Origin of the sequence: Streptomyces sp. DT190 (assembly GCF_049846985.1) — a bacterium.
Taxonomy (GTDB): Bacteria; Actinomycetota; Actinomycetes; order Streptomycetales; family Streptomycetaceae; genus Streptomyces.
Genome location: NZ_JBNCNM010000001.1, coordinates 286849 through 341854 on the forward strand (window position 1 = coordinate 286849; position 55006 = coordinate 341854).

The following is a 55006-nucleotide window of genomic DNA, read 5'->3' on the forward strand; positions in this document are numbered from 1 at the left end:
CGGGGCGCTGCTGTCGCGGGGCATCGGCGACACGATCCGGGTGTCGCTGTCCGCGCCGCCGGCCGAGGAGGTCAAGGTCGGCATCCAGATCCTCCAGTCCCTGGGGCTCAAGGAGCGGCGGCTGGAGATCGTGTCGTGCCCGTCCTGCGGGCGCGCCCAGGTCGACGTCTACAAGCTGGCCGAGGAGGTCACGGCCGGGCTCGACGGCATGCAGGTGCCGCTGCGGGTCGCCGTCATGGGGTGTGTGGTGAACGGGCCCGGCGAGGCGCGGGAGGCCGATCTCGGAGTGGCCTCCGGCAACGGCAAGGGGCAGATCTTCGTCAAGGGCGAGGTCGTCAGGACCGTCCCCGAGTCCAAGATCGTCGAGACGCTGATCGAAGAGGCGATGAGGATCGCCGAGCAGATGGAGCAGGACGGCGCGGGGTCGGGGGAGCCGGCCGTCACCGTGAGCTGAGCAGCACGGAATCCGAAGGGGGCCCGAGCGTGACGATGCTGGAGAACATCCGGGGACCACACGACCTGAAGGCGCTGTCCGAGGCCGAACTGAGGGAACTGTCCGGGGAGATCAGGGAGTTCCTGGTGCACGCGGTCGCCAGGACCGGCGGCCATCTGGGACCCAACCTGGGCGTGGTGGAGCTGACCGTCGCCCTGCACCGGGTCTTCGAGTCGCCGGCCGACCGCATCCTGTGGGACACCGGCCACCAGAGCTACGTCCACAAACTGCTGACGGGCCGCCAGGACTTCTCCAAGCTGCGCGGCAAGGGCGGCCTGTCCGGCTACCCCTCGCGCGAGGAGTCCGAGCACGACGTCATCGAGAACAGCCACGCCTCCACCGCACTCGGCTGGGCCGACGGGCTCGCCAAGGCCCGCCGGGTCAGGGGCGAGGAGGGGCACGTCGTCGCGGTCATCGGCGACGGCGCCCTCACCGGCGGCATGGCCTGGGAGGCCCTGAACAACATCGCGGCCGCCAAGGACCGCCCGCTGATCATCGTCGTCAACGACAACGAACGCTCCTACGCCCCGACCATCGGCGGCCTCGCCAACCACCTCGCCACGCTGCGCACCACCGACGGCTACGAACGGTTCCTCGCCTGGGGCAAGGACGTGCTCCAGGCCACCCCGCTGGTCGGCACCCCCCTCTACGAGGCCCTGCACGGCGCGAAGAAGGGCTTCAAGGACGCGTTCGCGCCGCAGGGCCTCTTCGAGGACCTGGGGCTGAAGTACGTCGGGCCGATCGACGGTCACGACATCGGGGCCGTGGAGTCCGCGCTGCGGCGCGCCAAACGCTTCCACGGGCCGGTCCTCGTGCACTGCCTCACGGAGAAGGGCCGCGGCTACGAGCCCGCCCTCGCGCACGAGGAGGACCACTTCCACACCGTCGGCGTGATGGACCCGCTGACCTGCGCACCCCTTGCGCCCGCGGGCGGGCCGTCCTGGACGTCCGTGTTCGGGGAGGAGATCGTCCGGATCGGCGAGGAGCGCGAGGACGTGGTGGCGATAACCGCCGCCATGCTGCACCCGGTGGGGCTCGGCGCCTTCGCCGAGCGGTTCCCGGACCGGGTGTGGGACGTAGGGATCGCCGAGCAGCACGCGGCCGTCTCCGCGGCCGGGCTGGCGACGGGCGGCCTGCACCCCGTCGTCGCCGTCTACGCCACCTTCCTCAACCGGGCCTTCGACCAGCTCCTGATGGACGTGGCGCTGCACCGCTGCGGGGTGACCTTCGTCCTGGACCGGGCCGGCGTCACCGGCGTCGACGGGGCCTCCCACAACGGCATGTGGGACATGTCCGTGCTGCAGGTCGTCCCCGGTCTGCGCATCGCCGCGCCGCGCGACGCGGACCAGCTGCGCGCCCAGCTGCGCGAGGCGGTCGCCGTCGACGACGCGCCGACGCTGGTGCGCTTCCCGAAGGAGTCGGTGGGGCCGGAGATCCCCGCCGTCGACCGTGTGGGCGGACTGGACGTACTGCACCGCGCCCCCGAACCCCGGGTGCTGCTGGTGGCCGTGGGCGTGATGGCGCCCGTCTGCCTCCAGGCCGCCGAGCTGCTCGAAGCCCGCGGCATCGGCTGCACCGTCGTCGACCCCCGCTGGGTCAAGCCGGTCGACCCGGCACTGCCGGGCCTCGCCGCCGCACACCGCATGGTCGCCGTCGTCGAGGACAACAGCCGGGCCGCCGGGGTCGGCTCGGCCGTGGCGCTGGCCCTCGGCGACGCCGAGGTCGACGTGCCCGTACGGCGGTTCGGCATCCCCGAGCAGTTCCTCGCGCACGCCAAGCGCGGTGAGGTGCTCGCCGACATCGGCCTGACGCCGGTCGAGATCGCCGGGCGGATCAGCGCGAGCCTGACCGTCAAGGAAGAGCTGTCCAAGGAGTCACAGGAATGACAACCGCCGAGTCCGCGCCGGAGTCGTCGCAGGCCGGGGAGTTCGACCTCGGCAAGCTGCTGGCCGAACGCGGAGCCGAGCGCTACGAGCTGCACACCCGGTACCTCAACCACCAGCTCCCGCGCATGCTGCACACCATCGGCTTCGACAAGGTCTACGAGCGCGCCGAGGGCGCCTACTTCTACGACGCGGACGGCAACGACTACCTGGACATGCTCGCCGGGTTCGGGGTGATGGGGCTCGGCCGCCACCACCCCGTGGTCCGCAAGGCGCTGCACGACGTCCTGGACGCGCAGCTCGCCGACCTCACCCGGTTCGACTGCCAGCCGCTGCCCGGGCTGCTGGCGGAGAAACTGCTGGCGCACAGTCCCCACCTGGACCGGGTCTTCTTCGGCAACAGCGGCACCGAGGCCGTCGAGGGCGCCCTGAAGTTCGCCCGGTTCGCCACCGGCCGTCCCAGGGTCCTGTACTGCGCGCACTCCTTCCACGGCCTGACCACCGGCTCCCTCTCCGTCAACGGCGAGTCCGCCTTCCGTGACGGCTTCGCCCCGCTGCTGCCCGACACGGCCGTGCCGCTCGGCGACCTCGACGCGCTGGCGAGGGAACTGAAGAAGGGCGACGTCGCCGCCCTGATCGTCGAGCCCATCCAGGGCAAGGGCGTGCTGCAGGCCCCGCCCGGCTATCTGCGCGCCGCCCAGGAGCTGCTGCACCGGCACAAGGCGCTGCTCATCGCCGACGAGGTGCAGACGGGCCTCGGGCGCACCGGCGACTTCTACGGCTACCAGCACGAGGACGGCGTGGAACCCGACCTGGTGTGCGTGGCCAAGGCGCTCTCGGGCGGCTACGTGCCGGTGGGCGCGACGATCGGCAAGGACTGGATCTTCAAGAAGGTCTACTCGTCCATGGACCGGGTCCTGGTCCACTCCGCCAGCTTCGGCGCCAACGCGCAGGCCATGGCGGCGGGCCTGGCGGTGCTGTCGGTGATGGAGAACGAGCAGATCGTCGCAGGCGTCCGGGCCACCGGGGAGCGGCTCAGGTCCCGGCTCGCGGCGCTGACGGACCGGTACGAGATGCTCGCCGACGTCCGCGGCCGGGGCCTGATGATCGGCATCGAGTTCGGCCGGCCGAAGTCGCTGAAGCTGCGCAGCCGGTGGGCCATGCTGCAGGCCGCGCGCAAGGGACTGTTCGCGCAGATGGTGGTCGTGCCGCTGCTGCAGCGGCACCGGATCCTCACCCAGGTCTCCGGCGACCACCTGGAGGTGATCAAGCTGATCCCGCCGCTGATCATCGGGGAGCGAGAAGTGGACCGGTTCGTCGAGGCGTTCACCGCCGTGATGGACGACGCGCACGACGGCGGGCTGATGTGGGACTTCGGCAAGACGCTGGTCAGGCAGGCGGTCGCCAACCGCTGACGGCGGTTTTGCCTGAGAGGCAAAAAATTTGCCGCTGAGGCAAGATTTCGGCTGAATGGAGCCATGAGCTCCCCCGAGACCGAGCGGCCCTCCGGGGCCGACTCGCCGGCCGACCCCGCAGGCGCGCTGCCGGCGGTCGCGCCGCAGCTGCGGGCCCTGCGGCGCCAGGCCTCCCTGACCCTGGAGGCCGCGGCCCGCGCCGCCGGGCTGTCGCCCGCCCACCTCTCCCGTCTGGAGACCGGGCAGCGCCAGCCCTCGCTGCCGATGCTGCTCACGCTCGCCCGCGTCTACGGTACGACGGTCTCCGAGCTGCTCGGTGAGACCGTCGCCGGCCGGGACGCCGTCGTACGCGCGGCCGACATGGAACCTACCGCGGCGGGCGGCTGGACGTACTGGCAGGCCGGCGCCTCCGGCCGCGGGATGCAGGCCCTGCGGGTCCACGTCCCCTACGGCTCCCAGGGTGACATCGTGCGCGTCCACCCCGGTGAGGAGTGGCTGCACGTGCTGCGCGGCCGGCTGCGGCTGCGGCTGGGGGACACCACGCACCGGCTGGCGGCCGGCGACAGCGCCCACTTCGACTCGCTCACCCCGCACCGCATCGCCGCCGAGGACCACGACGGCGTCGACCTGCTCTTCGTCCACACCCTGCTGCAGAGCCCCACGGCCGCCCTGTGCCTGGGCCCGACCCCCGGAGACGCGTCATGAGCGACATGGAGGAGAAGTTTCCCCGCGCCCTGTGGGTGCGGCTGCTGGTCTACCTCATCCTGGGGCACGTCTTCGCCGCGTTCATCTACCTGCTGTTCGAGGTGGGCGCCAAGTAGCCGCCCGCCGGGGGCTCAGTCGAGGAGCCGCTCGCGCAGCCGCTCCCGGGTCTGCGGGGTCAGCCTGAGCCCCTTCTCCAGATAGGGGTCGACACCGCCCCAGGTCTCCTCGATGGTGTCGAAGGCGGCCGTCAGGTACTCCGCGCGCGCGTCGAACAGCGGGCTGAGCAGCTCCATGACCTCCGGGGAGTACGCCGAGGCATGCGAGCTGCTGCGGTGCACCTTGTAACGGCGGTGCTTGGCGTTTGACTTCAGGTAGTCCTCGACGATGGCGTCCCGCTCGACGCCGAGGGCGAGCAGCGTCACCGCGACGGACAGGCCCGCGCGGTCCTTGCCCGCCGCGCAGTGCATCAGCGCGGGCACGCTGTCCTGCGTGAGCGCGTGCAGCACCTGGGAGTGCTCCGCGGTGCGGTCCCTGATGATCATGCGGTACGAGGCGATCATCCGGTCCGCGCCCTTGCCGTCCGCCAGGATCGAGCGCAGCTGCTCCAGGTCGCCGTCGCGGACCATCTTCCAGAACTCGGCGCCGTCGGCCGGGTCGCTCAGCGGCAGGTTCACGTTGCGCACGCCCGGCAGCTCGACGTCCGGGCCCTCGAGCTTCTGGTCGGCGGCGTTGCGGAAGTCGAAGACCGTGTGCAGCCCGAGCGTGGCGAGGAAGGCGGCGTCCTCACCGGTCGCGTGGGCCAGGTGGCCGCTGCGGAACAGCACGCCCTGCCGCACCCGCCGCCCGTCCACGGTCGGCAGTCCGCCCACGTCGCGGAAGTTGCGCACTCCGGCCAGCTCGGGCTCGGTCGACGGGACCTGCTGTGTCACGAGGGCTCCTCCCCATCGGCGCCGCCGGCTCGGCTCGTCGACGGCTCACTCGACCATACGACATGGCTGCCAGGGGCATTGAGTTGTCCACAGGCGTTGCCGGGGACGTCCGCCACGCTCGATGATGTTGCTGCTTGGTCGCACCTGGTCGGGCTTGTTCGAATCTGTGGGGGCTCGATGCTGGACATCTCCGACGACGGCCGTACATGGGTGCTCTCCGGGCCGGCCAGCAGCTACGCCGTCCATGTCACCGACCGGGACGAACTGCTCCACCTGCACTGGGGTCCGCGGATCGCCCTGGCCGACGCCGAGGCCCTCGCCGTCCGGCCGCTGCCGGAGTACCGGCCCTTCGAGTCCCCGCTCGACGGCCGCGAGGAGTACCCGGTCGAGGGCGGCCCCCGGTTCGTCCGCCCCGCCCTGTCCGTGCGCACCGCCGAGCGGCGCGGCACCGAGTGGGCCTACGAGGGGCACGACACGGCGGGCGGCGGGCTGCGTCTGCGCTTCACGGACGGCGGCCTGGCCGTCCTCCTCCACTACCGGATGCGCCCCGGCACCGACGTCGTCGAGCGCTGGGTGACCCTGGACAACAGCGGACCGTGGGTCGAGGTGCTGCGGGCCGACTCCGCCACCTGGACCCTGCCCGACCGCGACGCCTGGCGGCTGTCCCAGCTGCACGGCCGCTGGGGCGCCGAGTCCCGGCTGACGCGTTCCCGGCTCACCCCCGGCGAGAAGGTGATCGGCAGCCGCCGCGGTCACACCGGCCACCAGCACCTGCCCTGGGTCGCCCTGGACACCGACGCCACCGAGGAGCACGGCGAGGTCTACGGCTGCGCCCTGGGCTGGTCCGGCTCCTGGCGGATCGCCGTCGCCCGGCTCCCGGACGCGCGCGTGCAGATCACCGGCGGCGCCGGCCACGACGACTCGGGCCTGCTGGCTCTGGGCACGGGGGAGTCGTACACCACCCCCGTCTTCGCCGGCCTCTGGAGCGACGGCGGGTTCGGCGGGGCGAGCCGCGCGTGGCACGCCTACCAGCGCCGGTACGTGATCCCGGAGGCCGGGCAGGACCGGCCGGTGCTGTTCAACTCCTGGGAGGCCACCGGGTTCGACATCTCCGAGGAGCAGCAGCGGGCGCTCGCCGAGCGGGCCGCCGCCCTGGGCGTGGAGCTGTTCGTGGTCGACGACGGCTGGTTCGGGACGCGCACCAGCGACCGGGCGGGGCTCGGCGACTGGACCCCCAACCCCGACCGCTTCCCCGGCGGGCTGAAGCCGCTCGCCGACCATGTGCACGGCCTCGGCATGCGGTTCGGCATCTGGGTCGAGCCCGAGATGGTGAACCCGGACAGCGACCTGTACCGCGCCCACCCGGACTGGGTGCAGTACCAACCGGGACGTAAGCGGACGGAGTTCCGCAATCAGCTCGTACTGAACCTCGCCCGCCAGGACGTCCGGCAGTACCTGTGGGAGCAGCTCGACGGGCTCCTCTCCAGCGCCCCGATCGACTACGTCAAGTGGGACTTCAACCGCTGCTTCACCGACGCCGGCTGGCCGGGCGAGCCCTGTCCGCAGCGGCTCTGGGTCGACCACGTCCGCGCCCTGTACGACCTGCTGGACCGGCTGCGGGCCGCCCACCCGGGGGTGGCCTTCGAGTCCTGCTCGGGCGGCGGCGGACGGATCGACCTCGGTGTGCTGAGCCGCACGGACCAGGTGTGGACCTCCGACAACACCGACCCGCTCGACCGGCTCGCCATCCAGCACGGCTTCAGCCAGCTCCACCCCGCGCGCGTGATGGCCGCCTGGGTCACCGACAGCCCGAACGCCATGCTCAACCACCGGGCCAGTTCCCTGCGGTTCCGGTTCGTGAGCGCCATGGCCGGGGTGCTCGGGGTGGGCGGCGACCTCACGACGTGGACGCAGGAGGAGCTCACCGAGGCGCGGGAGTGGGTGGCGCGCTACCGGCGGATCCGGCCGGTGGTGCAGCGCGGCGACCTCTACCGGCTCAGACCTCCGGACGGCGGACTGAGCGCCGTGCAGTACGTCCTCGGCGACGAGGCCGTCGTCCTCGCCTGGCTCCAGGCGCAGCGCTACGGCGAGCCGGTGCAGGCGCTCCGGCTGCGCGGCATCGATCCGGCAGCGACGTACGAATGCCTCGAAACGGGCGAACTGCACCGAGGGGGTGTCCTGCTGCACCACGGGCTGCGGGTCGGTCTGCGCGGAGACCTCGATGCCACGGTGGTCCACCTTAAGCGGAAGTAGTCATTCTTGTCCGAATAAGCCGCTTAGGCCGCTTCGCCATAACGTGCCCCGGTCGCTGGGGAGATGGGGTCGGGGTGCGTGACCATCGTCATACCGGTGACGATGCGTTGTTGCCATGTGCACGTAATCAGGGCGTTATTCAGGGGAATTGAGGAAAATCATTGATCGGAAATCCACGCTCGGTGACGGGAAATCCGTCGACGCGTCAAGGAAAACGCCCGCACGGGCAACCACAAGCTTGTCCCGTCGCGTCCCGGTCGCTTACGTTCCACACCAATCCGGACGGACGCCTAATCCTGCCGCCGCCCGGAGCCCGCACACACTGACCCGACGTACGGCAGGAGCGGGGGACCCACAGGTAAGACGCCTGTTCCGGTTCCCGGAACAGGCTTGGGGTTAAGCCGCGCCCCGGCGCGGCCGGGCATCTCCAGCCCGCACCCGACAGCTCACCTCGCAGGCGACGGAGAGGAATTCGCCATGCCCGCGAAGGGTAAGCACCGCCGTCCCAAGACCCAGCGTTTCACCCGCTCCATCGCCGTCGCCGGAACCGGTGGAGCCGCTCTCGCCCTTCCCCTCATGGGGGCCGCCGGCGCCCACGCCGCCACCCCGCAGTCCGCTCCGGAAAAGGCCGTCCAGTCCGCTCCGGCCGCCGGGAAGAAGGCCGCGGAAAAGGCCACCGGCGCGCGCACCTACACGGTGCGGGCCGGCGACTATCTCGCGAAGATCGCCGACGACCAGAACGTCAGCGGCGGCTGGAAGAAGCTCTACTCCGACAACCGGGACGCCGTCGGCGACGACCCGTCGCTGATCCACCCGGGCCTGAAGCTCTCCCTCGGCAAGAAGGCCGCGGCGAGCGCCCCCGAGGCGGCCGCGCCGTCCAAGCCGAAGGCCTCGGCCGGGAAGCCGGAGAAGGAGTCCGCGGAGAAGTCCGCGCAGAAGTCCTCGTCCGCCGGTTCGTCCGCCAAGGCGGAGACGGCCGCCAAGCCGGCCGCTGCCCAGCCGGCCGCGCAGAGCAACGCCGGCGGCTACAGCGCCCCGGTGGACGGTGCCACCGTCGGCACCCCGTACCGCATGTCCGGCAGCATGTGGTCCAGCGGTTACCACACCGGCGTCGACTTCGTCGTCCCGACCGGCACCTCCCTCAAGGCCGTCGGCGCGGGCACGGTCGTCTCCGCCGGCTGGGGCGGCGCGTACGGCAACCAGGTCGTCATCAAGCTGAACGACGGCCACTACGCCCAGTACGCCCACCTGTCCCAGCTCTCCGTCTCGGCCGGCCAGACCGTGACCGCCGGGCAGCAGGTCGGCCTGTCCGGCGCCACCGGCAACGTCACCGGACCGCACCTGCACTTCGAGATCCGCACCGCGCCGGGCTACGGCTCGGACCTGGACCCGGTCGCCTTCCTGCGCTCGCACGGCGTCTCCGTCGGCTGACCGACCGCACGACCACCTGCCTGACACGCGACCGTCGGCCGGACCCCGATCCCCGGGTCCGGCCTTCGGTGTGTGCGTCACCCGGCGGGCTCCTCAAGGCCGCTGCAACAGCCCTGAGGGGCTGCCTATTCCGGAGTTGGCGAACACTTTAGGAGTGGCTTATCTCACCGTCCGTCAACCCTTGCCTACGGTCGCGTAGGTCACATTCGAGGGTGAATCATGAGCGGCTGTGGCAGACGATTCGAAGAGTGACAGCAGAGCAGTGATCGGGTCGTACGTGGCGGTGGGGGACAGCTTCACCGAGGGCGTCGGTGATCCCGGCCCCGACGGGGCGTTCGTCGGCTGGGCCGACCGGTTCGCCGTCCTGCTCGCCGACCTCCGGCCCGAAGGCGACTTCCAGTACACCAACCTCGCCGTGCGCGGGAAGCTCCTCGACCAGATCGTGGCGGACCAGGTTCCGCGGGCCGTCGAGATGGCCCCGGACCTCGTGTCGTTCTGCGCCGGGGGCAACGACATCATCCGGCCCGGCACCGATCCGGACGAGGTGGCCGAGCGCTTCGAGCGGGCGCTCGCGCGGCTCACCGCGGTGGCCGGGACGGTGATGGTGACGACCGGGTTCGACACGCGTGGCGTGCCCGTGCTCAAGCATCTGCGCGGCAAGATCGCCACGTACAACGGCCATGTGCGGGCCATCGCCGACCGGTACGGCTGCCCGGTGCTCGACCTGTGGTCCCTGCGCAGTGTGCAGGACCGCCGGGCCTGGGACGCCGACCGGCTGCACCTGTCGCCCGAGGGGCACACCCGTGTGGCGCTCCGCGCGGGGCAGGTGCTCGGTCTCGACGTGCCGGCCGATCCCGAGCAGCCGTGGCCGCCGCTGCCGCCGCGCGGCACGCTGGAGGTCCGGCGCGACGACGTGCAGTGGGCGCGGGAGTTCCTGGTGCCGTGGATCGGGCGACGGCTGCGCGGGGAGTCCTCCGGGGACCAGGTGACGGCCAAGGGGGCGTTGTCGCCGGACGACATCCGGATGCGGATCGCCGCTGTGGCGTGAGGGTGTGCGGGGTGCGCGTCTTCGCCTGACGGTGGGGGGTGGGGCGGGGCCGCGCCGGGGGGTGTCCGTCCTCGGAACGGCGCGATCGACTTGCGTGCCGACTGACTGTTCGTCGACGCGCCAACCGCTGCGGGCGGACACCCCCGGCACGGCCCCTTGCGTCGCCGGGCGGGTGCGGGTCGTCGTCCGTTTGGCTGCGGCTCGCGTGCCGCCTGGGCGGTTCTACGCCGGGTTGCTCATCGGTGGGGTCAAGGGGGCCGATTGCAGGCCCAGTTCGCGGGTCAGGGCCTCTTCGGTCCACTGCTGGGCCCAGGCTCGGGGGATCGCGCCGGGGTAGGACGTCAGCTGGACGGCCAGGCCGTCGAGGAACGCGGTGAGGCGCAGGGCCGTCGCCCGTGGGTCCGGGCAGTGGAACTCGCCCGCCGCCACGCCCTCCGCGATCACCTCGGCGAGAGCCGCCTTCCACTGGCGGTCGAGGTCCTGCGTGACCTCCCGCAGTTCCGGTTCGCGCAGGGCCGCCGCCCAGCCCTCGATCCACAGCCGCCAGCCCTTGTCCTGGCCGGTCGGGGCGTACCAGCGGACCGCCGACCGCAGCCGGCGCAGCGCCGAGGTGCGGCGGCCCAGCAGCTTGCGCAGGTGTGCGAGGTCGGCCTCGGCCGCGTGCCGGAACGCCGCCGCGACCAACTGCTCCTTGGACGCGAAGTGGTAGAGCACCAGTGCGTTGCTCACCCCGAGCGCCGAGGCGACGTCGGCGATCCTGACCGCCGCCACGCCCCGGGCCTCGATCTGCTCGACGGCGGCCCGCAGCAGTTCCCCGCGCCGCTCCGCCACGCTCAACCGGACTCTCGTCACGCCGTCACCCTACCCACGCGCCGGGTGTCGCCGACGTGCGGATCCGGCCTGCCTCAGCGGTAGCAGCCGTACCGCTGCGCGATCACCGGCAGCCGGTCGGCGGCGATCGCGTGGGCCGCCGCGCGCGGTGTCGTCCCGTCGGTCTCCGCGCGGGTGAGCATGAGCTCGACCAGGGCCCGCATCGAGCGGCGCGTGTACGCGAACGCCTCCTCGGCGTCGGCGCCGACGTCCCCGAACAGCGTCCACCACCACCAGGCGTTGGTACCGGAGTTGACCACCACGTCCGGCAGCACGGTCACCCCGCGCGCGGCCAGCAGCGGCTCCGCCTCCGGTCGTACGGGCATGTTGGCCGCCTCGACGATCCAGCGGGCCGTGACGTGCCGCTGGTTGCCGGTGTCGACGGCGTACGACACCGCCGCCGGCACCAGCACCTCCGCGTCGGCGCTCAGCCAGGCGTCGCCCGGCAGTTCCAGGTCGCCGGGGAGCAGCGCGGAGCGGTCCACCGTGCCGTGCGCGTCCCGCGCGGCGAGCAGCGCCTCGACGTCGAGTCCCGCCGGGTTGGCGATCGTGCCCTTGAGGTCGGCGACCGCCACGATCCTGAGCCCGGCGCGGGAGAGGAAACGCGCCGTGGCACCGCCCATGGTGCCCAGCCCCTGCAGGGAGACCCGTGTCCCCGCGTGCGGTACACCGGCCCGGTCCAGCGCCGTCAGGGTCGCCTCCGCGACGCCGCAGCCGCCGGCCAGCTCGTCGAGGCCGATGCCGTCCACCTCGACCGCGAACGCGTCCGCCAGCCGCCGGCGCGCCTCGGCCTCGTCGTCCAGCAGCGGGTAGACGGCCTGGATGGACGAGACCAGACCCGCCTCGGCCGCGGCCCGGTCCACCAGGTCCTGGGAGAGCCCGAGGTCCTCGCCCGTCGTCCAGACGCTCTCCACGTACGGCCGCATCGCGCGCAGGTAGCGCACCAGCAGCGGGTACGCCTCCGGGTCGCGCGGGTCGCAGTCGATGCCGCCCTTGGCGCCGCCGAGCGGGACGTAGCGGCTCGCCGGGTCGTAGTGCAGGGCCTCTTTCAGGGTCATGCCGCGGGCCAGGCCGGTGACCTCCTCCAGGGTGCAGCCGGGGCGCATCCGCAGACCGCCGCTGGCGACACCGCGCACCAGCCGGTCGACGACCAGGAAGCCCTGCCGGCCGGTGACGTGGTCGGTCCAGGTGAGGGACAGCAGGGGGCCGGCCATGGGTGTTCTCCTTCGCAGATTTACTGAATCACCGGTCAGTATCGCGCCCGGAGGGGCCCCTGCGGCCCTGTGGTGCCCGAGGGGCCGACCATAATGGAAAGCCTGACCGACTCCACCTGGAGGTACCGTGGCCGGTTTCCGTCCCCTGAGCTCCGGGCTGCGCGCACTGCGGCCCGAGGCGTTCGGCGCGGACCCGCGCGGTGAGCGCATGGCGCGCATCCGCAGATCCCCCCATTTCAAGGACGGGGTCTTCCAGAACCCCGGCGGCCCCGCGCGGACCCGGCCCTCGGGCTCGACCCTGGACTTCGCGAAGGTCTTCTTCGACAAGGACACCCGGCCCCGCCGTACCCCCGGGGGCGCGGTGCCGGTGCACGCCACCACCCTCGCCGACATCTCCCGGCCCCCGGCCACCGGCCTGCGGCTGACGTGGATGGGGCACTCCAGCGTGCTCGCCGAGATCGACGGCCGGCGCGTGCTCTTCGACCCGGTGTGGGGTGAGCGCTGCTCCCCGTTCCCCTTCGCCGGGCCCAAGCGGCTGCATCCGGTGCCCCTGCCGCTGGCCGCGCTCGGCCCGGTCGACGCGGTGGTCATCTCGCACGACCACTACGACCACCTGGACCTGCCCACCATCAAGGCGCTGGCCGGGACGGACACGCTGTTCGCCGTGCCGCTCGGCGTCGGGGCGCACCTGGAGCACTGGGGCGTGTCCGCCGGCCGGCTGCGCGAGCTGGACTGGCACGAGTCGACGAAGGTCGGCGGCCTGACCCTCACCGCCACCCCGGCCCGGCACTTCTGCGGCCGGGGCCTGCGCAACACCCAGCACACCCTGTGGGCCTCCTGGGTCGTCGCCGGTGACGAGCACCGGGTCTACCACAGCGGGGACACCGGGTACTTCGACGGATTCAAGGATATCGGCGCCGAGCACGGGCCGTTCGACGCCACGATGATCCAAATCGGCGCCTACTCCGACTTCTGGCCCGACATCCACATGACCCCCGAGGAGGGCATGCGCGCCCACCTCGACCTCCAGGGCGGACCGGAGAGCGGTCCGATGCTGCCGATCCACTGGGCCACCTTCAACCTGGCCGCGCACCCCTGGGCGGAACCCGGCGAGGGGACCCGTTCCGCCGCCCGCGCGGTCGGCGCCCGGATCGCCCTGCCCCGGCCCGGCGAGCCCTTCGAGCCCACGGCCGGGACCGTGCCGTCCGAGCCGTGGTGGCGCGGGGTGGCGCTCGCGCCGGCGGGCGGCTCCGCCAAGGCCGGTGAGGCCGTGGCCGACGCCGCGATTAAGACCGCCTCGGACACCGCAGCCATGGCCCAGGCCGATACGGTGAGTGACCGGAAGAAGGGTGCCGTCCAGGGCACCGAAGACACCGAGGCGCTTCCGGCGGGCTGACCCGGGGCGCGAGGCGAAGCGACGGCGAGGGCCGGGGAGCGCGAGGCTCCCCGGCCCTCGCCGTCCGCGTGTGACCACTCCTGACCAGGTCAGATCGAGCTTTTGTTGTTCCTGATCGCTTCGGTGGCGGGGTTATCGGTCTGTCGTACGAGACCTCATACCAGAGCGGGACGCTCACCGTATGAGTTTGTCAACTGCCCACCGCACATGATGCGCTGGCGACTACTGTCAGTGGCCGTCGGAAGCAGGGCGGATCAGGGAGCGGGGGCCGGCACGTGCAGGCGCAAGGCGGACGAGGGAGCCGACGCGAGGGCGATCCCCGCTGCCCACGCGGCACCGACGCGGGTCCGGGCGCCGCCCTGGCTCCCGGACCCCGGCGGCCCGCCGACCCGGGCCGGGCAGGCACCGGGCGGCAGCGGGGGGAGTCCGGGCGGACGTCCGGGGACGCGCGGCAGCGGCCGCGGGAGCCCGGCCGCACCACCGCAAGCCCCCCTGGCAGCCAGGCCCGACGGACCAGTACGAGGACACCGATGTCTCACCTCCGCGCCCCGGCCGCACGAGCCGACCGCCGTGAGGGCGCGCGGCACGGGCGGCCCCCGGCCCGCACCGCAGCCGCGCTGCCCGAGACCCACATACGGCCCCAGCTGCTGCGTCTCGCCGTCCTGCCGCCCGTCGCCGTCGCCCTCAGCGGCTGCGCCGCCGTCCTCTTCACGGTCCGCTCCACCGGCGCCCGGCCGGGCCCGACCCTGTGGGCCGTGCTGGGCGGGGCCGTCTCGGTCACGCTGGTGGGCATCGCCGTCGCCGCGGTGGCCGCGGGCCGGGCCGCCCGGTCCGTGCACGACCGCATCGGCGTCCTGCGCCGCGCCACCGCACGCCGCGAGGCCGACCTGCGCACGCTGGTCGAGACGCTCCGGCGCGGTGACGGACCGCCCCAGCACAGCCCGCACGGCCGGCGCGGTGAAACCGACGCGGACGCCGACGACTTCGACCTCCTCGCGGGCGACCTGGCCCGGGCTCACGACAGTGCCGTCACCGCCGTCGTCCAGGCCTCGCAGCTGTCCAGCCAGGCGGGCAGCGAGCAGAAGCTCGAAGTGTTCGTCAACCTCGCCCGGCGCCTGCAGTCGCTGGTGCACCGCGAGATCTCCATCCTCGACGAGCTGGAGAACGAGATGGAGGACCCCGATCTGCTCAAGGGGCTCTTCCACGTCGACCACCTCGCCACCCGCATCCGCCGCCACGCCGAGAACCTCGCCGTGCTCGGCGGTGCCGTCTCCCGCCGCCAGTGGAGCAACCCGGTCTCCATGACCGAGGTGCTGCGCTCGGCCATCGCCGAGGTCGAGCAGTACTCGCGGGTCAAACTCGTCCCGCCGATCGACGGAACCCTGCGCGGTCACGCCGTCGCCGACGTCATCCACCTGCTGGCCGAACTCGTCGAGAACGCCACGGTGTTCTCCGCCCCGCACACCCAGGTGCTGCTCCGCGCCAACCTCGTCACCTCCGGGCTCGCCGTCGAGGTCGAGGACCGCGGCCTCGGCATGCCGCTGGAGGAGCAGACGCGGATGAACGCCCTGCTCGCCGACCCCGACCAGGTGAATGTCGCGCGGCTCCTCGCGGACGGCCGCATCGGGCTGTTCGTGGTCTCGCAGCTGGCCCGGCGGCACGGCATCACGGTCCGCCTCCAGAGCAACATCTACGGCGGCGTGCAGGCGGTGCTCGTCGTACCGCAGGCGCTGCTCGGAGCGGAGGCCGGGGCGTCCGGGGCCGGGGGTGCGTCCGGGAGGCCGGGGTCCGCCGGGGGCGTCGCGCCCGGGCACCCGCCCGCGCCCGTGCCGGCTTCCGCGGTCACTGCCGAGTCCGGCTCCGGCGCCGCCGGGGACGGGTCCGGATTCCTCGTCGAGTCCGGGGGCGACTCCGGTTTCGGGACCGCGTCCGAGGCGCCGGCGTCGGCCCGGGGCACGTCCGGCACGCGGTCCCAGGGCCCGGACGCGGGTCCCGCGGCGCCCCGCGGCCGGCACCACGCGCCCGAACCGGCCCCGGACGGCAGCCGGGACGCCGGGCGGCCCGCCCCGCTGCCGGTGCGCGGCACCCACCGGCAACGGCCCACCCCGGCCGAGGCCCGGCCCGGCATCAGCGACGACGACCGGCGCGTCCTCGCGGAGAACGTGGCCGCGGTGCCCACCCCCCGCAACGGCGCCGTGCGCGGCACCATGGGCAAACCCCAACTGCCCCGCCGCCGTGCCCAGGAGCACATCGCGCCCCAGCTGCGCGACGGGCCGCTGCCGCGCCAGGACTCCGAGGTCCTCGTCGGCCACGACCCCGGCCTGATGGCGGCCTTCCAGCGCGGCATCAGCCTGGCCGAGGCCCAGCAGCACATGGAGGCCGGGACGACGGAGTGGACCGACACGGAGACGGCGGCGTCCAGGGAGGCGGGCCACCTCGAATCGGCCCCGCCCGCCCACAGGGACTCCGCGCCCGTGACCGCTGCCTGTATGGACTCCGCGCACATGGACGCCGGCCACCTGGATGCCGGGCCTATGGATGCTGCCCACCTGGACTCCAGGCCCATGGACGCTGCCCACATGGACCCCGCCCACATGGACCCCGCCCACATGGACCCGGCCCTCATGGACCCCGCCTCCATGGACCCCGCCTCCATGGACCCCGCCTCCATGGATTCCGCCCGCCGGGACCCGCTGCCCATGCGGCCCGCCCACCTGGAGTCGCTCCCGACCGAGCCGACCTCCTCGACCACCCCGGTCCGCAGGGACGTGTCCCGTTCCGACCGCACCACCACCCGGCACGACGGGAGCGCACCCGCCGGATGACCACCCCCCTCTCCACCCCCACCCCCAGCGCTCCCGCAGACCTTCGTACCCCAAGGAGTCGATCCACCATGGCCAGCGATGCGCCGACCGCCCACGTTTCCGATCTCGACTGGCTGATGAGCGGCCTCGTGCAGCGTGTGCCGCACACGAGCGCCGCGGTGCTGCTGTCCTGCGACGGGCTCGTGAAGTCCGTGCACGGCCTCGACCCGGACAGCGCCGACCACATGGCCGCCCTGGCCTCCGGCCTGTACTCCCTCGGCCGCAGCGCCGGTGTCCGCTTCGGCGACGGTGGCGACGTGCGGCAGGTCGTCGTCGAACTCGCCTCGACCCTGCTGTTCGTCACCACCGCCGGTTCCGGCACCTGCCTGGCCGTGCTCGCCGGCCGCGAGGCCGACGCGGCCGTGCTCGGCTACGAGATGGCGATGCTGGTCAAGAGCGTCCGGCCGTACCTGGTGACCGCTCCCCGCCAGCAGTCCGTCGAATCCCCGGCGATGAGGGCTTGAACATGACGGCGGCCGGCGACGGGCCCTGGCTCGACGACGCGGCCGGGCGGCTGGTGCGGCCGTTCACGGTCAGCAACGGCCGCACCCGTCCCACCGTCGCGCTCGACCTCATGTCGCAGGTGATGGCCACCGGGGCGACCCCCCTCGGCTATCTCGGCCCCGAACACGCGCAGGCACTCGAACGGTGCCGCGTGCCCGTCGCGGTCGCCGAGGTCGCGGCCCACCTGAAACTGCCGGTGGCCGTCACCAAGGTGCTGCTGGCGGACCTCGTCGACTGCGGGGCGTTGACGACCAAGCCCCCCGCGTTCCACCACAACCCGACGGACCGGGCTCTTCTGGAGGCAGTGCTCGATGGACTACGACGACAGCTCTGACTACGCCGACCGCGGCGCCGACCCGTTCCCGACCGCGCTGAAGATCCTGGTGGCGGGCGGGTTCGGGGTGGGCAAGACGACCTTCGTCGGCGCGGTCAGCGAGATCGCGCCGCTCAGTACGGAGGAGCTGCTCACCACCGTCTCCGCCGCGACCGACAACCTCGACGGCATCGAGAACAAGGTCGAGACGACCGTGGCCATGGACTTCGGCCGCATCACGCTCGACGCGGAACACGTGCTGTACCTGTTCGGCACCCCCGGCCAGGAGCGGTTCTGGTTCATGTGGGACGAGTTGTGCGAGGGCGCCCTCGGTGCGGTCATCCTCGCCGACACCCGCCGCCTGCAGGAGTGCTTCGCCGCCGTGGACTTCTTCGAGCAGCGCGGCCTGGAATTCGTCATCGCCGTCAACGAGTTCGACGGCGCCTACCGCTACGACCCCGAGGAGGTGCGCGGTGCCCTCGACCTGTCCTCCGACGTCCCCGTCGTGTGCTGCGACGCCCGGATCTCCAGCTCCGGGGTCCAGACCCTGCTGACCCTGGTGCGCCATCTCATCGCCCATACGCCGGCCCCCACGACGGGGTACGGCGCACATATGTGACATCCCAACACCCGCCAGGGAGCCCCTGTATGACACCTGCCCACACTCTGGGAGCACGCCCATGAGCTACGACCCGCCGCGCCCGGCCGGTCGTCTGCTGCTCACACCCGAGGACAAGGAGGCCCCCGCCCGCGCCCGCCGACTGCGCGGGATGGGCCTGGGGGAGCGCCCCGAACCCACCCTCGACGCCTTCGCCCAGCGCCTCGCCCAGCTCACCGGGGCGCCGTACGCCATGGTCAACTTCCCCGGCGAACAGGGGCAGTTCTACGCGGGCCTGTGCGTGCCGGCCGTGGCGCCGGTCGTGCGCAGCGACGGCACCAGCCCGTGCCTGGGCCGCGCCCTGCCCCGCGACCACGGCTTCTGCCCCCATGTGGTGGCGCGCCGCAAGGCCCTGGCGCTGGAGGACGTCGCCGACTACCCCCGGTTCGCGGGCAACCCCGTGGTCGACGAGTTCGGCATCCGCTCCTACCTCGGGGCGCCGCTCATCGACGGCACGGGCCTGGTGCTCGGCACGGTGAGCGTCGCCGACGTCGGACCGCGGCCGTGGGGCAGGGCGGGCCTGACGGCCATCAAGGAGCACGCCGCCGAACTCGTGGTGCACCTGGAGGGCGGGGGCGGGCTGCTGCCCTGGTGAAGGCCGCGGACCACACGGGCCGGGGAGACCAGGGGCCGGGGAGGCCACGGGCCGCCGCCGTGCCTGCCGAGGGCGTGAAGGAAAGCTGAGGCGGCGCTTAAGAAAACCTCGATGGACCGGTGCGTCGTCGTACGGCAGATTGCTGTGCGATTCCACTCCTCTCCCGGCCCGGGGGCGCCTTCGGCATGCCCGGAGCCGGACTCACCCCCAGGAGCCGTAGCGGTGAAGGCGCTGGTCAAGCAGAAGGCGGAGCCCGGCCTGTGGCTCGCGGACGTCCCGGAGCCGGGGATCGGCCCCGGAGATGTCCTGATCAAGGTGTTGCGCACCGGCATCTGCGGCACGGACCTGCACATCAGGGCCTGGGACGGCTGGGCCCGGCAGGCGATCAGCACCCCGCTCGTGGTCGGGCACGAGTTCGTCGGCGAGGTCGTCGAGACCGGGCGGGACGTCACCGACATCTCCGTCGGCGACCGGGTGAGCGGCGAGGGCCACCTGGTGTGCGGCAAGTGCCGCAACTGCCAGGCGGGCCGCCGGCACCTGTGCCGGGCCACGGTCGGGCTCGGCGTGGGCCGCGACGGCGCGTTCGCGGAGTACGTGGCGCTGCCCGCCGGCAACGTCTGGGTGCACCGGGTGCCCGTCGACCTCGACGTCGCCGCGATCTTCGACCCGTTCGGCAACGCCGTGCACACCGCGCTGTCGTTCCCGCTGGTCGGCGAGGACGTCCTGATCACCGGCGCCGGACCCATCGGCCTGATGGCCGCCGCGGTGGCCAAGCACGCGGGCGCCCGCCACGTGATGATCACCGACGTCAGCGAGGAGCGGCTGGAGCTGGCCCGCAAGATCGGCGTCAGCCTCGCGCTCAACGTCGCCGAGGCCGGCATCGCCGACGGCCAGCGCGCCCTCGGCCTGCGGGAGGGCTTCGACATCGGCCTGGAGATGTCCGGCCGCCCCGAGGCGATGCGGGACATGATCGCCAACATGACGCACGGCGGCCGCATCGCCATGCTCGGCCTGCCCGCGCAGGAGTTCCCCGTCGACTGGGCGCGGATCGTCACCTCGATGATCACCGTCAAGGGCATCTACGGCCGCGAGATGTTCGAGACCTGGTACGCCATGTCGGTCCTGCTGGAAGGCGGCCTGGACCTCGCCCCCGTGATCACCGGCCGGTACGGCCACCGCGACTTCGAGGCGGCGTTCGAGGACGCGGCGAGCGGCCGCGGCGGCAAGGTCATCCTCGACTGGACCGCCTGACCCCGTCCCGCGGGCGCGTCACCCCCTCCCTCGAGCACCTCTTAGGAGAGCCCTGTCATGTTCGACTCCGTGCGCGACGACCTGCGCGCCACCCTCGACGAGATCCGCGCCGCCGGGCTGCACAAGCCCGAGCGCGTCATCGGCACCCCGCAGTCCGCCACCGTCAACGTCACCGCGGGCGGCCGCCCCGGCGAGGTCCTGAACTTCTGCGCCAACAACTACCTCGGCCTCGCCGACCACCCCGAGGTGATCGCCGCCGCTCACGAGGCCCTGGACCGCTGGGGCTACGGCATGGCCTCCGTGCGCTTCATCTGCGGCACCCAGGAGGTGCACAAGGAACTGGAGGCGCGGCTGTCGGCGTTCCTCGGCCAGGAGGACACGATCCTGTACTCCTCCTGCTTCGACGCCAACGGCGGTGTCTTCGAGACCCTGCTCGGCCCCGAGGACGCGGTGATCTCCGACGCCCTCAACCACGCGTCGATCATCGACGGCATCCGCCTCAGCAAGGCGAAGCGCTTCCGCTACGCCAACCGCGACATGGCCGACCTGGAGACGCAGCTCAAGGCCGCCCAGGACGCCCGGCGCAAGCTGATCGTCACCGACGGCGTCTTCTCCATGGACGGCTACGTGGCCCCGCTGCGCGAGATCTGCGACCTCGCCGACCGGCACGGCGCGATGGTCATGGTCGACGACTCGCACGCCGTCGGCTTCGTCGGCCCCGGCGGCCGCGGCACGCCCGAGCTGCACGGCGTCATGGACCGCGTCGACATCATCACCGGCACCCTCGGCAAGGCCCTCGGCGGCGCCTCCGGCGGCTACGTCGCCGCACGCGCCGAGATCGTCGCCCTGCTGCGCCAGCGCTCCCGGCCGTACCTCTTCTCCAACACGCTGGCCCCGGTGATCGCGGCGGCCTCCCTGAAGGTCCTCGACCTGCTGGAGTCGGCGGACGACCTGCGCGTCCGGCTCGCCGAGAACACGACCCTGTTCCGTCGCCGCATGACCGAGGAGGGCTTCGACGTCCTGCCCGGCGACCACGCCATCGCCCCGGTGATGATCGGCGACGCGGCACAGGCCGGCCGCATGGCCGAACTCCTGCTGGAGCGCGGCGTGTACGTGATCGGCTTCTCCTACCCGGTGGTGCCGCAGGGACAGGCCCGCATCCGCGTCCAGCTGTCGGCCGCGCACTCCACCGACGACGTGCACCGCGCGGTGGACGCCTTCGTCGCGGCCCGGGCGGAGCTGGAGGGCTGAAAACCGCCGGTGACCTGAGAGAATCGGTCACATGATCGAGGCGCGGCGGCTCCACATCCTCCGTGCGGTGGCCGACCACCGCACGGTGACGGCGGCTGCCGCCGCGCTGTACCTCACCCCGTCGGCCGTCTCCCAGCAGCTCGCCGCGCTGGAGCAGGAGACCGGCCACCGGCTCGTCGAGCGCGGCGCCAAGGGCGTCCGCCTCACCCCGGCGGGCGAGATCCTGCTGAACCACACCAACGCGGTCCTCGCCCAGCTGGAGCGCGCCGAGGCGGAACTCGCCGCCTACAGCTCGGGCGCGGCCGGCACCGTCACGGTCGCCTCCTTCGCCACCGGGATCGCCCTGGTGGTGGCGCCCGCGGTGGCCCGCCTCGCCGACACGGCACCCGGCATCCGCATCCGCGTCCAGGACGCCGAGGGCGACGCCAGCCTGCCGATGGTCCTGGACCGGCAGGTGGACGTCGCCGTCGCCGTCGAGTACCGCGGCGCCCCGCCCGCCGACGACCCGCGACTGACCCACGTGCCGCTGTACGCCGAGCCCTTCGACGCGGTCGTGCCCGTCAGCCACCGGCTGGCCGACGCGGCCGAGGTGCCCCTCGCCGAGCTGGCCAAGGACCCCTGGATCGGCCCCTACCCCGGCAACCCCTGTCATGACGTGGTGGTCCTGGCCTGCGAGAACGCCGGTTTCCAGCCCCGTATGGAGCACTCCTCGGACGACTTCCGCGCGGTCGTGGCGCTCGCCTCGGCCGACGCCGGGGTGGCGCTGGTGCCGCGGTCGGCACTGCGCGGCATGGACCTGGCCGGTGTGGTCGTCCGCCCGGTCGACGGCACGGCACCCACGCGCCGGGTCTTCGCCGCCGTACGCCGGGGCGCCGAGGAGCATCCCCTGATCCGCCCGGTACTGGACGCGCTCGGCGCGGCGGCCCGGGTGTGAGGACCGCGTAACACGGCCGTCTCATATCCGGGATAGCGTCCCGGATATGAGAAGCGACGACCTGGACCCCGTGGACGCCCGGCTGGGTGCCCGCCTGGCCGAGCTGCGCGCCGAACACGGCTGGTCCCTGGGCGAGTTGGCCGAGCGCAGCGGCGTGAGCAGGTCCACCCTGTCGCGGGCCGAGCGGGCGGAGACCAGCCCCACGGCCGCGCTGCTGAACCGCCTCTGCGCCGTCTACGGCCGCACCATGTCCCAGCTGCTCAGCGAGGTCGAGGCCGCTCCGGCCCCGGTGGTGCGCGCCGCAGACCAGCCGGTGTGGCAGGACCGGGCCTCCGGCTTCGTCCGGCGGTCGGTCTCCCCGCCGCACCCCGCCCTGCGCGGCGAACTCGTCGAGGGACGCCTGACCGCGGGCGCCGACATCGCCTACGACCGCCCGCCCGTGGCCGGCCTGGAGCAGCACATCTGGGTGCTGGAGGGGGCCCTTCAGGTGACCGCGCAGGACACCGAGCACCGGCTCGGCGCCGGCGACTGCCTGCGCATGCGGGTGTGGGGGCCGACCCGGTTCCGGTGCACGGCCGGCGAGGGCGTCCGGTACGTGCTGGCGGTGGTGCGGCCGTGATCCGCCTGGACGAGACCGGACTGCTGCGGCACGCCGAGGCGCTGGCCGACCTGCTGGCCGGCACGGTGGCCGGGGGCGCCTCGGTCGGCTTCCTCGCGCCGCTCGGCCGCGCCGAGGCCCGCGCCTGGTGGCAGGAGAGGGCCGCCGACCTGGCAGCGGGCCGGCTCGCCGTGTGGGCGGCGGTCGACGGCGACCGGGTGCTGGGCACGGTGAGCCTCGCGTTCCCCACCAAGGCCAACAGCCGCCACCGCGCCGAACTGGTCAAGCTCATGGTGCACCCGGACGCCCGCGGGCGCGGACTCGGCCGCCGCCTGCTGGCCACCGCGGAGAACGCCGCGGCGGCGGCCGGCGTCACCCTGCTGCACCTCGACACCGAGACCGGAAGCCCCGCCGAGCGGCTGTACCGGTCCGCCGGCTGGACGGCCGTCGGCACGATCCCCGACTACGCGGCACGCCCCGACGGGGAGCCGGCTGCGACCACCATCTACTACAAGCGCGTACCGGCGACCCCTCCCACCAGGTGAATGTCAGTGCCGGCCGCTACGGTTCTCGCCATGCCGGACGCCGAAGACGTACGCCGTATCGCCCTGTCCCTGCCGGACACGACGGAGAAGATCGCCTGGAGCATGCCCACCTTCCGGGTCGCGGGCAAGATGTTCGCCACGCTGCCCGAGGACGAGACCTCGCTCGCCGTGCGCTGCCCCAAGGAGGAGCGCGACGAGCTGGTGCTCGCCGAGCCGGGGAAGTTCTGGATCGCCGACCACGAGGCGCAGTTCGCCTGGGTCCGCGCCCGGCTCGGCGCGCTGGAGGACGAGGCCGAGCTGCGGGACATCCTGGCCGACTCGTGGCGCCAGGCGGCCCCGGCCCGGCTGCTGGAGGCCCATCCCCGGCTCGGGCTCCCGGCGGACTGACCTCCTCCCGGCCTCACCCGGACGTCGCCGCCCCGAGGAAGCCCCCGATCCGCTCCCGCAGCGACCGGGCGTCGAGGCCGTGGGCGGCGGCATGCTCCTCCACCTGCCCGTACCGGCGCAGTTCGCGGCGGCCCACGCCCAGGCCCAGGATCCGGTGCGGCACGTCCGCCAGGGCGTCGTTGGCCGCGGCCGTCGACGTGCCTGCCAGATAGGGCTCGACCAGGACGACGTCCGCCCCGGCCGTCCCGGTGGCCCGGCGCAGGGCGGCCGCGTCGAAGGGGCGGACGGTCGTCGCGTACAGGACCGTGACGTCCAGGCCCTCGGTGGCGGCGAGCACGGCGTCGAGCATCGGCCCGACGGCGACCACGACACCCGAGCGCCCCTCGCGGACGGTGCGGAACCTCTCCCCGTCGACGGGCAGCCCCTGCCGGTTGGACTGCAGGGAGAGCCGTACGTACACCTTGTCGTCGCCCGCGGCGACCGCGTGCCGCAGCAGCGTCTCGGCCTCGTCGGGGTGGCCCGGGACGTGGACGGTCCAGCCGTCCAGGGTGTCGAGCAGCGCCACGTCGCCGGGCGCCATGTGGGTGTAGCCGCCCGCCGGCCAGTCGAAGGAGGCGGCCGCGCTCACCAGCACCGCGCCCGCGTCCTGGTGCCCGAGGTCCAGCTTGACCTGCTCGAAGGGCCGCTCGACGAGGAAGCTGGCGAAGGTGTGCACGACGGGCCGCAGCCCGGTCAGCGCCAGCCCCGCCGCCGCCCCGATCAGGAGCTGCTCGCGGATGCCCACGTTGACGACCCGGCCGGGATGCCGGCGGGCCGCCCCGGCGAAGCCGTCCGCGCCGATCTCGGCGAGGACCACCGCCACCCGGGGATCCTCGTCGAGGAGCCGGGAGACGACGGGGGCGAAACGGTCACGCATGGTGTCCATGAGGGTACGGATTCCTTTCCGGTCGGTCGGAGATCAGGCGGACTTCGGCTCGACCCGGGCCACCACCACGTGCGGGCGGCCCGGGTGCGGCGCGGTGAAGGCGGCGTACAGCGCCTCGTGATCACGTCCGTCGACGGTCAGCGCGGACCAGCCGGCCGCCTCGAAACGGGCGGCGATCCCGCCCGGCCGCGCGTGGCTCGCCGAGGCGTTGTCGACGACGACGGTGTGCAGCCGCTCCAGTCCGGCGGGCCCGGCGAAGGCGATCGCCTCGTGGTTGCTGCCCTCGTCCAGCTCGGCGTCCCCGATCAGCGTCCACACCCGCGGTTCGTCGAGCCCCTGGGCGCGCAGCCCGAGCGCCGTACCGACGGCGATGGGCAGCCCGTGTCCCAGCGAGCCGCTGCCGATCTCCGCCCCGGGGACCAGCGTGCGGTCGGGGTGGTGGCCGAGCGGGGAGTCGTAGGAGCCGAAGCCGGGCAGCCACTCCACGGGCACGAAGCCTTTGGCGGCCAGTACGGCGTAGTACGCCATCGGCCCGTGCCCCTTGGACAGCAGGAACCGGTCCCGCTGCGGGTCGGTCATCCGCTCCGGGCCGACCCGCAGCACCCGGTCGTAGAGGACCCACAGCACGTCCAGCGTGGACGTCGCGGCCGGGCCGTGCTTCTCGTCGCCGGTCATCAGGCCCATGAGTTCCGGCAGGTCGGCGTAGGTGTACGTGAAGGTCGTCGTGGTCATGGACACGAGCGTGCAACCTCAACCAATGTTGAGGTCAAGTGGAGTGGTCCCGGAAACGGGTGCGCGATCACCGGCGCGAGTGCGGTATTGTTTCCCTGCGCGTTCGGCCGGGGGAAACCCCCAGGTCAGACGGGCAACGGGACGTGGCGCAGCTTGGTAGCGCACTTGACTGGGGGTCAAGGGGTCGCAGGTTCAAATCCTGTCGTCCCGACAGCACGGAACACAGCAGCGGGTCCGCCGGTATGTGGCGGACCCGCTGCTGTGCGTGGGGGCGCGGCCTGGGGTCCCGGACCGGCGGCCGGTGCCGCCGCACCGGTGACGATCTCTCCGTCACCGATGCGGGCACCCGTCAGATCGCACAGCCCGCGTGCGCCAGCGCCTGCTTCAGCAGCACCCCGTGCCCGCCCGGCATCTCGCTCTGCACCGCCGCCGAGACGGCCTCCTGCGGGCTGAACCACACCAGGTCGAGCGCGTCCTGCCGGGGCCGGCAGTCGCCCGTCACCGGCACGATGTACGCCAGCGACACCGCGTGCTGCCGGGGGTCGTGGTACGGCGTGACGCCCTGCGTCGGGAAGTACTCCGCGACCGTGAACGGCTGCAGCGACGCCGGGACCCGGGGCAGCGCCACCGGTCCGAGGTCCTTCTCCAGATGGCGCAGCAGGGCGTCCCGGACGCGCTCGTGGTGCAGCACGCGGCCGGAGACCAGTGTCCGGCTGACCGTACCGTCGGGCCCGATGCGCAACAGCAGGCCGACACTGGTGACTTCGCCGCTGTCGTCGACGCGGACCGGGACGGCCTCGACGTACAGGATCGGCATGCGGGCGCGTGTCGACTCCAGTTCGTCGGAGGACAGCCAGCCGGGCGTGGTTTCGGTCATGTCAGACATCGCTTGATCATACTTTCAGCCGTTCGGACTTCCTGGGTAGCCGCTCCAGGAGAACTGTGACCGGCTACACGCCCTTTCAATCCCGGCCGTCCACGCTCGTGGAGCGCCGTCCGTGTCAGGGCTTCACGGCGACCGCGCCGTACTGGGGCACCAGGACCGCGCTGCCGGGCCGGGCGCGCCACTGGCCGCAGGACACCATGCCCGGTTCGAGCAGGTCGAGCCCTTCGAAGAACGCCGCGATGTCGGCGCCGCTGCGGGCGGTGATCGGGGGAGTGGCGTTCTCGTTCCAGAACTTCATCGCCGGGATCTGGCCCGCCCCGCCCAGTTCGTCGTCGAAGGTCGGGTGGGTGAGCACCAGGTAGCTGCCGGAGGGGACCGCGGCCATCACGCGGTGGGCGATGTCGCGGGCCTTGTCGGTGTCCAGGACGAAGTTGAGGATGCCCAGCATCATCACGGCGACGGGCTCGGTGAAGTCCAGGGTGCCGGCGGCCCGTTCCAGGATGGCCTCCGGGTCGTGCACGTCGGCGTCGATGTAGGCGGTGACGCCGTCCTGGGTGCCGGTCAGCAGGGTGCGGGCGTGCACCAGGACGATCGGGTCGTTGTCGACGTAGACGATGCGGGACTCGGGCGCGATGCGCTGGGCGATCTCGTGGGTGTTGTCCGCCGTCGGCAGGCCCGTGCCGATGTCGAGGAACTGCCGCACTCCGCGCTCGCCGGCCAGGAACGACACGGCGCGCCCCAGGAAGTCCCGGTCGGCGCGGGCGATGTCCCGGATGATCGGGAACATGCCGGCGACGTGCTCGCCGACCTGCTGGTCGACCTCGTAGTTGTCCTTGCCGCCGATCCAGTAGTTCCACACGCGCGCGTTGTGCGCCACACCGGTGTTCAGCCTCGCCGAGCCGCTCGGCGGGGTGTGGCTCTCACTCACGTCTCTTCCTCTCCTCGCCCGCACGGCCGCGATCGGCCGCCGCCGCCATTGTGCCGCTCCGTTGATCACGCTGTCCCGGGAATCGGCAGGGTGGGCGGGTTCGTTCGGGCGGTTTCCTGCCGGCGGGGGGAGGGGTGCGGGCGGGGTTACTCGATCTCGCTCGGGTCCGCTGCGGGCGTCCTGCCGGCCAGCACGTCCTTCAGGCGCTGGGTGCCCTGCTTCGCCGCCTGCTCGACGGAGTCGTGCTCGCCGCCGTCGAGACCGCCCCCCGTGACGGTGATCGCGTCGTCGCCGACGCGTACGGCGGCGATGTCCACGGTCACCATGGCGTCCATGCCACCGGTGCGGCCCTTGACGGTCACGCGCAGGCCCTGGCGCGCGTCCCCCAGGGCGGGCAGCGAGTCGTCGACGACCTGGACCGTGCGCTCCTGGCCCTTGTCGGTCACGGTGAACTGGTCGCACTTCTCCGGGAGGGTCGCCATCCAGTTCAGGGAGTCCTGCGGGTCGGTCCGGTCGTAGGAGGCGACCTGGTACAGCAGCCGCGACTCGCCCTGTGCGAAGCCGCGCAGGGCGGACGAGCCCGACGGCCTGCCCAGCAGGTCGTCGTCGTAGAGGGAGTCGAGGAGCCGCCGGCAGTCGGCGGCGCCGGCCTTGGCGGAGAGGAAGTCGGAGACGTCGACCGTGCCGATGAGCAGGCTGTCGTGCCAGTTCTCGGCCTCGGTGTCCTTGACCTGGTTCCAGTCGTCCTCGATGTCCGCCTCGGTGATCAGCGCGGCCCGCGCGCCGTCGGTGGAGAGGGTGGCGGTGGGCGAGGGGGTCTGCCGCTTCCCGGCCTGCCTCTCCTCGGTGTGCTTCTTCCCCGCGACCTGGGAGGCGGCGACGCCCGAGACGCGCGCACCGTCCGTGCCGCCGTCGTCCGAGCAGGCGGCGGTGGCCAGCAGCGTGCCCGCCGCGAGGGCGCAGGTGAGGACGCGGGCGGGGCGGGACGGGCGACGGGTCATCGGGGGTGCCTCCTGGGAGCGTGACGCGTGTCCCCAGCGCACCACCGGCGGCGTACGGCCACCACCGGCACCGGACTGTTCGGGTGAGCGGTTCCGCGACCGCTCTGGCGTGGCCTGCCGCGGGCGCTGTTCAATGAGACTGAACGCTGCCGCGTGACGTGTCCGCCGAACGCCCCTCGGAAGGAGCCGCCGTGTCCCCCGCCGTCGTGCCGCCCGTCGGTGAGCGCATCCGGCAGGCGCGTCTGGAGCGCGGCACGAGCCTGCGGGCCCTCGCCCGCGAGGTCGGGGTGTCGGCGAGCCTCGTGTCGCAGATCGAGACCGGCAAGAGCCAGCCGTCCGTCAGCACGCTCTACGCGATCACCACGGTCCTCGGCATCTCCGTCGAGTCCCTCTTCGACGCCGGGCGGGACCGCGGCGCGGCCCCCGCCGCCCCGGCGTCCCCCGTGTCGCCCGCGTCCTCCGTGTCGCCCGCGTCCCCGGAGGGCGCCCCGCAGGCCGTCGCCGCCCTGACCGCGTTCGCCGCCGCGCCCGGACGGCGGATCGGCCCGCTGGCCGCCGCGGGCGGGCGCGAGACGCTGGAGCTGGACTCGGGGGTCGTGTGGGAGCGGCTCGGCCGGGTGCCGGGGTCGGACGTCGACTTCCTGCTGGTGACCTACCGGCCGGGCGGCGCCTCCTCCGGCTCCGGCCGCCTGATGCGGCACCCGGGCACCGAGTACGGCTACCTGACCTCCGGCGAGCTGGTCCTCACCCTCGGCTTCGACGAGTACGCCGTGCGCCCGGGCGACGCCGTCTGCTTCGAGTCGACGACCCCCCACCGCTACCGCAACGATGGAGAGGTACCGGCCGTGGGCGTCTGGTTCGTGGCGGGCGATGTTCAGTGACACTTGACACCCACGGCACCCGGGCGTTCACTCCGAAGTGGGGGTGGTCGCCATGGCGATCCGCACATACGGACCCAACGCCGTCGACTGGGAAGAGCGCATCGACCTGGACCGGCTGCGGGGGCAGCGGCTGGCCCGGCTGCGCGAGTCACTGAACCGCTCCTCGCTCGGCGCGGTGCTCAGCTTCGACTTCGCCAACATCCGCTACATGACCGCGACCCACATCGGCACGTGGGCGATGGACAAACTGATCCGCTTCGCCCTGCTGGTGCGCGACGGCGAGCCGGTCGTGTGGGACTTCGGCTCCGCGGCCCGCCACCACCAGCTGTACAACCCCTGGCTCGGCCACGGCGACGGCAAGGGCGGCCCGCCCACCGGCGCCCGCGCCGGCATCTCCACCCTGCGGGGTGCCTTCCACCCGGACGCGGGCATCGCCGAGGACGTGGCCGCCAGGATCGCCGCCGAGCTGCGCGAGCACGGGCTCGCGGGCGAACCGCTCGGCGTCGACGTCGCCGAGATGCCCGTGCTGGCCGCGCTGCGCGCCGAGGGCATCGACGTCGTCGACGGGCAGCAGGTGTTCCTGGAGGCCCGCCGGATCAAGACCGGCGACGAGATCGCCCTGCTCACGCAGGCCTGCGCCATGGTCGACGCGGCGTACGAGGAGCTGTACGGGCACCTGCGGCCGGGGGTGCGCGAGAACGAGTGCGTCGGACTCGTCAGCAAGGTCCTGTACGACCTCGGCAGCGAGTACGTCGAAGGCGTCAACGCCATCTCCGGCGAACGCTGTTCGCCCCACCCGCACGTGTACAGCGACCGGCTGATCCGCCCCGGGGACCCGGCGTTCTTCGACATCCTGCACAGCCATCTCGGCTACCGCACCTGCTACTACCGCACGTTCGCCGTCGGCAGTGCCTCCGCCGCGCAACGGGACGCCTACGTGCGCTGCCGGGAGTACATGGACGCGGCGATCGCGCTGGTCCGGCCGGGTGCCACCACCGCCGACGTCGTGCGCGTCTGGCCGCGCGCCGAGGAGTTCGGCTTCGCCGACGAGACCGCCGCGTTCGCCCTGCAGTACGGCCACGGCGTGGGGCTGTCGATCTGGGAGAAGCCGATCTTCAGCCGTCTGGTCTCCCTCGACCACCCCGAAGTCCTCGAAGAGGGCATGGTGTTCGCCCTGGAGACCTACTGGCCGGCCGCCGACGGCTGGTCCGCGGCCCGGATCGAGGAGGAACTCGTCGTCACCGCCGACGGGTGCGAGGTCATCACCAGGTTCCCGGCGGAGGAACTGCTGGTGGCGGGCCGCAAGTACTGGACGGTGGGCGGCGAGCTGAACACCCGGCGCGAGGCGCAGTCCCACCTCAACACCCCGCGCGCCGGCGGGACGCCGTGATGGACGCGGCCGGGCTCCTCGCGGCCTACGAGCGGATGGCCGTCGTCCGCCGCACGGAGAAGGCCGCCCACGACCTGTTCCTGCGGGGCCTGGTGAAGGGCACGACCCATCTCGCCGCCGGGCAGGAGGCCGTCGCCGTCGGCGCGAGCGCCGCCCTGCGCCCGGACGACTACGTGTTCGCCACCTACCGGGGCCACCACCACGCCCTCGCCCGGGGCGCCACCCCCGAGGAGTGCCTCGCCGAGCTGATGAGCCGCGCGACGGGCCTGTGCCGGGCCAAGGGCGGCTCCATGCACCTGACCAAGGCGGCGACCGGCATGCTCGGCTCGTACGCCATCGTCGGGGCCCATCTGCCGATGGCGGTGGGCGCCGCCTGGTCGGCCCGGCTGCGCGGCACCGAACAGCTCGCGGTGGCGTTCTTCGGCGACGGCGCCACCAACATCGGCGCCTTCCACGAGGCACTGAACCTGGCCGCCGTGTGGAGCCTGCCGGTGCTGTTCGTGTGCGAGAACAACCTGTACATGGAGTACACGCCGATCGCCGACGTCACCGCCGTGCCCCGGCCCGCCGCCGACCGGGCACCCGCCCACGGCATCCCGGGCGAGGTCGTCGACGGCAACGACGTCGAGGCCGTCGCGGAGGCGGTCGGGCGGCTGGCGCGCCGGGCCCGGGCCGGAGACGGGCCCGCCGTGCTGGAGGCCGAGACCTACCGGCACTTCGGGCACAGCCGCGCCGACCCGGCCCGTTACCGCCCGGCCGAGGAGGTAGAACGGTGGCTCAAGCACGACCCGCTGGACCTCGCGCGCGGGCGTCTCGTCGAACTCGGCGTCGCCGCCGACGAGATCGCCGCAGCCGACGAGCGGGCCCGGGCGGCCGTCGAGCGGGCCGTCGAGGCGGCCCGGGCCGCCCCGGGCCCCGACCCGCGCGAGGCACTGACCGGCGTGTGGGCGGACGGAGGCGCCGCATGGCGGACGTGATCACCTACCGGGACGCCGTGGCCGAGGGCCTCGCGCGCGAGATGCGCCGGGACCCGTCGGTGGTGTGCCTCGGGGAGGACATCGGCGCGGCCGGCGGGGTGTTCAAGACGACCGTGGGGCTGCTGGAGGAGTTCGGGCCCGACCGGGTGCGGGACACGCCCATATCCGAACAGGCCATCGTGGGCGCGGCGATGGGCGCCGCCCTGACCGGCCTGCGGCCCGTCGCGGAGATCATGTTCTCCGACTTCCTCGCCTGCTGCTGGGACTACCTCGCCAACGAGATCCCCAAGATCCGCTACATGACCGGCGGCCAGGTGACCGTCCCGCTCGTGGTGCGCACCGCCAACGGCGGCGGGCTCGGCTTCGGCGCCCAGCACTCCCAGGCCACCGAGAACTGGGCACTGACCGTCCCCGGCCTGAAGATCGCCGCACCGGCCACGCCCGCCGACGTCGTCGGCATGATGGCGGCGGCGATCCGCAGCGACGACCCCGTGGTCTTCTTCGAGCACAAGGCGCTGCTGGCCACCAAGGGTGCGCCGCCCCCGCCGGGGCACCTCGTCGAACTGGGCCGCGCCGCCGTCGTCCGCGAGGGCACCGACGTCACGCTCGTCGCCCTCGCCTCGACCGTGCCGCTGGCCCTGGAGGCCGCCGGGACGCTGGCCGGGGAGGGCATCCAGGCGGAGGTGATCGACCTGCGCTGCCTGGTCCCGCTCGACATGGCCACCGTCCTGGCCTCCGTGGGCAGGACCTCGCGGCTCGTCACCGTCGAGGAGAACCCCTACCAGGGCGGCTGGGGCGCCACCGTCGTCTCCGTCGTGGCCGACGAGGGCTTCACCCTGCTGGACGCCCCCCTGCGGCGGGTGGCGGGGGAGTGCGTCCCGCTGCCGTTCGCCGACGTACTGGAGGAGCAGGTCGTCCCGACCGTCGCCAAGGTCGTCGCGGAGGTCCGCCGACTCGCCGCCTACTGAGCCCCGCACCGTCCACCGAACACCCCATGGGAGGAAGCGCGATGACCACCAGGACACTGCTCCGCTCCGGTCACGTGATCTCGATGGACCCCGACATCGGTGACCTGCCCCAGGGGGACGTCCTCGTGGAGGACGGCCGGATCGTGGCCGTGCGGCCCGAGATCGGCGCCGACGCCGAGGTCCTCGACATGACCGGCCGCATCGTGATCCCCGGCTTCGTCGACACCCACCGCCACACCTGGGAGTCCCCGATCCGGGGCGTCGCCCCCGACGCCACCCTCGACGACTACTTCGTCGACGTCCTCGACACCTTCGCCCCGCTGTACACGCCCGAGGACGTCTACGCGGGCAACCTCGCCGGCGCCCTGGAGTGCCTCGACGCGGGCATCACCACGCTCGTCGACTGGTCGCACATCAACAACACCCCCGAGCACCCCGACGCCGCGATCCGGGGCCTGGCCGAGTCGGGCATCCGGGCGTGCTACGCCTACGGCAGCGCCAACACCTCCCTCGCCGACTACTGGTTCGAGAGCAGGCTCGCGATCCCCGCGGACGACGTGCGGCGCGTCCGCTCGACGTACTTCTCGTCCGACGACGGCCTGCTGACCATGGCCCTGGCCACCCGCGGCCCCGGCTTCTGCGTCGACGAGGTCGTCACCGCGGAGTGGGCCATGGCCCGCGAGCTCGGCCTCCCGATCACCGTGCACGTGGCCATGGGACGGCTCGCGGGCCGCTTCGGCATGGTCCGGCGCCTGCACGGCCTGGACCTCCTCGGCCCGGACACCACCTACGTGCACTGCTGCCACCTCAGCGAGGAGGAGTGGCGGATGGTCGCCGACAGCGGCGGCACGGTGTCGGTGGCGCCGCAGGTGGAGCTGCAGATGGGGCACGGCTGGCCGCCCGTGATGCAGGCGATCGAGCACGGCCTGCGGCCCTCGCTCAGCATCGACGTCGTCACGACCGTGCCCGGCGACATGTTCACCCAGATCCGCGCGGCCTTCGGCGCCGAACGCGCCCGCGTCAACGCCGACTGCTGGCAGGCCAACCTGCCGGTCCCCGACACCATGCTGACGGCGCGTCAGATGCTGGAGATCGCCACCGTCAACGGCGCCCACGTCGCGGGCCTGGAGGACCGCACCGGCTCCCTGACCCCCGGCAAGCGCGCCGACATCGTCGCCGTCGACGCCACCGCCCCGAACGTCGCGCCCGTGCACGACGCGGCCGCCGCGGTGGCGCTGTGCGCGGACGTCTCCAACGTGGACACCGTCCTCGTCGACGGCGTGCTCCGCAAGCGCGACGGCAGGCTGCTCGCCGACACCGCGCGCGCCCTGCGGCTGGTCACGGAGTCCCGCGACCGGCTCCTCGCGGCGAAGGAGGCCGCGGCGGCGAAGGCCACGGCATGACACGGCATCTGGTGCGCCGCGCCGCCGGCCTGCCCGAGCCGCCGTTCGACGCCCACGGCCACCGGCGGCGGACGCTGGTCGGCGAGGACGACGGCAGCGTCCACACCGGCTTCGGCCTGTGCGACCTGCGCCCCGACGGCCGCGTGCCCGCCCATGTGCACTCGTACGAGGAGACCTTCCTCGTTCTGGACGGGGCCGTGGTCCTCGACGTGCCCGAGGGCGCGTACCGCCTGGAGGAGGGCGACTACGGCCTGCTGCCGACCGGGGTGCCGCACGCCTGGCGCGGGGCCGGGGACACCGCCGGCCGCTGGGCGGACATGCTGGCCCCGGTGCCGCGCGCCCGCTACGGCCACGACACCCAGGCGGTTCCCGAGCTGCCCGCGCGCGAGCCCGCCCGGGTCGACGTCCGCGATCCGCGCACCCGGTCCTTCGGCCACTTCGAAGCGGACCAGATGGACCCCGGCCGGCAGTCCCAGGATTTGCTGGCCGTCACCGCGAGCATGCGGACCGCGCTGCTGGTCTACAGCGGCATCACGGTGAAGATGATGATCGACGGCGACCTGGGCGCGGTCGCCTCGACGATGTTCATGGTGCAGTACGCCTCCGACGGAGTCATCGGCACCCACGATCATCCCTTCGAGGAGACCTATCTGATCCTCGAAGGCGTGGCGGAGGCCGTGCTCGACGGGGAGCGGTACCGGCTGGAGCCCGGCGATCTGGCCTGGGCGGGCGCCGGCTGCGTCCACGGGTTCGTCAACGCCGGGCAGGGGACCCTGCGCTGGCTGGAGACCCAGGCGCCGCAGCCGCCCGTGCGGCACTCGTACCGCTTCACGCGGGACTGGGACTACCTGCGCGCGGCACTGGAGGAGTCATGAGCAGTGTGCTCGTCGTCGGCGGTACGTCCGGGATCGGCCACGCCTTCGCCCGTGAGCGGGCCGGGCGCGGGGACGACGTGGTGCTCACCGGCCGCGACGCCCAGCGGGCCGAGGCGGTCGCGAAGGAGGCCGGGGCCCGCGGGATCGCCCTCGACCTGGCGCGGCCGCTGGAGATCGCGGCGGCCCTGTCCGACGTGGGACGCGTCGACCACCTGGTGATCGCGGGTGTCTCCCGGGACGACAACAAGGTCACCGAGTACGACATCGACGCCGCCCTGCGGCTGGTCACACTCAAGCTGGTCGGCTACACCGAGGTCGTGCACGCGCTGCGCACCCGGCTGCACGACGGCAGTGCGATCGTGCTGTTCGGAGGCCAGGCCAAGGAGCGCCCCTACCCGGGCGCGACGACCGTGGCGACGGTCAACGCCGGGGTGCGGGGCCTGATGAACTCCCTCGCCGTCGAGCTCGCCCCGGTCCGGGTCAACGCCGTGCACCCCGGGGTCGTCGGCGACAGCCCCTACTGGCAGGCCAAACCGGAGAAGGTGCTGACCACGCTGCGCACCGAGACGCCCACCGGGCGGCTCGCCGCCATGGCGGACGTGGTGGACGCGGTCGACTTCCTGCTGCGCAACGGTTCGGTCAACGCGGTCGAACTGGCCGTGGACGGCGGGTGGTTGCTGGGGTGAGCCGAGGGGGAGTCGAGGGGGAGGGTCGGGCCGCCGGTGGAGGCGGGGCGCCGGGCGGCCGGCGCGGCGGAAACGGGGTGCCGGTCATCCGGCGCGGCGGAGGGTGTCCTCGGCCACCTGCTTGTCGACCGCCGCCCGTACCAGCGCCGCGGCCAGCGCGGCCGTGCCGGAGTCCCCGGCCAGTGCGGCGAGCCGCTCCGGATCCTTCGGCAGGTTCAGCCGCTCGGCGCCCTGCAGCGCCTTGGCGTCCAGGTAGGGTGCCGTCTCCGGCCAGACCTCCTGAGCCTCGCGCAGGAAGATGTCCGCACCGGCGGGCCCCATGCCCGGGAACTCCTGCAGCAGATGCCGCAGTCCGGGCACCTCGCCGTCCGCCTCCCGGCGCAGCCGCCGCAGGTCGCCGCCCCAGCGCTCGTTCAGCAGCCGGGCGGCGTCGCCGAGTTGGGTGGCGGTGCGTTCGTCGTAGCGCCGGTAGCCGCCGCGGCCCAGCGCGTCCACCCGGTCCCGCCGGGCGGCCCGGGCCATCCGGCGCGGATCGCGCAGCCCCGCCTCGTGCAGGGCACGGGCGGTGGCCAGCGCGATCGAACCGCGGATGCGGGCACTGAGCAGATGCGACAGCACCAGCAGCCGGTACAGCGGCTGCGGCGTGTCCTTGAGCCGGATGCCCGCCTCGTCCGCGAAGGTCCTGCCGTGCGCGTCGAGGAGCGCGTGCACGACCCGCTCCCGGCGGTCCACGGCTAGCCCTTGAGCGGGTCGTGGCCGAGCGTCATCAGCCGGTGCCGGCGGCGGGTGTCCTCGGCCGTGGTCTCGGGCTCGGGCTCGTTCTCCAGGTCCGCCTGCTCCGTGACCGTGTCCACGACCTTGCGCATCACGCGCAGGTCGTCCCCGGTCAGGTCCGTACGCCGCTTCTGCAGGATCGCCAGGACGTGCTGCCCGGTGGGCGTGCCGGCCTGCTCCGGAAGCGGTTCCGTCGCCTCGTCGGCGTCCCGCACCCGCAGCCAGGCCGCAAGTTCCTGCGAGGTCATGTTCACCACGCGGTGGAAGTCCTCCCACAGCGCGTCGAGTTCGAGGGCGTCGGTCATCGTCTGCCCCTTCCGTACGCCGTCGGTCTTCGTGCCGGATCGCCGGATCCGCCGGGGTGGTCAGCTCCGCCCGGGGAAGTTCTCGGCGTCGAACATCCAGCGCTGCTTCTCCAGCTCCGCCGTGACGGCGATCAGCAGGTCCTGGGTGACCGGGTCGGCCGTCTCGGTCGCCTCGACGCGTTCGCGCAGCCGTCCGATCGCCTCCTGCAGCGACTCCACCATCACCCGCACGGCGTCCTCGTCGCGGACCCAGCCCTCCTCGGGGGCGGGCAGCGTGAAGGCCTTGGCGATGGTCTCCGGGCGGCCGTCCGGCGGCACGCCGAGCGCCGCGGACCGCTCCGCGACCGTGTCGGCGAAGTTCCGCGCGGCCGTCACCACCTCGTCCAGCTGCAGGTGGATGGACCGGAACCGCGGCCCGACCACGTTCCAGTGCGCCTGCTTCCCGATCAGCGAGAGTCCGAGCAGATCCACCAGGGTGTCCTGGAGTGCCTCACAGGCGACCTTGCGGGCGTCGTCGGGCAGTGTGCTCCTCACAGCCGTCATAGGGTGCTTCTCCTCGTCGCGTCGTTGTTCGTGGTCCGCAGCAGCGCGTCGCGCTCGTCCGCGCAGGTCCCGCCCCACACGCCCGAGGCCTGACCGCTGCCGAGCGCGAAGCTCAGGCAGGCGTCGGTCACCGGGCAGCGCGCGCAGATCCGCTTGGCCGCCGTGACGTCCCGCAGGCCGGGGCCGGCGGTGCCCACGGGGAAGAACAACTCGGGGTCCTCGTCCACGCAGGCGGCGCTCCGCAACCACTCCATGCCCGCGCGGGTGCCCCGGGCCCACGGGTGCAAACGCGCGTCCGGACCCACACAGCGGCCGCCCCTGCCTGCGAGAACACCGTTCAGGAGCCGCTTCGGCCACCGAAATCTTCCCAGCGGCGGGCCGAGGGGCTATCATCCGAAACTAGCAGTGCTAATTAACAGGCGGTGTGAGGAGCCCTCTCGTGCGTCCCGTCCACTTCGCGGCCGCTCGCCGCACCCCCATCGGCAGACTGCGGGGATCCCTCTCCTCGGTACGGCCCGACGACCTCGCCGCGACCGTCGTCCGCGCCCTCGTCGCCGACGTGCCCGCGCTGGACCCCGCCCGTGTCGACGACGTCTACTGGGGCGCCGCCAACCAGGCCGGCGAGGACAACCGCAACGTCGCCCGCATGGCCGCCCTGCTCGCCGGGCTGCCCGAGTCCGTCCCCGGCGCCACCGTCAACCGGCTGTGCGCGTCCGGTCTGGAGGCCGTGACCACGGCCGCCCGCACCATCGCCGCCGGCGAGGCGGACGTCGTCGTCGCGGGCGGCTCGGAGTCGATGAGCCGCGCGCCCTTCGTGCTGCCCCGCCCCGACGAGGCCCTGCCGCACCGCATCGAGACCGTCGACACCCGCCTGGGCTGGCGCCTGGTCAACCCGGCGATGAAGGACCTGCACGGCCTGCTGTCCATGGGTGAGACGGCCGAGGAGGTCGCCGCCCGCCACGGCATCGGACGCGAGCGCCAGGACGAGTTCGCCCTGCGCAGCCACCAACGCGCCGCCCTCGCCCGCAAGAACGGCCACTTCGACGACGAACTGCTGCCCGTCGAGCGCCCCGACGGCGTGGTCGTCGACACCGACGAGTGCGTCCGCGAGGACACCTCCTACGAGAAGCTGTCCCGGCTGAAGCCGGTCTTCCGGCAGGGCGGCACGGTCACCGCGGGCAACGCCTCCCCGATGAACGACGGAGCCGCGGGACTGCTGCTGGTCAGCGAGGAGGCCTTGAACGACCTGGGCCTGGAGTCCCTCGGCCGCTACGTCGCAGGCGCCTCCGCAGGCGTCCACCCCGACGTCATGGGCATCGGCCCGGTCCCCGCCACCCGCAAGGTCCTGGCCCGGACCGGCTGGGACATCGGCGACCTGGAGGAGGCCGAGTTCAACGAGGCGTTCGCGGCCCAGGCCCTGGCCTGCGTCGACGCGCTCGGCATCGACCCCGACCTGGTCAACCCCAGCGGCGGCGCCATCGCCCTCGGCCACCCCCTGGGCTGCTCCGGCGCCCGCATCCTCACGACGCTGCTGCACCGCATGCGGCGCACCGGGGCCGGCAAGGGACTGGCCACGATGTGCGTCGGCGTGGGGCAGGGCAGCGCGGTGCTGGTCGAACGGCCCTGAGCCGGCCCGGACCGGGCGGCCCACCAGACGGACGGCGCTTACCCCGCCCGTTCGTTGCACATAGCATCGGTGTTCGCATGAACACCATGACGCTCTGGCACATCACCGGCTGGGAATTCGCCGCCCTGGCCTTCGCGGCCCTGCTCGTCGGCTTCTCGAAGACCGCCGTGAGCGGGGCCAACACGGTCAGCCTCGCCATCTTCGCCGCCGTGCTGCCCGCCCGGGCCTCCACCGGCGTGCTGCTGCCGATCCTGATCGCCGGGGACCTGCTCGCCGTCGCCACCTACCGGCGGCACGCGCACTGGCCCACGCTGTGGCGGCTGTTCCCGGCGGTCGCCGCGGGCGTCGTCGTCGGCACCCTGTTCCTGGTGTGGGCGGACGACGCGATCGTACGGACCTCCATCGGCGCGATCCTGCTGCTGATGGCGGCCGTGACGGTGTATCGCAGGCGTACGGCGGACGCGGAGGAGGAACCGGAGTCGGTCACCACCCGCTCGGGCCGCCTCAAGGCCCGCTCCTACGGCGTGCTGGGCGGCTTCACCACCATGGTCGCCAACGCCGGCGGCCCCGTGATGTCGATGTACCTGCTGTCGGCCGGCTTCCGCAAGCTCGGCTTCCTGGGCACCTCGGCGTTCTTCTTCCTGATCGTCAACGTCTCCAAGCTGCCCTTCAGCGCCGGCCTCGGCCTGATCGACGGCCGCTCGCTCCTGCTCGACCTGGCGCTGGTGGCGTTCGTCGTGCCCGGTGCCCTGCTCGGCAAGTGGGCGGTCGACCGGATCGACCAGCGGCTGTTCGAGCAGCTGGTGATCGCCGCGACCGTCGTCGGCGGACTGCAGCTCCTGCTGCGCTGAACGCCGCCCTACCGCCGCCGCGCCCACTCCCGCAGCAGCGCCGGCAGGTCCGCGAACGAGTCGATCACATGGTCGGGCGTGCCGTCGGCGGCGTCGAGCGCCTCCGGCTGGAACTTGCCGGTCCGCACCAGGATCCCGGTGATGCCGGCCCGCTGGGCCGCCAGGACGTCGGACTCGACGTCGTCCCCCACCATCACCGCCTCCTGAGCGCCGGTGCCCAGCCGGGCGAGCGCCGCCTCGAAGAACGCCCGGGCCGGTTTGCCCGTGACCTCGGCCTCCACCCGCGCCGCCCGCTCCAGACCGGCCAGGAACGCCCCGGAGTCCAGCCGCAGCCCCTCGGCCGTACGCCAGTACAGGTTGCGGTGCATCGCCACCAGCCGCGCCCCGCGCTGCAGATGTCCGAAGGCCTCGTCCAGCGCCTCGTAGCCGAACTCGGGACCGGCCCCGCCGACCAGCACCACGTCCGGCACGGCGTCGCCGTCCGCCGGGCCGACCACCGTCACACCCTCCAGGTCCGCCGCGATGTCGCCGCTGTTCAGCAGGGCGCACCGGGCACCGGGAGAGTGCTCGGCGAGGTGGGCGGCGGTCGCCGCGGGCGCGGTCAGGATGTCCTCGGCGGACACCGGGAACCCCGCCTCCGCCAGCGTCCCGGCGATGGACGCGCGGGTCCGTGAGGTCGTGTTCGTCACCAGCAGGACCGCGAACCCGGCCTCCCGGATCTCCCGCAGCGCCGCCACGGCGCCGGGCAGCGGCCGCCACGAGACGGTCAGCACCCCGTCGATGTCCACGAGCACGGCACGCACGGACTCCATGCCAGGACCATAACCACCGCGGGCCGCGCCCGCCGGTCCGCACCCGCCCCGCCGCGCGCCGTACGAGGCCTCGTACGCTCGACGCCGTGACCCCTCACGTCCTGATCCTCGGCGGCACGGCCGAGGCCCGCGCCCTGGCCAGCGCCCTGTCCGCACGCCCCGGCCTGCGCGTCACCACCTCCCTGGCGGGGCGGGTGGCACGGCCGGGGGCGCTCGACGGGGAGGTGCGCGTCGGGGGCTTCGGCGGGGCCGAGGGCCTCGCCGGATGGCTGCGGCGGGAGCGGGTGACCGCGCTCGTCGACGCCACGCATCCCTTCGCCGCGTCGATCACGGCCAACGCGGCACGGGCCGCCGCCGCGGCCGGGGTACCGGCGGTGGTGCTCCGCCGCCCGGGGTGGCGGCCCGGCCCCGGGGACCGCTGGCACCCGGTTCCCTCCCTGGACGCGGCGGCGGACCTGCTGCCCCGTCTCGGCCGCCGGGTCCTGCTCACCACGGGACGTCTGGGCCTCGCCTCGTTCGCGCACCTGAGCGCACTGCACTTCGTGGTGCGGTCGGTCGATCCCCCCGAGCCGCCGCTGCCGCCCGACACGCACGTGCTGCTGGCCCGGGGCCCCTTCACCGTGCCCGGCGAGACGGCCCTCCTGCGCGAGCACCGCGTCGACGTCCTGGTGACCAAGGACAGCGGGGGAGCGGCCACGGCGGCCAAGCTGACCGCGGCCCGGGACCTCGGCCTGCCGGTCGTGGTGGTCGGGCGGCCACCACTGCCCGAGGGCGTGACGGCGGTGCCCGATGTGGAGGGTGTGCTGGAACGACTGGGGTGCGGAGCGTCCTGAGGACTCAGCGGCACCCGCACCCCGCCGAGTGAGGCTCGCATCCGACCGGGGGTCGCCCGCACCCCAACGAGTGAGGCTCGCACCCGGCCGGGGGTCGCCCGCACCCCGCCGAGTGAGGCTCGCATCCGACCGGGGGTCGCCCGCACCCCGCCGAGTGAGGCTCGCATCGGACCGGGAGTCGCCCGCACCCGACCGGGCAACGCCCGCCCCTGCCCAGTGACACCCGACCTTGCCCAGTACACCCGCCCTTGCCGAGGGCCCGCACCCGCGGGCCGGGACTCGCTCGGGGCGTCACACCGAACTGGGCGCCAGGGTCTTCGCGGGCCGGGCCGGCAGGCCCTGGCTCAGGTCCTCCACCAGCAGCCGCTTGGCGATCGCGTCGACCGCGACCCGCAGGTCGGCGTCCGTCGGCCGCCCGATGTCCTGCCCCAGCCGGTCCTCCAGCCACGCCGCCCAGGCCCTGCTGATGACGGCGGCCTCCCGGGCCCCGGCCTCCGTGTGCGACAGCACGGACCCGTGGCGGGTCAGGAACCCCTCCTCGACCATCCGCTCGAACACCGGCAGCAGCACCTCGGGCGGCATCCGGCGCCGCGCGGCGATCAGCCCGAGGCTGGCGTGCCCGACCATCCGCGTGAACAGCTCGACCTGCATCACGGCCCACGCCCCGGCCACGTCCAGCCGGGTGTCGGACTCCAGGACGATCCGGCGCGTGGTGTCCAGGTCCGTACCGCCGATGATCTTCCCGACGGCGGCCTCCAGCACCCGCCGGGAGTCGGCGCCGTGCGGCGAGGCGAACCCCTCTCCCAGGTCGGTCGACCCCGTCCGCGCCGTGTCGCGCAGCCGGACCTGCTTGAGGAACAGGGCGACGAGGAAGCCCAGCAGCGCGACCGGCACGGTCCACAGGAACACGGTCTGCAGCGTGTCGGCGTAGGCGTCGATGATCGGGGCGGCCGTGGCCGACGGCAGGTCGTGCACGCCCTCCGGGCTGGTCGCGGCCCTGCCGAGGGTGGCCGGGTCCACCTCACCGGCCTGCGCGGCGCCCGCGACGCCCGCGCGCAGGTTGGATGCCAGCGCGTTGGTGTAGATCGTGCCGAACACCGCCGTGCCGAACGCACTGCCCAGCGTACGGAAGAAGGTGACGCCGGACGTCGCGGTGCCGAGGTCGGCGTAGTCGACCGTGTTCTGCACGGCGATCGTCAGCACCTGCATGCTCAGCCCGATGCCGCTCCCCAGCACGAACATGTAGAGCGATTCAAGACCCGCGCCCGTGCCCGGCCCCATCAGGGACATCAGGAACAGGCCGGCGGCCATCACCAGCGAGCCGGCGATCGGGAAGAGCCGGTAACGGCCGGTCCGGCTGACCACCGTGCCGCTGAACACCGACGCGATGAGCAGCCCCGCCACCATCGGCAGCGTCCGCACGCCGGACACCGTGGCCGAGTCGCCGTCGACGTACTGCAGATACGTCGGCAGGTACGTCAGCGCGCCGAGCATCGCGAAGCCGACGATGAAGCTCAGCACCGAGCAGACCGTGAACACCGGGTTGGCGAACAGCCGCATGGGCAGCATCGGTTCGCGCGCCCGCGTCTCCACCCGGCAGAACAGTCCCAGCGCGACCACACCGCCCACGAACAGCCCGATGATCACCCCCGAGCCCCAGGCGTACTCGTTGCCGCCCCAACTCGTGGCCAGGATCAGCGCGCTGGCACCGACCGCGACGAGCGCGATGCCCAGGTAGTCGATGACGGGCCGGGCCACCGACTTCACCACCGGAATGGTCCGGGCCGCCGCCACGACGACCACGATCGCGATGGGCACGTTGACGTAGAACGCCCAGCGCCAGGTCAGATGGTCGGTGAACAGCCCGCCCAGCAACGGTCCGACGACGGTGGCCACCCCGAACACCGCGCCGATCGCGCCCTGGTACTTGCCGCGCTCCCGCAGCGGGATCACGTCCGCGATCAGCGCCATGGACGTCACCATCAGCCCGCCCGCGCCGATGCCCTGCATCGCCCGCCAGGCGATCAGCAGCGACATGTTCGTGGCCAGACCGCACAGGAACGAACCCGTGATGAACACCACCGCCGAGACCTGGAAGACCAGCTTGCGGCCGAACAGATCGCCGAACTTGCCGACCAGCACGGTCGCGACGGTCTCCGCCAGCAGGTACGAGGTGACCACCCACGACATGTGCTCGGCCCCGCCCAGGTCCGACACGATGGTCGGCAGCGCGGTGCCGACGATGGTCTGGTCGAGCGCCGCGAGCAGCATCCCCAGCACGATCGTCACGAAGACGACGTTGCGGCGGCGGCTGTCCAGCACCGGCGGCTGGGAGGCGGGCGGGGCGGTTTCCTCCACGACGGTCACGTCGTCACCTTCACACCTGTGGGCTACGTGCGCATGCCAGAACGTCCGCACGGGTGCCCGGTGTCGTGCGCCCCAGTCGTGTCAGTCGCGGGGGTGCCGGCGCAGCAGATAGGTGTCCATGATCCAGCCCTTGCGCTCACGCGCCTCGGCGCGCAGCCGCTCGATGCGGGGGGCGGCCTCGGCGATCGGGCCGGAGACCAGGATCTCGTCCGGGGTGCCGATGTAGGCGCCCCAGTAGATGTCGAGGTCCTCGTCCACGTAGCGGTGGAACGCCTGGTGGGCGTCGAGCATCACCACCACGTCGTCCACTCCCTCCGGGAAGCCCTCCGCGAGCCGCCGTCCCGTGGTGATCTGCACCGGCCGGGCGACGCGGTTGAGCCCCGTGCGGTGCCGGGCGACGAGCGCCGAGACACTGCTGATGCCGGGGACGACGTCGTACGCGAAGGCGACGGTGCCGCGCTGCAGCACCTCCTCCAGGATCGCCAGAGTGCTGTCGTACAGCGAGGGGTCGCCCCACACCAGGAACGCGCCGGTCTGGTCCTCGCCGAGCTCCTCGGCGATCAGCCGCTCGTAGATGTCGGCCCGGGCGCTGCGCCAGTCCCCGACGGCGGGGGAGTAGGCGGCGCCGCCGGCCCGCCGGTCCCGCTCCGGGTCACGCGCCTCGACGACCCGGTAGGTGCCCTGCGGCACGTGCGTGTCGAGCATGTCCCGCCGCAGCCCGGTGAGATCCGCCTTCACCTCGCCCTTGTCCAGGATGAAGAACACGTCCGTGCTCCGCAGCGCCCTGACGGCCTGGAGGGTGAGCTGGTCGGGGTCGCCCGCGCCGATACCGATGACATGAATCTTTCGCACGCCCCGAGTGTGCCGCACGCGCGCGGACGGTCCGCCACCGCGTCCCGGGAAGCGGTGGAGCACCGGGCCTCGGGGGGCTCCACAGGTTTCTGCGCCTCGGGGGTGCATCACCGGTTCCTGCGCGCGGGCGGTGCTCCACCGGTTCCTGCGGTGCGGGCGGTGCGTCACCGGTTCCCTGTGGTTCGGGCGGTGCGTCACTGATTCCTGTGGTGCGGGCGGTGCGTCACGCTCCGGGTCCGGGTCCGGGTCCGGGCCGCGGGCCGCGCAGCCGGGGTGCCCGCTCCCGTGCGTCCACCGGCCGGCCCTCCCGCTCGACGTCACCGGCCAGGGCGCGCGCCCAGGCGGCCAGCGCCGTCACGTCGATGCCGTGCGGCCGTGTCCGACCCGGGCCGCTCGCCCACGCCTCGGCCGCGCCCGCACCGCGCCGCAGCAGGCGGGCGCCGCCGTTGAGGTTGCCGCGGGCGGCGTGCGTGAGACCCACGGCGAGCTGCGCCAGGCCGCGCCACAGCTCCCGCTCCTCCTCGGGGCCGGACTTCCAGGCGTCCTCGAAGACCTCGTGCGCGTGGAACGGTTTCCCCTCGTCCAACAGGCGCTGCGCCTCGACGACGGTCTCCTCGGGCGTGCGGACCACGCCCTCCGGCTGCCGGGGCACGCCGTCGGCGCCGTACGGCAGGGGACGCCCCAGACCGTCCCGCGGCCGGGCGTTGCGCGCCCGGCCCTCCTCGTCGCGGTCCCGCGCGCCGCCCGTCCGGTCCGAGTGCGTCTCTCCTGTGCTGCCCATACGCCGATTGTCCCGCCCGGGCCGCTTTCGGCGCGGCCAGGGGTGTGGGGTAAAGTGCTGTTCGCGCGATCACGCGGTTCACCGCGGGTGGCGCGCACCGGGACGTGGCGCAGCTTGGTAGCGCACTTGACTGGGGGTCAAGGGGTCGCAGGTTCAAATCCTGTCGTCCCGACGGTGCGAAGGTCCCCGCAGGCGGAAGCCTGCGGGGACCTTTTCCGTCAGGGCGGTGGGCGATCACGGCACACGGTGTCCGTAGAGCCAGTCCAGCCGGCGATGGTACGTGCGCGGCGCGAGCTTTCCGAGGAACCACAAGGGCACGTGGGCGAAGCGGCCCTCTCGGTGGAAGCGCTGCCCGTTCTGCCGGGAACCGGACTGGACCCGTGCGGTGCGCGGGCGCCTAGCGGCGGCGTACGACCGCAGCGCCCAGGGCACGTCGTCGGTGTGTTCGAGCCGGTCGGCGAGTACCCGGGCGTCCTCGAGGGCCATCGTGGCGCCCTGCGCGAGATAGGGCAGCATCGGATGGCACGCGTCACCGAGGAGCGCGACGCGCCCGTCGACCCAGTCCTCCAGGGGATCGCGGTCGAACAGCGCCCAGCGGAAATGCGCGTCCGCCTCCCGCAGGGCGGTGGTGACCGTCGGGTGCCAGCCCTCGAAGTCGGCCAGCGCGTCCTGCCGGGTGCCGCGCTCGGTCCAGGACTCGCCCCGCCACGCGTCGCGCTCCACCACCGCCACGAGATTGGCCAGGGCCCCGCCGCGCAGCCGGTAGGTGATGGCGTGCCGCCGGTCGCCCACCCACAGGCACGCGGTGGGCGGCGGCACGGCGGCCCCAAGACGCTCGACCGGGACGGTGACCCGCCAGGCGACGTGCCCGGTGAACCGGGGATCGCCGGCCCCCAGCATCCGGTGGCGGATCACCGAGTGGATCCCGTCCGCGCCGACGAGCAGGGCGCCGCCGACCCGTTCTCCCGAGTCGAGCACCGCCGTCACCCGCTCCGCATCCTGCTCGTAGTCCCGCACCGCCGACCCGGTGCGCAGCGTGATGTCCAGGTCGCCGCCGGCCGTCCCGGCGAGCAGGGCGTCGAGCAGGTCGGCTCGGTGGACGTGCAGGTAGGGCGCGCCCCACCGCCGTACCGCGGTCTCGGCGAGTTCGATGCGGAACACGCGCCGGCCGGAGCGGCCGAGCCGCATCTCGACCGCCTCGGGACGGAACGTCGTGGGCAGCAGCCGGTCCAGCACGCCGAGGGAGTTCAGCACCCGCACCCCGTTCGGGCTGAGCTGGATGCCCGCGCCGATCTCCCCGACGGCCGCGGCCCGCTCCAACACCGTCACCCGCCATCCCCCGCGGCCGAGGGCGAGCGCGGTGGCCAGACCACCGATCCCGGCCCCGGCCACGATCGCGTGCCGTACGTCCCGGCCTGCTTCCATGTGTCCTCCCCCGTGAGGTGCGTGCCCTGCGGACCACCGCCGCCTCCGTCCTCGCGGCCCACGAGGACGGACTCCCACTGTCTCCCGCCCCACGGTCCGGCCGGCAGTCCCGGACACGTCATGATTCGGCGACCCGTGAGCGCCGCGCCCCTTCGAGCCCTGCGCGCCCCTTCGAGCCCTGCGCCCCATGGGAGCCCTGCGCCCCGCGCGATACGCGCCGGTCGGAAAAGGCGCCGCACCTCACCGCCCCCGGATGGTAGAAGCGGGGGCATGACCTCTTCGATCTTTCCGTTCCGTCCGGCCGGTGCCCGATGACCGCCGGAATCGACACGCCCGACCGCAGGGGCCGCACCGGGCTCGACCGCACCGGCCGGGACCTCACCGGCAACCCCCGTGTCAGGGTCCGCGACGTGAAGCTCCTGAGCAGCCACTGGTACGTCGAGCGGACCACGACCTTCGATTTCCGGCACGCCGACGGCACCTGGACCACCCAGGAACGCGAGACGCACGACCGCGGCAACGGGGCCACCATGCTGCTCTACGACGCCGACCGGGAAACCGTGCTGCTCACCCGCCAGTTCCGCTTCCCGGTGTACGTCAACGGCCACCCCGACGGCATGCTCGTGGAGACGCCGGGCGGCCTGCTCGACGACGAGGACGAGCACCCCGAGATCGCGGTCCGGCGCGAGGTCGTGGAGGAGACCGGCCACACCATCGGCGCGGTCCGGCACGTCTTCGACGTCTACATGAGCCCCGGCTCGGTCACCGAACGCGTCAGCTTCTACGCGGCCGCCTACGGCCCGTCGACCCGCACCCACGAGGGCGGCGGCCTGGGCGAGGAGGGCGAGGACATCGAGATCCTCGAACTGCCCTTCCGCCGGGCCCTGGAGATGATCCGCACCGGGGAGATCGCCGACGCGAAGACCATCATGCTGCTGCAGTGGGCGGCGCTGGAGGGACCCTTCGCCCGCTGACGCCGCGCGTCCTCGACCGTCAGCGCACTCCGGGCGGAGGACTCCCGTGGGACCGTGGAGGGGAACGGACCTCCGGACCTGCTGCGCGAAGGAGACACCGGCCATGACCACCCACCCGGACCACCCCGCCGCCCGGGCCCTCACGACCACCCCCGAAGGCCTGCTGTGGGAGCCCAGCGAGCGCTGGGTGCGCGGGCGCAAGGGCGACGTCACCGTCGTCGACAGCCGCCACCCGGTGCTCGTCTGGGAGCCCGGCCTGCCCGTGCCCCTGTACGCCTTCCCGCGCGCGGACGTCCGCACCGACCTCCTGCGCCCGGCTGCCGACCCGCCCACCGGCACCCACACCGGCTCCCGGATCTTCTACGACCTGGTCGCCGACGGCGAGGTACGCCCGAACGCGGCCTGGACCTTCCCCGCCGCCGACCTCGCCGGCCACATCGCCTTCGAGTGGTTCCGGCGCGCCGACACCGGCCTCGACCACTGGTACGAGGAGGAGGAAGAGATCTTCATCCACCCGCGCGACCCGCACAAACGAGTGGACGCGCTGCCCAGCAGCCGCCATGTCCGCGTCGAGATCGAGGGGCACGTCGTCGCGGACACCCACGCCCCCGTCCTGCTCTTCGAGACGTCCCTGCCCACCCGGTACTACATTCCTCGCGAGGACGTCCGCCTCGACCTGTTCCGGGCCACCGACCACAGCACCGGCTGCCCCTACAAGGGCACCGCCGCTTACTGGTCCTGGCGCGGCGAGGGCGACGTGCCGCCGGACGTCGTCTGGAGCTACCCGGATCCGCTGCCCGCCGTGGCGGCGATCCGGGGCCGCCTGGCCTTCTTCAACGAGGCGGTGGACATCACGCTGGACGGGGAGCGCCTGGAGCGGCCGGAGACGCCGTTCAGCGGGATGCTGCGCAAGGGGACGCGCCGCCGGTGAGACCGTCGAGCAGGGCGTCGAGACCGGCCGCGAGGCCCTCGGGCCCGCCCCGCTCGGCGAGCGAGGCGGCCGTCTCCCGCAGGGTCGGCAGCTCCTTGGGAGACAGCCGGTGCAGCCCGAGCCGGAAGGCCGGATCGGTCTCGTCCGGGTTGTCGACGACGGGGCGCAGTTCCACGGACACGTAGCCCAGCAGCCAGGCGGTGAAGGCGCGGAACACGGCGGAGGCGGTGGCCTCGCCGACCCCGGCGCGCCGCAGGAGGGTCAGCACCCGCTCGTGATCCCGCAGCACCGCGGGGGGCCGCCGCGCCAGCGGCACGGCGAGCAGGCGCGTGGCGACGAGCGGCACCGCCTGCGGGTGGGTCAGGCACACGTCGTAGGTCGCGCGGGCGATCCGGTGCAGCCCGGTGCGCCAGTCGGTGTCGTCGCCGCCCTCGGCCTGCAGGCGCTCCTCCAGGCTCAGGTACAGCGCCTCGACCAGCCCGTCGAGCAGGGCGTCCTTGTTCGGCGCGTACCGGTACAGCGCCATCGCCTCGACACCGAGTTCGGCACCCAGGCGGCGCATGCTGAGTGCCGAGAGGCCCTCACGGTCGACCAGCGCCAGGGCGCTGGCCAGGACGCGCTCCCGGCTGAGCCGGCCGTAGCGGCCGCGGTCGCTGGCGCGGCGGGACTCACTGGGCCCACGGCCGTTGGCCATGCTGACTCCTCGGTGTGCGGAAGGACGGAGCCGTCCTCGACGACGTACACATACATGATCCGGGGCCGAGTCGCACCTCATCCCAGCGGCATCGATGATGAAAAGAGGTGGCTTGCGGCATTTGGGTGATGTGCGGAGGGAGGACCGGATGGCGTTCACCGCGGAGTGGAGAGGGTTCCTGCCGCTGCGTCCCGCCGGTCTTCTGACCCGCCCGGCCGACGCGCTGGCGGCGCGCAGGCTCGCCGACTCGCTCCAGGCCGGCGGCGCGCCGCACAGACCCCGGCGCACCTTCTCCGACCTGCTGGTCTTCCGGCTCGACGGCAGCGGCACGGAACCCGCCGTGGTCAAGCATCCCCGCAGCCCGCGCGCGGCCGCCTCGCTGGAGCACGAGTGCGAGGCCGTGCGGCGGCTGGCCGGGGACGAGCGGCTCGGCTCGTGGCGGCGGCTGCTGCCGGTCGTGCGGGAACGCCGCCTGGAGGGGCCGCTGCCGGTGGTGGTGGAGTCCTGCCTGCCGGGCGTCGAGGCCGATGTGCTGCTGCGGCGATCCCCCGCGCTGGCCCGCCGGGTGACCGAGTCCGCCCTCGCGGCGATCCGCGAACTGCACCGCGCCACCGGCCGGACGCAGGAGGTGACGCCCCTGCTGGCCGACTGGGTGGAACCCCGGCTGGCCGTGCTCGCCGAGGAGGTCCGGTGGTGCCGCAGGGGTGAGGGTGCGAAGGCCCTGGCCGCCGTACGCGAACGGGTGGAGAGCGGGCTGACCGGGCACCGGCTGCTGGTGGCGTGGACGCACGCCGACTTCCACCCCGGCAACGTGCTGGTGGCGGAGGGCCGGCAGACGCTGTCCGGAGTGATCGACTGGGCGGGAGCCGTGCCGGACGGCCCCTCCCTGCTCGACTGCCACACCTTCGTGCTGACCATGCGGCACCAGCTCGCCGGACGGGAGTTCGGCGCAGTCGTCGCCGATGTCGTGCGGCGCGCCTCCCTCCGGTCCGAGGACCGGCGGCTGCTCGCCGCCGCGCGGGCACTTGAGGCCGGACCCCGGGCGGAAACGGCTGTCACGCTGCTGACCTGGCTGTGGCACGTCGCGGGGAACCTGGAGAAGTCGGCCCGGTACGCGCGCAGTCACCGCTGGGTGGCGGACAACGTGGTCTCCGTCCTGGGCGAGCTGCTGGTCGGCGGGGGCGCGGCTCCGGTCGGCGCGCCTGCCCGGGGGAGGACGGGGTGAACACGCGCGCCGTATCGCCGATCGGCACCGCGGCCGGTCCCGCGCAGGTCACGACCCCCGCCCCGCGGGCCGTCTGGTGGGACCTGGCCGACCGGGACGCGGACATCGGCGTCACCCAGACACCGACCTGGCTCGACTGCCTGTGCGAGACCGGGCCGTACCGGGACGCCAGCAGGCTCTACGTCTTCGCCGACGGCGGCCGGATCGTGCTGCCGCTCGTCGGCCGGGAGCGGCGTCCCCGCCGGCTGGACGCCGAGGAGTCCTGGCCGGCCGGCTGGGGGATCGGCGGACCGGTGGCGTCCGGGGCCGTGGGCGCCGAGCAGGCGCGGGCGCTCTTCGCCGACCTGGAGCGCCGGCCCGCCCTGCGCGTCGCCGTCCGCTTCCGGCCGCGGGGCGCCGAACTGTGGCAGCGCACCGCGCCGGGCGGTTTCCGCCTGGAACCCCATATGAACCAGGCGGTGGATCTCGACGGCGGTTTCGCAGCCGTCTGGCAGCACCGCTTCCACACCCGGGTCCGCCGTGACGTCAAGCGTGCCGAGAAGGCGCACCTCGACGTGGCGGCCGACCGCGCCGGGCGCCACGCGCCCGTCTTCGAGGAGCTGTACGACCGCTCCATCGACCGCTGGGCCGCGCAGCAGCACGAACCGCGTGCGCTGGCCCGGTGGCGCAGGAGGCGCGAGTTCCCCAGGGGGCGGCTGGCCGCGGTGGCCGCCCGGTTCGGTGAGGACTGCACGATCTGGGTCGCACGCAGCGCCGGTGAGCCCGTGGCGGCCATCGTGGTCCTGCGGCACGGCCCGCACGCCAAGTTCTGGCGGGCGGCGATGGACCGGGACCTCGCCCATCCGGTCCGGGCCGTCCCGCTGCTCTACCGGCTGGCCGTCGAGGAGGCGTGCGCGCAGGGCTGCCACACCTTCGACCTGGGCGAATCGGCGCCTGGCTCGTCGCTGGAGCACTTCAAGGCGGGCTTCGGAGCGGTGAGCCGCCCGTCTCCCCGGTACTGGCGGGAGCGATTGCCCGTCTCCGCGGTCGAGCACGGGCTGCGGACGGCCGTCAAACGCGTGATCCGGTTCCAGGACGCCTGACGGACGCCGGGTCAGCCGTCGCCCTTCCAGATGTCCAGGGGCTCGGCCTCGGCGCTGTGTCCGATCGGGTCGAGGTCGTACGCGTCCAGGATCGTGCGCAACAGGCCGTACAGGTTGTTCGGCTGGTCGTGTTCGCCCGGCCTCACCTGCTCGCCGACGACGACGGTCGGGATGTGGTTGTCCTCCTCCTCGCCGCCCTCGTCCTCGTCCCAGGTGACCACCAGGAGGCTGTTGTTGGTCATGGCCCATCGGGCGTAGTCGCCGAGGTTCTCCCGCAGCCAGGTGTCGGCGCGTGCGACGCCGCCGTCGTGCATGTCGTTGTCCAGGTTCGGCACCACGAAGGAGACGTGCGGCAGGTCCGAGAAGTCCTCGGGGAAGTCCGTCCACGGGCGGTTGACGGAGTCCGGCAGGTTGGTGAAGTTCACCCACGGAGCGTGCCGGCGGACGTACGGCCCGCTGGAACAGTCCTTGAAGCCGACCCTCGGCAGGCTCTCCGCGTAGCCGGTGAACGTCAGGTCGGCCTGGATCAGCTGGGAAGCGAGGTTGCGGGACGAGAAGTCGTTCGGGCAGTCGTTGTCGACGCCGTGCGTGGACCCGGAGAACAGGGCCAGGTAGTTCGGCTGGCTCGGGTAGGTGATGGCGAAGAACTGCGTGAGGTTGGCGCCCTTGCGGGCCAGTTCGTTGATATACGGGGCCTCGGGCGAGCCGATGATGTCCTCGTAGCCGCGGTTCTCCTCGACGACCACCACGATGTGGTCCGGCCGGGGGACCCCGTCGTCCCCGCCCGAGGAGCCGCAGCCCGCCACGGGCAGGAGCATCGCCAGCGCGGCGAACGCGGCGACGACCGGTTTCCGCGTGCGGTGCCGCGGCCGGAACGGTGCCCTCGCTCGTGGTGTCACGGTTCTCCTCCGGCGGGTCGTCCCTCTGCTGCCGGTCGAACAAAACGGCAGTAACGTAATATTTAGCATTTATGCCGCATGTCGGCCGATTCGGAGCGCTGGTGAGGGCATCTCCATGGGCAAGCGTTCGCCGCTGACGACAGGGCAGTGGGCACCGCGTGCCGTCGGCGAGACGCAGCGCCCCGGCGGCATCCCGCCCGTCGTACCGGCCGGCCGGCGAGGCCCCGCCGTGTCGCAGTGGGTGGCACGGGCCGCCCTGCCCGTCGCGCTCGTCCTGTGGCTGCTGTCGCTGCGCCACGTGAACCTGCGCGCCATGACCGACCTGGGCCTGCTCCAGGTGCTGCCGGTGCTCTTCTGGGTCGCCCTCGGTCTGCTCGCCGTCGGCTTCTGCGCGGCCCTGTCCGACCGTCGCACCCGGGGCGGGTGGTTCGCCGCCTATGTCGTCGGCCTCATCGCGATCCTGCACGCCACGCCGGCCCTGCTGTATCCGACCCTCCGCTACGGCTGGGCGTGGAAGCACGTCGCCGTCGTCGACGCCATGATCCGCAACGGCGGCAGTGTGCCCGGTGCGCCCCAACTCGACGTCTACGACCAGTGGCCGGGCTTCTTCCAGCTCAACGCTCTGGTGGTACAGGCCACCGGGCTGGAGTCGTCCCTCGGTTACGCGGTGTGGGCGCCGCCCGTCAACAACGTCCTGCTGCTCGCGCCGCTCCTGCTGATCTACCGGGCCGTGACCGCCGATCGCAGACTCGTCTGGGGGGCGGCCTGGATCTTCTACTCCTGCTCGTGGGTGGGGCAGGACTACTTCGCGCCCCAGGCGTTCGCGTTCCTGCTCTTCGTCACGCTGATCGCGCTCGTGACGGGGCAGTTGAAGACCGCAGCGGAGCGACCACCGGGCTCGGGGGCCGGGGCGTGGCCCGTCGGCCGGTACCTGCTGGTCGTGCTCGTCATGGCGGTGATCGTCTGCTCGCACCCGCTGACCCCCCTGATGATGCTCAGCGCTCTGGTCGCGCTGTCGCTGCCGCGACGCAACCGGCGCGTGCTGCTGCCCGTTCTGGGCGCCGGGGTCCTGCTCACCCTGGTCTGGGACGCCACGGTGGCGCGTCCGTTCGTCTCCGCCCACCTGAGCGAGTTCGTGGGCGCGCTGCTGAAGCCGGACTCCAACGTGGTCTCCGGACTCGCGGCGCTGGACGCCGCCGCCCCCGGACAGGTGATGGTCTCCTGGGTCGACCGGGGCCTGTCCGCCGCGGTGTTCCTGCTGGCGGCCCTGGCGTTCGTCGTACGGCGCTGGACCCGCCGTACGGGCATGCCGCTGCTCGTCCTCGCCCCGATGCCGGTGCTGATCGCGAACTCCTACGGCGGCGAGATGATCTTCCGCGCCTACCTGTTCGCGCTGCCCGCCGCCGCCCTCCTCATCGCCGCACTGCTGTTCGAGTCGCGGGGGCGTCCACGGCTGCGCGTCTTCGTGGCCGCCCCGCTGCTGCTGGCGATGCTCGGCGGACTGCTGTTCGGCTACTACGGCAAGGAGTCGGCGAACCAGTTCACCGAGGACGAGGTGGCCGCCACCCACTTCGTCACGGCCACCACGCCCCCCGGATCCCTGATCGTCTCCCTCACCTCGGACGTGCCCGGCCTGGAGATGAACTACGACAAGCACCCGCGGATCCAGCTCAACGAGCAGGAACTCGCGGTCCGGCAGCGGCTGGTGAACGACCCGATCGAAGGGCTGGAGCCGTTCATCGACGGCGCCACCGTCCGCGAACCGGCCTACATCGTGCTCACCCGCGCCCAGGCCGCCGAGTGCTACCTCAACGGCACCCTTCCCGCCGACACCATGCGGCGGATGGACACCGCGATGGCGGACACCGCGGGGTTCGTGCAGGTGTTCCGCAGCCAGGACGCCGTGGTCTACCGGTACCAGAACCCCGAGGCGAAGGAGGCGCCATGAGCACGACTCCCACCGGCCTTCCGGCGCGCTGGAGTTGGCCGTTGCGCCTCGCGCTCGCCCTGTCCGGCTGGCTCGCTCTCGCCGCGACCCTGGCCCTGCCGGACGCGGGCGCACCGCGCCTGCTGATCGTGTGCGTGTTCCTGCTGCTGTGCCCGGGGGCCGCCGCCACCCGGTGGGCCAGGCCCACACCCTGGCACGAGCGCGGCTGGCCGTTCGTCGTGGAGACCGCGCTCCTGGCCGTGGTGCTCAGCCTCTGCCTGGCGGTCCTCGCGGCGGAGCCGTACTACCTCAGCGGCTCCTTCACCACCACACGCGTGATCGCCACCCTGGCGGCCGTCACGTCGGTCCTGGCCCTGCTGCCCGCACCGGGCCGCCACCGGCCTCCGGCACGGCGCACCGGCCCCGGCGCAGCGCCTGCCACGCCCTCCACCCGGTCCGATCCCACGACGGACACCGGGTACGGCCCGGGTGCCGCGGTCCGGTCGCCGCTCCCCGAACGGCCCGGCGCCCCGGGGGATGCGGGCCGGGTGGACGGCCGCGCCGAGGGCGGCCCGCGGCGGGCGCGCCGGGCCGCGCCGCCGCGCGGGCGAGCGGGTGGCCGCCCCGGCGGCCCGCTGTTCTCCGGGTTCGAGTCCTCCACGTCCGGTCTGTACTTCACCGGACTCGCCACGGCCCCCGGCCTGGGGCCGCTGATGCGCTCGATCCACGGCACCGGGTCCGCCGTCCGCCGCCTCACCGCCGCCGTCACGGCCGGGAAACGGCGGTAGTCCCGTGCCGGCGCGACGGCTTCGAGCCGCCCTGGCCGCCCTGGCGACGACGCTGGTGCTGACCGTCGGCTGCGCTGCCACCGAGAAAACGGAGACACCACCCAGGCCGGGGCCCGTCCCACAGGAA

At 73.2% G+C, this 55006-nt stretch carries 56 protein-coding genes, 2 tRNA genes and 1 riboswitch (2 of these 59 running past the window's edge); of the genes, 39 read left to right on the top strand and 19 right to left on the bottom strand.

Translation table 11 applies throughout. From position 1 onward, the window contains the following. The 5 genes from ispG to ACPXCS_RS01250 all read left to right on the top strand — a co-directional run. Window positions 1-454: the 3' end of a flavodoxin-dependent (E)-4-hydroxy-3-methylbut-2-enyl-diphosphate synthase gene (gene ispG / locus ACPXCS_RS01230; RefSeq protein WP_425946004.1), read on the top strand. The gene continues 704 nt to the left of window position 1, outside the view; the window shows 454 of its 1158 coding nt (coding positions 705-1158); the start codon falls outside the window, past its left edge; it ends in the stop codon at window positions 452-454. A 29-nt stretch (window positions 455-483) separates the two neighbouring features. Next, window positions 484-2379 carry a 1-deoxy-D-xylulose-5-phosphate synthase gene (gene dxs, locus ACPXCS_RS01235; protein ID WP_425946005.1) on the top strand — a complete coding sequence of 632 codons (1896 nt, stop codon included), beginning with the start codon at window positions 484-486 and terminating at the stop codon, window positions 2377-2379. Next, complete coding sequence (locus ACPXCS_RS01240) at window positions 2376-3791, top strand: aspartate aminotransferase family protein (protein ID WP_425946006.1); 1416 nt, start codon at window positions 2376-2378, stop codon at window positions 3789-3791. The genes dxs and ACPXCS_RS01240 overlap by 4 nt, the downstream gene beginning before the upstream one ends. Before the next feature lie 63 nt (window positions 3792-3854). Then, window positions 3855-4496, top strand: coding sequence for a helix-turn-helix domain-containing protein (locus tag ACPXCS_RS01245; RefSeq protein ID WP_425946007.1), 642 nt, complete (start codon window positions 3855-3857; stop codon window positions 4494-4496). Beyond that, a complete protein-coding gene (locus tag ACPXCS_RS01250; RefSeq protein WP_425946008.1) occupies window positions 4493-4612 on the top strand; it encodes a DUF6126 family protein in 120 nt (39 codons plus the stop codon). Before ACPXCS_RS01245 ends, ACPXCS_RS01250 begins: the two co-directional genes overlap by 4 nt. Before the next feature lie 15 nt (window positions 4613-4627). On the opposite strand, the gene ACPXCS_RS01255 is transcribed toward ACPXCS_RS01250, so the two are convergent. Then, entirely contained in the window at window positions 4628-5425 is a 798-nt protein-coding gene (locus ACPXCS_RS01255) for a tyrosine-protein phosphatase (RefSeq protein WP_425946009.1), read from the bottom strand. 177 nt (window positions 5426-5602) lie between these two features. Between ACPXCS_RS01255 and ACPXCS_RS01260 the strand changes: the two genes are divergently transcribed. The 3 genes from ACPXCS_RS01260 to ACPXCS_RS01270 all read left to right on the top strand — a co-directional run bounded on the left by ACPXCS_RS01260 (window position 5603) and on the right by ACPXCS_RS01270 (window position 10157). Continuing rightward, window positions 5603-7678, top strand: a complete 2076-nt coding sequence (locus tag ACPXCS_RS01260) for an alpha-galactosidase (RefSeq protein WP_425946010.1) — start codon at window positions 5603-5605, stop codon at window positions 7676-7678. A 317-nt stretch (window positions 7679-7995) separates the two neighbouring features. Continuing rightward, a riboswitch (cyclic di-AMP (ydaO/yuaA leader) is annotated at window positions 7996-8151 on the top strand. A 4-nt stretch (window positions 8152-8155) separates the two neighbouring features. After that, a complete protein-coding gene (locus ACPXCS_RS01265; protein WP_425946011.1) occupies window positions 8156-9109 on the top strand; it encodes a M23 family metallopeptidase in 954 nt (317 codons plus the stop codon). A gap of 262 nt (window positions 9110-9371) precedes the next feature. Beyond that, window positions 9372-10157: an SGNH/GDSL hydrolase family protein gene (locus tag ACPXCS_RS01270; RefSeq protein ID WP_425946115.1), complete on the top strand. Its 786-nt coding sequence runs from the start codon at window positions 9372-9374 to the stop codon at window positions 10155-10157. A 222-nt stretch (window positions 10158-10379) separates the two neighbouring features. On the opposite strand, the gene ACPXCS_RS01275 is transcribed toward ACPXCS_RS01270, so the two are convergent. Both ACPXCS_RS01275 and ACPXCS_RS01280 read right to left on the bottom strand, forming a co-directional pair. After that, window positions 10380-11009 carry a TetR/AcrR family transcriptional regulator gene (locus tag ACPXCS_RS01275; protein WP_425946012.1) on the bottom strand — a complete coding sequence of 210 codons (630 nt, stop codon included), beginning with the start codon at window positions 11007-11009 and terminating at the stop codon, window positions 10380-10382. 53 nt (window positions 11010-11062) lie between these two features. Continuing rightward, window positions 11063-12241, bottom strand: a complete 1179-nt coding sequence (locus ACPXCS_RS01280) for a Glu/Leu/Phe/Val dehydrogenase dimerization domain-containing protein (RefSeq protein ID WP_425946013.1) — start codon at window positions 12239-12241, stop codon at window positions 11063-11065. 127 nt (window positions 12242-12368) lie between these two features. Here ACPXCS_RS01280 and ACPXCS_RS01285 point away from each other — a divergent pair, with 127 nt between their 5' ends. From ACPXCS_RS01285 to ACPXCS_RS01340, 12 genes are all read left to right on the top strand, one after another. Beyond that, window positions 12369-13637, top strand: a complete 1269-nt coding sequence (locus ACPXCS_RS01285; protein ID WP_425946014.1) for an MBL fold metallo-hydrolase — start codon at window positions 12369-12371, stop codon at window positions 13635-13637. 530 nt (window positions 13638-14167) lie between these two features. After that, a complete protein-coding gene (locus ACPXCS_RS01290; RefSeq protein ID WP_425946015.1) occupies window positions 14168-16462 on the top strand; it encodes an ATP-binding protein in 2295 nt (764 codons plus the stop codon). Between the two features lie 68 nt (window positions 16463-16530). Further along, the gene (locus tag ACPXCS_RS01295) at window positions 16531-16965 is read left to right on the top strand and encodes a roadblock/LC7 domain-containing protein (protein WP_351356503.1); all 435 of its coding nucleotides are present in this window, start codon (window positions 16531-16533) and stop codon (window positions 16963-16965) included. A gap of 2 nt (window positions 16966-16967) precedes the next feature. Then, on the top strand, window positions 16968-17339 hold the full coding sequence (locus tag ACPXCS_RS01300) for a DUF742 domain-containing protein (protein WP_309093447.1): 372 nt from the start codon (window positions 16968-16970) through the stop codon (window positions 17337-17339). Beyond that, window positions 17317-17937 (top strand): GTP-binding protein, encoded by a 621-nt coding sequence (locus tag ACPXCS_RS01305; protein ID WP_425946017.1) that lies wholly within the window; start codon window positions 17317-17319, stop codon window positions 17935-17937. The genes ACPXCS_RS01300 and ACPXCS_RS01305 overlap by 23 nt, the downstream gene beginning before the upstream one ends. A gap of 61 nt (window positions 17938-17998) precedes the next feature. Further along, complete coding sequence (locus ACPXCS_RS01310; protein WP_425946018.1) at window positions 17999-18571, top strand: GAF domain-containing protein; 573 nt, start codon at window positions 17999-18001, stop codon at window positions 18569-18571. 222 nt (window positions 18572-18793) lie between these two features. Then, window positions 18794-19822 carry an L-threonine 3-dehydrogenase gene (tdh, locus tag ACPXCS_RS01315; RefSeq protein ID WP_425946019.1) on the top strand — a complete coding sequence of 343 codons (1029 nt, stop codon included), beginning with the start codon at window positions 18794-18796 and terminating at the stop codon, window positions 19820-19822. Between the two features lie 57 nt (window positions 19823-19879). After that, window positions 19880-21073: a glycine C-acetyltransferase gene (locus ACPXCS_RS01320; protein WP_425946020.1), complete on the top strand. Its 1194-nt coding sequence runs from the start codon at window positions 19880-19882 to the stop codon at window positions 21071-21073. Between the two features lie 31 nt (window positions 21074-21104). Then, complete coding sequence (locus tag ACPXCS_RS01325) at window positions 21105-22007, top strand: LysR family transcriptional regulator (protein ID WP_425946021.1); 903 nt, start codon at window positions 21105-21107, stop codon at window positions 22005-22007. Window positions 22008-22053: 46 nt separating this feature from the next. Continuing rightward, window positions 22054-22626: a helix-turn-helix domain-containing protein gene (locus ACPXCS_RS01330; protein WP_425946022.1), complete on the top strand. Its 573-nt coding sequence runs from the start codon at window positions 22054-22056 to the stop codon at window positions 22624-22626. Next, window positions 22623-23150 (top strand): GNAT family N-acetyltransferase, encoded by a 528-nt coding sequence (locus ACPXCS_RS01335; protein WP_425946023.1) that lies wholly within the window; start codon window positions 22623-22625, stop codon window positions 23148-23150. Before ACPXCS_RS01330 ends, ACPXCS_RS01335 begins: the two co-directional genes overlap by 4 nt. Before the next feature lie 30 nt (window positions 23151-23180). Continuing rightward, window positions 23181-23537, top strand: coding sequence for an MmcQ/YjbR family DNA-binding protein (locus ACPXCS_RS01340; RefSeq protein ID WP_425946024.1), 357 nt, complete (start codon window positions 23181-23183; stop codon window positions 23535-23537). 13 nt (window positions 23538-23550) lie between these two features. Here ACPXCS_RS01340 and ACPXCS_RS01345 read toward each other — a convergent pair whose 3' ends face one another. Both ACPXCS_RS01345 and ACPXCS_RS01350 read right to left on the bottom strand, forming a co-directional pair. After that, window positions 23551-24462 carry a transketolase family protein gene (locus ACPXCS_RS01345; RefSeq protein ID WP_425946025.1) on the bottom strand — a complete coding sequence of 304 codons (912 nt, stop codon included), beginning with the start codon at window positions 24460-24462 and terminating at the stop codon, window positions 23551-23553. A gap of 33 nt (window positions 24463-24495) precedes the next feature. Continuing rightward, window positions 24496-25194: a transketolase gene (locus ACPXCS_RS01350; protein WP_425946026.1), complete on the bottom strand. Its 699-nt coding sequence runs from the start codon at window positions 25192-25194 to the stop codon at window positions 24496-24498. A gap of 137 nt (window positions 25195-25331) precedes the next feature. Here ACPXCS_RS01350 and ACPXCS_RS01355 point away from each other — a divergent pair. Next, window positions 25332-25405: transfer RNA gene (locus ACPXCS_RS01355), tRNA-Pro, on the top strand. A gap of 138 nt (window positions 25406-25543) precedes the next feature. Here the strand turns inward: ACPXCS_RS01355 and ACPXCS_RS01360 are convergent. From ACPXCS_RS01360 to ACPXCS_RS01370, 3 genes are all read right to left on the bottom strand, one after another. Next, the gene (locus ACPXCS_RS01360) at window positions 25544-26080 is read right to left on the bottom strand and encodes an NUDIX hydrolase family protein (protein ID WP_425946027.1); all 537 of its coding nucleotides are present in this window, start codon (window positions 26078-26080) and stop codon (window positions 25544-25546) included. 115 nt (window positions 26081-26195) lie between these two features. Then, on the bottom strand, window positions 26196-27008 hold the full coding sequence (locus tag ACPXCS_RS01365; RefSeq protein WP_425946028.1) for an SAM-dependent methyltransferase: 813 nt from the start codon (window positions 27006-27008) through the stop codon (window positions 26196-26198). 146 nt (window positions 27009-27154) lie between these two features. Then, on the bottom strand, window positions 27155-28009 hold the full coding sequence (locus tag ACPXCS_RS01370) for a hypothetical protein (protein ID WP_425946029.1): 855 nt from the start codon (window positions 28007-28009) through the stop codon (window positions 27155-27157). Window positions 28010-28200: 191 nt separating this feature from the next. On the opposite strand from ACPXCS_RS01370, the gene ACPXCS_RS01375 reads away from it, so the two are divergent. The 7 genes from ACPXCS_RS01375 to ACPXCS_RS01405 are packed head-to-tail and all read left to right on the top strand — an operon-like array spanning window position 28201 to window position 35189. Next, complete coding sequence (locus tag ACPXCS_RS01375) at window positions 28201-28890, top strand: helix-turn-helix domain-containing protein (protein WP_425946030.1); 690 nt, start codon at window positions 28201-28203, stop codon at window positions 28888-28890. A gap of 52 nt (window positions 28891-28942) precedes the next feature. After that, complete coding sequence (locus ACPXCS_RS01380; RefSeq protein WP_425946031.1) at window positions 28943-30280, top strand: M24 family metallopeptidase; 1338 nt, start codon at window positions 28943-28945, stop codon at window positions 30278-30280. Further along, a complete protein-coding gene (locus ACPXCS_RS01385) occupies window positions 30280-31257 on the top strand; it encodes a thiamine pyrophosphate-dependent dehydrogenase E1 component subunit alpha (RefSeq protein ID WP_425946032.1) in 978 nt (325 codons plus the stop codon). The genes ACPXCS_RS01380 and ACPXCS_RS01385 overlap by 1 nt, the downstream gene beginning before the upstream one ends. Continuing rightward, window positions 31245-32225: an alpha-ketoacid dehydrogenase subunit beta gene (locus ACPXCS_RS01390; RefSeq protein ID WP_425946033.1), complete on the top strand. Its 981-nt coding sequence runs from the start codon at window positions 31245-31247 to the stop codon at window positions 32223-32225. Before ACPXCS_RS01385 ends, ACPXCS_RS01390 begins: the two co-directional genes overlap by 13 nt. Window positions 32226-32266: 41 nt before the next feature. Continuing rightward, window positions 32267-33628 (top strand): amidohydrolase family protein, encoded by a 1362-nt coding sequence (locus tag ACPXCS_RS01395; protein WP_425946034.1) that lies wholly within the window; start codon window positions 32267-32269, stop codon window positions 33626-33628. Then, on the top strand, window positions 33625-34503 hold the full coding sequence (locus tag ACPXCS_RS01400) for a cupin domain-containing protein (protein WP_425946035.1): 879 nt from the start codon (window positions 33625-33627) through the stop codon (window positions 34501-34503). The genes ACPXCS_RS01395 and ACPXCS_RS01400 overlap by 4 nt, the downstream gene beginning before the upstream one ends. Then, a complete protein-coding gene (locus tag ACPXCS_RS01405; RefSeq protein WP_425946036.1) occupies window positions 34500-35189 on the top strand; it encodes an SDR family oxidoreductase in 690 nt (229 codons plus the stop codon). Before ACPXCS_RS01400 ends, ACPXCS_RS01405 begins: the two co-directional genes overlap by 4 nt. Before the next feature lie 84 nt (window positions 35190-35273). Here ACPXCS_RS01405 and ACPXCS_RS01410 read toward each other — a convergent pair whose 3' ends face one another. The 4 genes from ACPXCS_RS01410 to ACPXCS_RS01425 are packed head-to-tail and all read right to left on the bottom strand — an operon-like array spanning window position 35274 to window position 37065. Continuing rightward, window positions 35274-35921 (bottom strand): endonuclease, encoded by a 648-nt coding sequence (locus ACPXCS_RS01410; RefSeq protein WP_425946037.1) that lies wholly within the window; start codon window positions 35919-35921, stop codon window positions 35274-35276. A gap of 2 nt (window positions 35922-35923) precedes the next feature. After that, entirely contained in the window at window positions 35924-36268 is a 345-nt protein-coding gene (locus ACPXCS_RS01415; protein ID WP_425946038.1) for a DUF3140 domain-containing protein, read from the bottom strand. A gap of 60 nt (window positions 36269-36328) precedes the next feature. Beyond that, the gene (locus tag ACPXCS_RS01420; RefSeq protein ID WP_425946039.1) at window positions 36329-36811 is read right to left on the bottom strand and encodes a Dps family protein; all 483 of its coding nucleotides are present in this window, start codon (window positions 36809-36811) and stop codon (window positions 36329-36331) included. Further along, the gene (locus tag ACPXCS_RS01425; protein WP_425946040.1) at window positions 36808-37065 is read right to left on the bottom strand and encodes a WhiB family transcriptional regulator; all 258 of its coding nucleotides are present in this window, start codon (window positions 37063-37065) and stop codon (window positions 36808-36810) included. Before ACPXCS_RS01425 ends, ACPXCS_RS01420 begins: the two co-directional genes overlap by 4 nt. Window positions 37066-37250: 185 nt before the next feature. On the opposite strand from ACPXCS_RS01425, the gene ACPXCS_RS01430 reads away from it, so the two are divergent. Beyond that, complete coding sequence (locus tag ACPXCS_RS01430) at window positions 37251-38438, top strand: thiolase family protein (protein ID WP_425946041.1); 1188 nt, start codon at window positions 37251-37253, stop codon at window positions 38436-38438. Window positions 38439-38515: 77 nt separating this feature from the next. Further along, window positions 38516-39289 carry a sulfite exporter TauE/SafE family protein gene (locus tag ACPXCS_RS01435; RefSeq protein ID WP_425946042.1) on the top strand — a complete coding sequence of 258 codons (774 nt, stop codon included), beginning with the start codon at window positions 38516-38518 and terminating at the stop codon, window positions 39287-39289. An 8-nt stretch (window positions 39290-39297) separates the two neighbouring features. On the opposite strand, the gene ACPXCS_RS01440 is transcribed toward ACPXCS_RS01435, so the two are convergent. Then, window positions 39298-40101, bottom strand: coding sequence for an HAD-IIA family hydrolase (locus ACPXCS_RS01440; protein ID WP_425946043.1), 804 nt, complete (start codon window positions 40099-40101; stop codon window positions 39298-39300). Window positions 40102-40187: 86 nt separating this feature from the next. On the opposite strand from ACPXCS_RS01440, the gene ACPXCS_RS01445 reads away from it, so the two are divergent. After that, window positions 40188-40934, top strand: coding sequence for a cobalt-precorrin-6A reductase (locus tag ACPXCS_RS01445; RefSeq protein ID WP_425946044.1), 747 nt, complete (start codon window positions 40188-40190; stop codon window positions 40932-40934). 291 nt (window positions 40935-41225) lie between these two features. Here ACPXCS_RS01445 and ACPXCS_RS01450 read toward each other — a convergent pair whose 3' ends face one another. The 3 genes from ACPXCS_RS01450 to ACPXCS_RS01460 all read right to left on the bottom strand — a co-directional run bounded on the left by ACPXCS_RS01450 (window position 41226) and on the right by ACPXCS_RS01460 (window position 44934). Beyond that, entirely contained in the window at window positions 41226-43301 is a 2076-nt protein-coding gene (locus ACPXCS_RS01450) for an MDR family MFS transporter (protein WP_425946045.1), read from the bottom strand. Window positions 43302-43382: 81 nt separating this feature from the next. Beyond that, a complete protein-coding gene (cobF, locus tag ACPXCS_RS01455; RefSeq protein ID WP_425946046.1) occupies window positions 43383-44153 on the bottom strand; it encodes a precorrin-6A synthase (deacetylating) in 771 nt (256 codons plus the stop codon). Window positions 44154-44376: 223 nt separating this feature from the next. Further along, on the bottom strand, window positions 44377-44934 hold the full coding sequence (locus ACPXCS_RS01460; RefSeq protein WP_425946047.1) for a DUF309 domain-containing protein: 558 nt from the start codon (window positions 44932-44934) through the stop codon (window positions 44377-44379). Window positions 44935-45032: 98 nt separating this feature from the next. Here ACPXCS_RS01460 and ACPXCS_RS01465 point away from each other — a divergent pair. Further along, window positions 45033-45106: transfer RNA gene (locus ACPXCS_RS01465), tRNA-Pro, on the top strand. 62 nt (window positions 45107-45168) lie between these two features. Here the strand turns inward: ACPXCS_RS01465 and ACPXCS_RS01470 are convergent. Continuing rightward, window positions 45169-46359: an FAD-dependent monooxygenase gene (locus tag ACPXCS_RS01470; RefSeq protein WP_425946048.1), complete on the bottom strand. Its 1191-nt coding sequence runs from the start codon at window positions 46357-46359 to the stop codon at window positions 45169-45171. 311 nt (window positions 46360-46670) lie between these two features. On the opposite strand from ACPXCS_RS01470, the gene ACPXCS_RS01475 reads away from it, so the two are divergent. After that, window positions 46671-47333, top strand: a complete 663-nt coding sequence (locus tag ACPXCS_RS01475) for an NUDIX domain-containing protein (protein WP_425946049.1) — start codon at window positions 46671-46673, stop codon at window positions 47331-47333. Between the two features lie 103 nt (window positions 47334-47436). Further along, window positions 47437-48264: a DUF427 domain-containing protein gene (locus tag ACPXCS_RS01480; protein WP_425946050.1), complete on the top strand. Its 828-nt coding sequence runs from the start codon at window positions 47437-47439 to the stop codon at window positions 48262-48264. On the opposite strand, the gene ACPXCS_RS01485 is transcribed toward ACPXCS_RS01480, so the two are convergent. Beyond that, complete coding sequence (locus ACPXCS_RS01485) at window positions 48227-48958, bottom strand: TetR/AcrR family transcriptional regulator (protein WP_425946051.1); 732 nt, start codon at window positions 48956-48958, stop codon at window positions 48227-48229. The two genes, ACPXCS_RS01480 and ACPXCS_RS01485, sit on opposite strands and share 38 nt — an antisense overlap. A gap of 148 nt (window positions 48959-49106) precedes the next feature. On the opposite strand from ACPXCS_RS01485, the gene ACPXCS_RS01490 reads away from it, so the two are divergent. Both ACPXCS_RS01490 and ACPXCS_RS01495 read left to right on the top strand, forming a co-directional pair. After that, complete coding sequence (locus tag ACPXCS_RS01490) at window positions 49107-50183, top strand: phosphotransferase family protein (RefSeq protein ID WP_425946052.1); 1077 nt, start codon at window positions 49107-49109, stop codon at window positions 50181-50183. Further along, window positions 50180-51265, top strand: a complete 1086-nt coding sequence (locus ACPXCS_RS01495; RefSeq protein ID WP_425946053.1) for a GNAT family N-acetyltransferase — start codon at window positions 50180-50182, stop codon at window positions 51263-51265. Before ACPXCS_RS01490 ends, ACPXCS_RS01495 begins: the two co-directional genes overlap by 4 nt. An 11-nt stretch (window positions 51266-51276) precedes the next feature. Here ACPXCS_RS01495 and ACPXCS_RS01500 read toward each other — a convergent pair whose 3' ends face one another. After that, window positions 51277-52164, bottom strand: coding sequence for an alkaline phosphatase family protein (locus ACPXCS_RS01500; protein WP_425946054.1), 888 nt, complete (start codon window positions 52162-52164; stop codon window positions 51277-51279). 115 nt (window positions 52165-52279) lie between these two features. Between ACPXCS_RS01500 and ACPXCS_RS01505 the strand changes: the two genes are divergently transcribed. The 3 genes in view from ACPXCS_RS01505 to ACPXCS_RS01515 are tightly spaced (at most 4 nt apart) and all read left to right on the top strand, a layout consistent with a single transcriptional unit that may run on beyond the window. Beyond that, window positions 52280-54112: a glycosyltransferase gene (locus tag ACPXCS_RS01505; RefSeq protein WP_425946055.1), complete on the top strand. Its 1833-nt coding sequence runs from the start codon at window positions 52280-52282 to the stop codon at window positions 54110-54112. Then, entirely contained in the window at window positions 54109-54879 is a 771-nt protein-coding gene (locus ACPXCS_RS01510; protein ID WP_425946056.1) for a hypothetical protein, read from the top strand. The genes ACPXCS_RS01505 and ACPXCS_RS01510 overlap by 4 nt, the downstream gene beginning before the upstream one ends. 4 nt (window positions 54880-54883) lie before the next feature. Beyond that, window positions 54884-55006 carry the beginning of a glycoside hydrolase family 16 protein gene (locus ACPXCS_RS01515; protein ID WP_425946057.1) on the top strand. Its footprint extends 705 nt past the window's final position, so the window shows 123 of its 828 coding nt (coding positions 1-123); the start codon lies at window positions 54884-54886; the stop codon falls past the right edge of the window.

Coding starts and splice junctions, on each gene's coding strand:
- ACPXCS_RS01390 (WP_425946033.1), top strand. CDS start 31,245: ATGGCGGACGTGATCACCTACCGGGACGCCGTGGCCGAGGGCCTCGCG.
- ACPXCS_RS01405 (WP_425946036.1), top strand. CDS start 34,500: ATGAGCAGTGTGCTCGTCGTCGGCGGTACGTCCGGGATCGGCCACGCC.
- ACPXCS_RS01460 (WP_425946047.1), bottom strand. CDS start 44,934: ATGGGCAGCACAGGAGAGACGCACTCGGACCGGACGGGCGGCGCGCGG.
- ACPXCS_RS01320 (WP_425946020.1), top strand. CDS start 19,880: ATGTTCGACTCCGTGCGCGACGACCTGCGCGCCACCCTCGACGAGATC.
- ACPXCS_RS01260 (WP_425946010.1), top strand. CDS start 5,603: ATGCTGGACATCTCCGACGACGGCCGTACATGGGTGCTCTCCGGGCCG.
- ACPXCS_RS01470 (WP_425946048.1), bottom strand. CDS start 46,359: ATGGAAGCAGGCCGGGACGTACGGCACGCGATCGTGGCCGGGGCCGGG.
- ACPXCS_RS01435 (WP_425946042.1), top strand. CDS start 38,516: ATGAACACCATGACGCTCTGGCACATCACCGGCTGGGAATTCGCCGCC.
- ACPXCS_RS01330 (WP_425946022.1), top strand. CDS start 22,054: ATGAGAAGCGACGACCTGGACCCCGTGGACGCCCGGCTGGGTGCCCGC.
- ACPXCS_RS01250 (WP_425946008.1), top strand. CDS start 4,493: ATGAGCGACATGGAGGAGAAGTTTCCCCGCGCCCTGTGGGTGCGGCTG.
- ACPXCS_RS01295 (WP_351356503.1), top strand. CDS start 16,531: ATGGCCAGCGATGCGCCGACCGCCCACGTTTCCGATCTCGACTGGCTG.
- ACPXCS_RS01245 (WP_425946007.1), top strand. CDS start 3,855: ATGAGCTCCCCCGAGACCGAGCGGCCCTCCGGGGCCGACTCGCCGGCC.
- ACPXCS_RS01240 (WP_425946006.1), top strand. CDS start 2,376: ATGACAACCGCCGAGTCCGCGCCGGAGTCGTCGCAGGCCGGGGAGTTC.
- ACPXCS_RS01290 (WP_425946015.1), top strand. CDS start 14,168: ATGTCTCACCTCCGCGCCCCGGCCGCACGAGCCGACCGCCGTGAGGGC.
- ACPXCS_RS01485 (WP_425946051.1), bottom strand. CDS start 48,958: ATGGCCAACGGCCGTGGGCCCAGTGAGTCCCGCCGCGCCAGCGACCGC.
- ACPXCS_RS01400 (WP_425946035.1), top strand. CDS start 33,625: ATGACACGGCATCTGGTGCGCCGCGCCGCCGGCCTGCCCGAGCCGCCG.
- ACPXCS_RS01480 (WP_425946050.1), top strand. CDS start 47,437: ATGACCACCCACCCGGACCACCCCGCCGCCCGGGCCCTCACGACCACC.
- ACPXCS_RS01385 (WP_425946032.1), top strand. CDS start 30,280: ATGGACGCGGCCGGGCTCCTCGCGGCCTACGAGCGGATGGCCGTCGTC.
- ACPXCS_RS01475 (WP_425946049.1), top strand. CDS start 46,671: ATGACCGCCGGAATCGACACGCCCGACCGCAGGGGCCGCACCGGGCTC.
- ACPXCS_RS01360 (WP_425946027.1), bottom strand. CDS start 26,080: ATGTCTGACATGACCGAAACCACGCCCGGCTGGCTGTCCTCCGACGAA.
- ACPXCS_RS01300 (WP_309093447.1), top strand. CDS start 16,968: ATGACGGCGGCCGGCGACGGGCCCTGGCTCGACGACGCGGCCGGGCGG.
- ACPXCS_RS01510 (WP_425946056.1), top strand. CDS start 54,109: ATGAGCACGACTCCCACCGGCCTTCCGGCGCGCTGGAGTTGGCCGTTG.
- ACPXCS_RS01310 (WP_425946018.1), top strand. CDS start 17,999: ATGAGCTACGACCCGCCGCGCCCGGCCGGTCGTCTGCTGCTCACACCC.
- ACPXCS_RS01325 (WP_425946021.1), top strand. CDS start 21,105: ATGATCGAGGCGCGGCGGCTCCACATCCTCCGTGCGGTGGCCGACCAC.
- ACPXCS_RS01340 (WP_425946024.1), top strand. CDS start 23,181: ATGCCGGACGCCGAAGACGTACGCCGTATCGCCCTGTCCCTGCCGGAC.
- ACPXCS_RS01305 (WP_425946017.1), top strand. CDS start 17,317: ATGGACTACGACGACAGCTCTGACTACGCCGACCGCGGCGCCGACCCG.
- ACPXCS_RS01425 (WP_425946040.1), bottom strand. CDS start 37,065: ATGGAGTGGTTGCGGAGCGCCGCCTGCGTGGACGAGGACCCCGAGTTG.
- ACPXCS_RS01380 (WP_425946031.1), top strand. CDS start 28,943: ATGGCGATCCGCACATACGGACCCAACGCCGTCGACTGGGAAGAGCGC.
- ACPXCS_RS01505 (WP_425946055.1), top strand. CDS start 52,280: ATGGGCAAGCGTTCGCCGCTGACGACAGGGCAGTGGGCACCGCGTGCC.
- ACPXCS_RS01440 (WP_425946043.1), bottom strand. CDS start 40,101: ATGGAGTCCGTGCGTGCCGTGCTCGTGGACATCGACGGGGTGCTGACC.
- ACPXCS_RS01280 (WP_425946013.1), bottom strand. CDS start 12,241: ATGGCCGGCCCCCTGCTGTCCCTCACCTGGACCGACCACGTCACCGGC.
- ACPXCS_RS01265 (WP_425946011.1), top strand. CDS start 8,156: ATGCCCGCGAAGGGTAAGCACCGCCGTCCCAAGACCCAGCGTTTCACC.
- ACPXCS_RS01350 (WP_425946026.1), bottom strand. CDS start 25,194: ATGACCACGACGACCTTCACGTACACCTACGCCGACCTGCCGGAACTC.
- ACPXCS_RS01345 (WP_425946025.1), bottom strand. CDS start 24,462: ATGGACACCATGCGTGACCGTTTCGCCCCCGTCGTCTCCCGGCTCCTC.
- ACPXCS_RS01415 (WP_425946038.1), bottom strand. CDS start 36,268: ATGACCGACGCCCTCGAACTCGACGCGCTGTGGGAGGACTTCCACCGC.
- ACPXCS_RS01370 (WP_425946029.1), bottom strand. CDS start 28,009: ATGACCCGTCGCCCGTCCCGCCCCGCCCGCGTCCTCACCTGCGCCCTC.
- ACPXCS_RS01395 (WP_425946034.1), top strand. CDS start 32,267: ATGACCACCAGGACACTGCTCCGCTCCGGTCACGTGATCTCGATGGAC.
- ACPXCS_RS01490 (WP_425946052.1), top strand. CDS start 49,107: ATGGCGTTCACCGCGGAGTGGAGAGGGTTCCTGCCGCTGCGTCCCGCC.
- ACPXCS_RS01420 (WP_425946039.1), bottom strand. CDS start 36,811: ATGACGGCTGTGAGGAGCACACTGCCCGACGACGCCCGCAAGGTCGCC.